At 55.0% G+C, this 57,671-nt stretch carries 52 protein-coding genes (1 of these 52 running past the window's edge); 33 read left to right on the forward strand and 19 right to left on the reverse strand.

The genetic code is table 11. The annotated features are described in order from the left end of the window. A protein-coding gene (zur, locus tag HA50_RS01265) for a zinc uptake transcriptional repressor Zur (RefSeq protein WP_084871831.1) crosses the window boundary here: on the reverse strand, positions 1 to 230 show its beginning. 292 nt of this gene lie to the left of the window's left edge; only the first 230 of its 522 coding nucleotides appear in the window; its start codon is at positions 228 to 230; its stop codon lies off the left edge, out of view. A gap of 449 nt (positions 231 to 679) precedes the next feature. Between zur and HA50_RS01270 the strand changes: the two genes are divergently transcribed. The 3 genes from HA50_RS01270 (at position 680) to pspG (ending at position 3,507) form a co-directional block, all read left to right on the forward strand. Continuing rightward, the gene (locus tag HA50_RS01270) at positions 680 to 1,930 is read left to right on the forward strand and encodes a conjugal transfer protein TraF (RefSeq protein ID WP_084871832.1); all 1,251 of its coding nucleotides are present in this window, start codon (positions 680 to 682) and stop codon (positions 1,928 to 1,930) included. Positions 1,931 to 2,028: 98 nt separating this feature from the next. Beyond that, a complete protein-coding gene (gene dusA, locus HA50_RS01275; protein ID WP_084871833.1) occupies positions 2,029 to 3,024 on the forward strand; it encodes a tRNA dihydrouridine(20/20a) synthase DusA in 996 nt (331 codons plus the stop codon). Between the two features lie 216 nt (positions 3,025 to 3,240). Continuing rightward, positions 3,241 to 3,507 carry an envelope stress response protein PspG gene (gene pspG, locus HA50_RS01280; RefSeq protein WP_084871834.1) on the forward strand — a complete coding sequence of 89 codons (267 nt, stop codon included), beginning with the start codon at positions 3,241 to 3,243 and terminating at the stop codon, positions 3,505 to 3,507. Positions 3,508 to 3,699: 192 nt separating this feature from the next. Here pspG and HA50_RS01285 read toward each other — a convergent pair whose 3' ends face one another. Beyond that, a complete protein-coding gene (locus HA50_RS01285; RefSeq protein ID WP_084871835.1) occupies positions 3,700 to 4,683 on the reverse strand; it encodes a quinone oxidoreductase in 984 nt (327 codons plus the stop codon). Positions 4,684 to 4,757: 74 nt separating this feature from the next. Between HA50_RS01285 and dnaB the strand changes: the two genes are divergently transcribed. The 6 genes from dnaB to HA50_RS01315 all read left to right on the forward strand — a co-directional run bounded on the left by dnaB (position 4,758) and on the right by HA50_RS01315 (position 9,775). Next, the gene (gene dnaB, locus HA50_RS01290; RefSeq protein ID WP_084871836.1) at positions 4,758 to 6,164 is read left to right on the forward strand and encodes a replicative DNA helicase; all 1,407 of its coding nucleotides are present in this window, start codon (positions 4,758 to 4,760) and stop codon (positions 6,162 to 6,164) included. Positions 6,165 to 6,292: 128 nt separating this feature from the next. Then, a complete protein-coding gene (locus HA50_RS01295; RefSeq protein ID WP_084871837.1) occupies positions 6,293 to 6,784 on the forward strand; it encodes an Lrp/AsnC family transcriptional regulator in 492 nt (163 codons plus the stop codon). Positions 6,785 to 7,012: 228 nt separating this feature from the next. Beyond that, positions 7,013 to 7,627: a YitT family protein gene (locus tag HA50_RS01300; protein ID WP_084871838.1), complete on the forward strand. Its 615-nt coding sequence runs from the start codon at positions 7,013 to 7,015 to the stop codon at positions 7,625 to 7,627. Positions 7,628 to 7,675: 48 nt separating this feature from the next. Then, positions 7,676 to 8,869 (forward strand): amino acid aminotransferase, encoded by a 1,194-nt coding sequence (locus HA50_RS01305; RefSeq protein ID WP_139810887.1) that lies wholly within the window; start codon positions 7,676 to 7,678, stop codon positions 8,867 to 8,869. A gap of 136 nt (positions 8,870 to 9,005) precedes the next feature. Beyond that, positions 9,006 to 9,428 carry a secondary thiamine-phosphate synthase enzyme YjbQ gene (locus HA50_RS01310; RefSeq protein ID WP_084871840.1) on the forward strand — a complete coding sequence of 141 codons (423 nt, stop codon included), beginning with the start codon at positions 9,006 to 9,008 and terminating at the stop codon, positions 9,426 to 9,428. Beyond that, positions 9,425 to 9,775: an MmcQ/YjbR family DNA-binding protein gene (locus tag HA50_RS01315; RefSeq protein ID WP_084871841.1), complete on the forward strand. Its 351-nt coding sequence runs from the start codon at positions 9,425 to 9,427 to the stop codon at positions 9,773 to 9,775. Before HA50_RS01310 ends, HA50_RS01315 begins: the two co-directional genes overlap by 4 nt. Here HA50_RS01315 and HA50_RS01320 read toward each other — a convergent pair. Both HA50_RS01320 and uvrA read right to left on the reverse strand, forming a co-directional pair. Next, entirely contained in the window at positions 9,772 to 10,836 is a 1,065-nt protein-coding gene (locus HA50_RS01320; protein ID WP_084871842.1) for an NAD(P)-dependent alcohol dehydrogenase, read from the reverse strand. The genes HA50_RS01315 and HA50_RS01320 overlap by 4 nt on opposite strands. A 224-nt stretch (positions 10,837 to 11,060) precedes the next feature. After that, complete coding sequence (gene uvrA, locus HA50_RS01325; RefSeq protein WP_084871843.1) at positions 11,061 to 13,889, reverse strand: excinuclease ABC subunit UvrA; 2,829 nt, start codon at positions 13,887 to 13,889, stop codon at positions 11,061 to 11,063. Between the two features lie 214 nt (positions 13,890 to 14,103). On the opposite strand from uvrA, the gene ssb1 reads away from it, so the two are divergent. Continuing rightward, positions 14,104 to 14,649 (forward strand): single-stranded DNA-binding protein SSB1, encoded by a 546-nt coding sequence (ssb1, locus tag HA50_RS01330; RefSeq protein WP_084871844.1) that lies wholly within the window; start codon positions 14,104 to 14,106, stop codon positions 14,647 to 14,649. 123 nt (positions 14,650 to 14,772) lie between these two features. Here the strand turns inward: ssb1 and HA50_RS01335 are convergent, their stop codons facing one another. The 3 genes from HA50_RS01335 to parS form a co-directional block, all read right to left on the reverse strand. Next, positions 14,773 to 14,982, reverse strand: coding sequence for a YdgH/BhsA/McbA-like domain containing protein (locus HA50_RS01335; RefSeq protein WP_084871845.1), 210 nt, complete (start codon positions 14,980 to 14,982; stop codon positions 14,773 to 14,775). A gap of 149 nt (positions 14,983 to 15,131) precedes the next feature. Then, positions 15,132 to 15,593 carry an RES family NAD+ phosphorylase gene (locus tag HA50_RS01340; protein WP_084871846.1) on the reverse strand — a complete coding sequence of 154 codons (462 nt, stop codon included), beginning with the start codon at positions 15,591 to 15,593 and terminating at the stop codon, positions 15,132 to 15,134. Next, on the reverse strand, positions 15,590 to 16,033 hold the full coding sequence (gene parS, locus HA50_RS01345; protein ID WP_084871847.1) for a type II RES/Xre toxin-antitoxin system antitoxin: 444 nt from the start codon (positions 16,031 to 16,033) through the stop codon (positions 15,590 to 15,592). Before parS ends, HA50_RS01340 begins: the two co-directional genes overlap by 4 nt. Before the next feature lie 198 nt (positions 16,034 to 16,231). On the opposite strand from parS, the gene HA50_RS01350 reads away from it, so the two are divergent. Further along, the gene (locus tag HA50_RS01350) at positions 16,232 to 17,365 is read left to right on the forward strand and encodes an L-dopachrome tautomerase-related protein (RefSeq protein WP_084871848.1); all 1,134 of its coding nucleotides are present in this window, start codon (positions 16,232 to 16,234) and stop codon (positions 17,363 to 17,365) included. Here HA50_RS01350 and HA50_RS01355 read toward each other — a convergent pair. Beyond that, complete coding sequence (locus HA50_RS01355; protein WP_084871849.1) at positions 17,355 to 17,894, reverse strand: isochorismatase family protein; 540 nt, start codon at positions 17,892 to 17,894, stop codon at positions 17,355 to 17,357. The two genes, HA50_RS01350 and HA50_RS01355, sit on opposite strands and share 11 nt — an antisense overlap. Positions 17,895 to 18,022: 128 nt before the next feature. Between HA50_RS01355 and HA50_RS01360 the strand changes: the two genes are divergently transcribed. Both HA50_RS01360 and HA50_RS01365 read left to right on the forward strand, forming a co-directional pair. Continuing rightward, the gene (locus HA50_RS01360) at positions 18,023 to 18,853 is read left to right on the forward strand and encodes an AraC family transcriptional regulator (protein WP_084871850.1); all 831 of its coding nucleotides are present in this window, start codon (positions 18,023 to 18,025) and stop codon (positions 18,851 to 18,853) included. Positions 18,854 to 18,925: 72 nt separating this feature from the next. Then, positions 18,926 to 19,885, forward strand: coding sequence for a DMT family transporter (locus HA50_RS01365; protein ID WP_084871851.1), 960 nt, complete (start codon positions 18,926 to 18,928; stop codon positions 19,883 to 19,885). Positions 19,886 to 20,795: 910 nt separating this feature from the next. On the opposite strand, the gene HA50_RS01370 is transcribed toward HA50_RS01365, so the two are convergent. Further along, on the reverse strand, positions 20,796 to 21,191 hold the full coding sequence (locus HA50_RS01370; RefSeq protein ID WP_084871852.1) for a transposase: 396 nt from the start codon (positions 21,189 to 21,191) through the stop codon (positions 20,796 to 20,798). Between the two features lie 526 nt (positions 21,192 to 21,717). Between HA50_RS01370 and HA50_RS01375 the strand changes: the two genes are divergently transcribed. Both HA50_RS01375 and HA50_RS01380 read left to right on the forward strand, forming a co-directional pair. Further along, positions 21,718 to 22,974, forward strand: coding sequence for an MATE family efflux transporter (locus HA50_RS01375; protein WP_084871853.1), 1,257 nt, complete (start codon positions 21,718 to 21,720; stop codon positions 22,972 to 22,974). Between the two features lie 8 nt (positions 22,975 to 22,982). Continuing rightward, complete coding sequence (locus HA50_RS01380; protein ID WP_084871854.1) at positions 22,983 to 23,933, forward strand: ATP-grasp fold amidoligase family protein; 951 nt, start codon at positions 22,983 to 22,985, stop codon at positions 23,931 to 23,933. Between the two features lie 55 nt (positions 23,934 to 23,988). Here the strand turns inward: HA50_RS01380 and HA50_RS01385 are convergent, their stop codons facing one another. Together HA50_RS01385 and soxS are read right to left on the reverse strand one after the other, a co-directional pair. Further along, positions 23,989 to 24,270, reverse strand: a complete 282-nt coding sequence (locus HA50_RS01385; RefSeq protein WP_084871855.1) for a YjcB family protein — start codon at positions 24,268 to 24,270, stop codon at positions 23,989 to 23,991. Positions 24,271 to 24,531: 261 nt separating this feature from the next. Further along, positions 24,532 to 24,960, reverse strand: coding sequence for a superoxide response transcriptional regulator SoxS (soxS, locus tag HA50_RS01390; RefSeq protein ID WP_084871856.1), 429 nt, complete (start codon positions 24,958 to 24,960; stop codon positions 24,532 to 24,534). A gap of 83 nt (positions 24,961 to 25,043) precedes the next feature. Between soxS and soxR the strand changes: the two genes are divergently transcribed. The 4 genes from soxR to HA50_RS01410 all read left to right on the forward strand — a co-directional run bounded on the left by soxR (position 25,044) and on the right by HA50_RS01410 (position 29,583). Continuing rightward, positions 25,044 to 25,520: a redox-sensitive transcriptional activator SoxR gene (gene soxR, locus HA50_RS01395; RefSeq protein WP_084871857.1), complete on the forward strand. Its 477-nt coding sequence runs from the start codon at positions 25,044 to 25,046 to the stop codon at positions 25,518 to 25,520. A 50-nt stretch (positions 25,521 to 25,570) separates the two neighbouring features. Further along, positions 25,571 to 26,236, forward strand: coding sequence for a glutathione S-transferase family protein (locus HA50_RS01400; RefSeq protein WP_084871858.1), 666 nt, complete (start codon positions 25,571 to 25,573; stop codon positions 26,234 to 26,236). Between the two features lie 208 nt (positions 26,237 to 26,444). Further along, entirely contained in the window at positions 26,445 to 27,794 is a 1,350-nt protein-coding gene (locus HA50_RS01405) for an NCS2 family permease (protein WP_084871859.1), read from the forward strand. Between the two features lie 139 nt (positions 27,795 to 27,933). Beyond that, positions 27,934 to 29,583: a Na+/H+ antiporter gene (locus HA50_RS01410; RefSeq protein ID WP_084871860.1), complete on the forward strand. Its 1,650-nt coding sequence runs from the start codon at positions 27,934 to 27,936 to the stop codon at positions 29,581 to 29,583. A gap of 18 nt (positions 29,584 to 29,601) precedes the next feature. Here the strand turns inward: HA50_RS01410 and HA50_RS01415 are convergent, their stop codons facing one another. Further along, positions 29,602 to 30,504, reverse strand: a complete 903-nt coding sequence (locus HA50_RS01415) for a LysR family transcriptional regulator (protein ID WP_084871861.1) — start codon at positions 30,502 to 30,504, stop codon at positions 29,602 to 29,604. A gap of 106 nt (positions 30,505 to 30,610) precedes the next feature. Between HA50_RS01415 and HA50_RS01420 the strand changes: the two genes are divergently transcribed. From HA50_RS01420 to HA50_RS01430, 3 genes are all read left to right on the forward strand, one after another. Further along, a complete protein-coding gene (locus HA50_RS01420; protein ID WP_084871862.1) occupies positions 30,611 to 31,036 on the forward strand; it encodes a CidA/LrgA family protein in 426 nt (141 codons plus the stop codon). Next, complete coding sequence (locus HA50_RS01425; RefSeq protein ID WP_084871863.1) at positions 31,029 to 31,724, forward strand: LrgB family protein; 696 nt, start codon at positions 31,029 to 31,031, stop codon at positions 31,722 to 31,724. The genes HA50_RS01420 and HA50_RS01425 overlap by 8 nt, the downstream gene beginning before the upstream one ends. A gap of 132 nt (positions 31,725 to 31,856) precedes the next feature. After that, on the forward strand, positions 31,857 to 32,402 hold the full coding sequence (locus HA50_RS01430; protein ID WP_084871864.1) for a YfaZ family outer membrane protein: 546 nt from the start codon (positions 31,857 to 31,859) through the stop codon (positions 32,400 to 32,402). A gap of 100 nt (positions 32,403 to 32,502) precedes the next feature. Here HA50_RS01430 and HA50_RS01435 read toward each other — a convergent pair whose 3' ends face one another. The 3 genes from HA50_RS01435 to acs form a co-directional block, all read right to left on the reverse strand. Next, positions 32,503 to 34,152 carry a cation acetate symporter gene (locus HA50_RS01435; RefSeq protein ID WP_084871865.1) on the reverse strand — a complete coding sequence of 550 codons (1,650 nt, stop codon included), beginning with the start codon at positions 34,150 to 34,152 and terminating at the stop codon, positions 32,503 to 32,505. Next, a complete protein-coding gene (locus tag HA50_RS01440; RefSeq protein WP_084871866.1) occupies positions 34,149 to 34,478 on the reverse strand; it encodes a DUF485 domain-containing protein in 330 nt (109 codons plus the stop codon). The genes HA50_RS01435 and HA50_RS01440 overlap by 4 nt, the downstream gene beginning before the upstream one ends. A gap of 172 nt (positions 34,479 to 34,650) precedes the next feature. After that, positions 34,651 to 36,606, reverse strand: a complete 1,956-nt coding sequence (gene acs, locus HA50_RS01445; protein ID WP_084871867.1) for an acetate--CoA ligase — start codon at positions 36,604 to 36,606, stop codon at positions 34,651 to 34,653. 571 nt (positions 36,607 to 37,177) lie between these two features. Here acs and gltP point away from each other — a divergent pair. From gltP to HA50_RS01465, 4 genes are all read left to right on the forward strand, one after another. Continuing rightward, positions 37,178 to 38,473, forward strand: a complete 1,296-nt coding sequence (gene gltP / locus HA50_RS01450) for a glutamate/aspartate:proton symporter GltP (RefSeq protein WP_084871868.1) — start codon at positions 37,178 to 37,180, stop codon at positions 38,471 to 38,473. A gap of 144 nt (positions 38,474 to 38,617) precedes the next feature. Beyond that, the gene (gene murQ, locus HA50_RS01455) at positions 38,618 to 39,529 is read left to right on the forward strand and encodes an N-acetylmuramic acid 6-phosphate etherase (RefSeq protein WP_084871869.1); all 912 of its coding nucleotides are present in this window, start codon (positions 38,618 to 38,620) and stop codon (positions 39,527 to 39,529) included. Continuing rightward, positions 39,529 to 40,953 (forward strand): PTS N-acetylmuramic acid transporter subunit IIBC, encoded by a 1,425-nt coding sequence (gene murP / locus HA50_RS01460; RefSeq protein WP_084871870.1) that lies wholly within the window; start codon positions 39,529 to 39,531, stop codon positions 40,951 to 40,953. Before murQ ends, murP begins: the two co-directional genes overlap by 1 nt. Positions 40,954 to 41,166: 213 nt before the next feature. Next, positions 41,167 to 42,699, forward strand: a complete 1,533-nt coding sequence (locus HA50_RS01465; protein ID WP_084871871.1) for a methyl-accepting chemotaxis protein — start codon at positions 41,167 to 41,169, stop codon at positions 42,697 to 42,699. On the opposite strand, the gene HA50_RS01470 is transcribed toward HA50_RS01465, so the two are convergent. Continuing rightward, positions 42,696 to 43,655, reverse strand: coding sequence for an AraC family transcriptional regulator (locus tag HA50_RS01470; protein WP_084871872.1), 960 nt, complete (start codon positions 43,653 to 43,655; stop codon positions 42,696 to 42,698). The genes HA50_RS01465 and HA50_RS01470 overlap by 4 nt on opposite strands. A gap of 103 nt (positions 43,656 to 43,758) precedes the next feature. On the opposite strand from HA50_RS01470, the gene HA50_RS01475 reads away from it, so the two are divergent. From HA50_RS01475 to HA50_RS01490, 4 genes are all read left to right on the forward strand, one after another. After that, positions 43,759 to 44,946: an MFS transporter gene (locus HA50_RS01475; RefSeq protein WP_084871873.1), complete on the forward strand. Its 1,188-nt coding sequence runs from the start codon at positions 43,759 to 43,761 to the stop codon at positions 44,944 to 44,946. Positions 44,947 to 45,209: 263 nt separating this feature from the next. Further along, on the forward strand, positions 45,210 to 45,419 hold the full coding sequence (locus HA50_RS01480; protein ID WP_084871874.1) for a YdgH/BhsA/McbA family protein: 210 nt from the start codon (positions 45,210 to 45,212) through the stop codon (positions 45,417 to 45,419). 209 nt (positions 45,420 to 45,628) lie between these two features. Further along, complete coding sequence (yncE, locus tag HA50_RS01485; protein ID WP_084871875.1) at positions 45,629 to 46,684, forward strand: 7-bladed beta-propeller protein YncE; 1,056 nt, start codon at positions 45,629 to 45,631, stop codon at positions 46,682 to 46,684. 122 nt (positions 46,685 to 46,806) lie between these two features. After that, positions 46,807 to 48,453 carry a dihydroxyacetone kinase subunit DhaK gene (locus tag HA50_RS01490; RefSeq protein ID WP_084871876.1) on the forward strand — a complete coding sequence of 549 codons (1,647 nt, stop codon included), beginning with the start codon at positions 46,807 to 46,809 and terminating at the stop codon, positions 48,451 to 48,453. Positions 48,454 to 48,574: 121 nt separating this feature from the next. Here HA50_RS01490 and sbmA read toward each other — a convergent pair whose 3' ends face one another. After that, positions 48,575 to 49,810, reverse strand: a complete 1,236-nt coding sequence (gene sbmA / locus HA50_RS01495; RefSeq protein ID WP_084871877.1) for a peptide antibiotic transporter SbmA — start codon at positions 49,808 to 49,810, stop codon at positions 48,575 to 48,577. A gap of 296 nt (positions 49,811 to 50,106) precedes the next feature. On the opposite strand from sbmA, the gene HA50_RS01500 reads away from it, so the two are divergent. The 3 genes from HA50_RS01500 to HA50_RS01510 are packed head-to-tail and all read left to right on the forward strand — an operon-like array spanning position 50,107 to position 53,962. Beyond that, a complete protein-coding gene (locus HA50_RS01500; RefSeq protein ID WP_084871878.1) occupies positions 50,107 to 50,841 on the forward strand; it encodes a gluconate 2-dehydrogenase subunit 3 family protein in 735 nt (244 codons plus the stop codon). Between the two features lie 2 nt (positions 50,842 to 50,843). Then, positions 50,844 to 52,628 (forward strand): GMC family oxidoreductase, encoded by a 1,785-nt coding sequence (locus HA50_RS01505; RefSeq protein WP_084871879.1) that lies wholly within the window; start codon positions 50,844 to 50,846, stop codon positions 52,626 to 52,628. A gap of 11 nt (positions 52,629 to 52,639) precedes the next feature. Continuing rightward, positions 52,640 to 53,962 (forward strand): c-type cytochrome, encoded by a 1,323-nt coding sequence (locus HA50_RS01510; RefSeq protein ID WP_084871880.1) that lies wholly within the window; start codon positions 52,640 to 52,642, stop codon positions 53,960 to 53,962. Between the two features lie 538 nt (positions 53,963 to 54,500). Here the strand turns inward: HA50_RS01510 and HA50_RS01515 are convergent. Together HA50_RS01515 and abgT are read right to left on the reverse strand one after the other, a co-directional pair. Beyond that, the gene (locus tag HA50_RS01515; protein ID WP_084871881.1) at positions 54,501 to 55,910 is read right to left on the reverse strand and encodes an MFS transporter; all 1,410 of its coding nucleotides are present in this window, start codon (positions 55,908 to 55,910) and stop codon (positions 54,501 to 54,503) included. Between the two features lie 199 nt (positions 55,911 to 56,109). Further along, entirely contained in the window at positions 56,110 to 57,630 is a 1,521-nt protein-coding gene (gene abgT / locus HA50_RS01520; RefSeq protein ID WP_084871882.1) for a p-aminobenzoyl-glutamate transporter, read from the reverse strand. Positions 57,631 to 57,671: the final 41 nt, after the last annotated feature.

The raw sequence follows: 57,671 nt of genomic DNA on the forward strand, positions 1-57,671 counted from the left end.
TGGATAAATCCCTGCTCCAGCAGAAAATCCAGTGCGCGATAGATGGTTGGTGGTTTTGCCTGGGGTTCACTAACGCGCAATTGATCCAGTAAATCATAAGCACTGATCGATCCATTTTGTTCTGCCATCAGGCGTAGCACTTCGGCACGTTGTGTGGTCAGACGCACGCCGCGTTGCAGGCAAAGCGTTTCAGCCTGGTTCAGAAGTTGGTCTGGCGACAAATTTGACATAAGTGTTCTCCGGGTGGCGAGTGATGTTATTTTATCACACAAATTTTTACGCTGCTGTGATTGCTTTTCTCGCTAAACATTGCCAGGAAAAATCTTGTTTTTCATAAGATTAATATCAGTGTTATTCCCCTTTTTTTCTCATATTGTCATCTGCGTTCCTTATTACGGATTTATTATCAAACCGGCTAATCGGTTTTTGCTTTGCAACTCACCGACTTAGCGTCTAAGGTTCAAAAGGGCTTAAGTAATAGCTGGCCTCAATTTAGATATCGTTTAATTTTTTGCATAAATACACGACAGATTGCTGCGCCAGCAGTCAATTCTGCGAATAGCAGTGCTATTTCCTTTTATTTCACAGCAATAAATCGTTAGCCCAGGTTCACAATAAGGGCTGGTAAATTGTTTCGTCGATGACATGGTCACGACATTTGAAAGGTGATGGCAGGCTCATGGTGAAGACATTATTCAGGCGCAAAAAAGTTGCTTATCTTGTTGTTTTGAATTCAGTATTTCTTTCCTCTTCAGCTCTGGCAGCAGGTACCTGGTACGACGCACGTAATGACGCAATGGGCGGTACCGGTGTTGCGTCTTCCACCTGGAGCTCCGCGGTACTGGCGAACCCGGCATTGATGACCAAAGCAAAACCTGATGATGACGTAAGCATCATTTTCCCTTCAGCGGGTGTGCAGGTTACCGATAAAGACAAACTGATTAATAAAGTCGATGACATTACGGATACCGTCGACCGTTATCAGGATGTGATTAATAACTTAACCTTCCAGGATTACCTCAATGGCTACCCGCAGCTCAAAGCTGCCGCAGGGGATATGGCGAATCAGTTGAGTGACCTGCGTGGCAACAAAGCGGATGGCTCCGCTGGTGTGGCTCTGGCTGTCACCGTGCCAAATGAAACATTGCCCTTTGCGTTTATCACCAAGGCTTATGGCACTGCGCATGTCCGGGCGAATGTGGCACAAAGCGACATTGATTATCTGAACGGCGTGGCCGATGGCACGATCATTCCGGTGCCGGGTGATGAAGACAATTTGCGTTCCAGCGCGAATGGCCTGGCTGCATTGGTCACGGATTACGGTATCGCAGTAGCGCACCAGTTTACTATTGCGGGCCATCCGGTCTCTGTCGGCATCACGCCAAAGCTGCAGAAAACCTGGTTGTATAATTACACCGCCAGCATCTACAACTACGACAAAAGCGACATCAATAACAGCCGCTATCGCAGTTCCGATATCGGTTTCAACGTGGATGCCGGTATCGCCACGGATTTCGCCGACAACTGGACTTTCGGGTTGACCGGTCAGAACCTGATTTCGCGCAACATCGATACCAAAGAAGTGGATGGCTATCGTGATACTTACCAAATCCGTCCGCTGGTCACCACCGGCCTGGCCTGGAACTACGGCCCCGTCACCCTGACTGGCGATGTCGATCTGACGCAAACGAAGCGTTTTAAATCAGAAGATAGCAGCCAGTACGTTGGCGTGGGTGGAGAATATCGTGTGCTGGACTGGTTGCAGTTGCGTGCCGGTTATCGCGCCGATATGAAGTCGAATGACACCAACGTTTTCACCGCCGGTTTTGGTCTGTCGCCGTTTAACAATACGGTACATCTGGATCTGGCTGGTTCGGTTGGTGCTGACAATACCTGGGGTGCAATGTTGCAGCTCGGATTTAACTTCTGATCGATGTTCTTCACACCGACGGGCGGCTGTGTCGCCCGTCAATCCTGTGATATGATTGCGCAGATTCTCATCACTTAACCCCGGATTTACTGCGTTTCATGACCGATACCTTCTCTTCGCAACGTTTTTCCATTGCTCCCATGCTCGACTGGACTGACCGTCACTGTCGTTATTTTCACCGCAAATTAAGCGGCGATACGCTGCTTTACACCGAAATGGTGACCACCGGCGCAATCATTCATGGTAAGGGCGATTATCTGGCCTTTAGCGAGGATGAACATCCGGTCGCACTGCAACTGGGTGGCAGCGATCCGGCGGCGTTAGCGCAGTGTGCACAGCTGGCAGAAGCGCGTGGTTATGACGAGATCAACCTTAATGTGGGGTGTCCGTCCGATCGTGTGCAGAATGGTCGCTTCGGCGCCTGTCTGATGGGAGAAGCTGCGCTGGTCGCGGATGGTATTAAAGCGATGCGCGATGTGGTGAGCATTCCGGTGACAGTGAAAACCCGCATCGGCATTGACGATCAGGATAGCTACGCCTTCCTGTGCGATTTCGTTGGCACCGTGGCGCAGCAGGGGGGTTGTGACACCTTCATTATCCACGCGCGTAAAGCCTGGCTTTCTGGTCTTAGCCCGAAAGAAAATCGTGAGATTCCGCCACTCGACTATCCACGCGTGTATCAACTGAAGCGTGATTTCCCGCATTTAACCATGGCGATCAATGGCGGTATCAAAACGCTGGAAGAGGCGAAAATCCACCTGCAACATATGGATGGCGTGATGATGGGGCGCGAAGCCTATCAGAACCCCGGCATTCTGGCGCAGGTTGACCGTGAACTGTTTGGGCGCGATACCCCGGTGGCGGATCCCGTGGCGGTGGTGCGCAGCATGTACCCCTATATCGAAGCGGAGCTGGCGAAAGGAACTTACCTTGGCCACGTCACGCGCCATATGCTGGGACTATTTCAGGGGATCCCCGGCGCACGCCAATGGCGTCGTTATCTGAGCGAAAATGCGCACAAACCGGGAGCGGATGTGCGCGTGCTGGAAGCCGCACTGGCACTGGTGGCGGATAAGATCCCACAGGAAGCCTGATTTGATTCGTGATGGCGCGATTTATCGCGTCGTCACGGCAGATCTCTGATCTGGCATCACAGAACTCAGTTTTATTTACACCACAAGTTAGTGAATCTCACCATTTTATCTGCACGCCAGGCACATCACTTTCAATAATATCAGTGGGTTGCCGCAATCCTCATCCTGGCACGTATTTTGTAATGCATTCCCTGTTACCAACACAGGAGAGCCTTCGTGGAAATATTATTTGTTATCGGCTTTTTTCTTATGCTGCTGCTGACCGGCGTGTCATTGCTGGGCGTGATTGCTGCGCTGATTGTTGCAACGGTGCTGATGTTCCTCGGTGGGTTGTTTGCGCTTGTTATCAAATTGTTGCCGTGGCTGGTGCTGGTCGTGGTCGCTGTCTGGTTATATCGTGCCTTCACCACGCCTGATGGCGAAATAAAGATGCAGCGACTGAAAAGAAAAATCAGTAAGTTAGAGAAGGATAGCTGGCGCTAAATGCGGGTGTGATCACAGAGTTAATCATTGCTTAGTACAAATACGCAATTAAACATATTTTTTACTTATGTTTTCTGTCAGGATAGCTGCCGTTGAGTCAACAATGAATTCATCGCCGCTGTCCCTACACCAGCGCGAACTATAAAAAAGAAAAAGGGGCTTCCTACGGGAAGCCCCGTTTGCTTTCTGGCGTCAGGGAATCAGCAGGCTGGATCCCAGCGTGGCGCGGCTTTCCAGTACCCGATGAGCCTCGGCCGCATCGCTCAGCGCAAATTTTTGCTGTTCCGGCACGGTGATTTTAATCGCATGGCTGGCGATCAGAGAAAACAGTTCAGCACTGGCTCTGTCGAGTTCTTCACGGTTAGTAATGTAGCCGAACAGCGAAGGGCGAGTGACAAACAGCGACCCTTTCTTATTCAGAATCCCCAAATCGACACCGGTTACTGCACCGGAAGCATTACCAAAACTCACCATAAGGCCATGACGGCGCAGGCTATCGAGTGAAGGTTCCCAGGTATCTTTACCGACTGAGTCGTACACCACCGCCACTTTTTTACCGTTCGTCAGCTCGCTGACACGCTGCGCAATATCCTCGTCGCGATAGTTAATAGTGGCCCAGGCTCCGGCATCTTTGGCCATCTGCGCTTTTTCGGCTGAGCCGACGGTGCCAATCAGGTGCGCACCTAACGCTTTTGCCCACTGGCAGGCAATCAGGCCAACGCCGCCAGCCGCCGCGTGAAACAGGAAAGTCTCATCCGGTTTAACTTTATAAGTCTGACGCAGCAGATATTGCACCGTCAGACCTTTCAGGAACGAGGCGGCTCCCTGCTCAAAACTGATACGCTCCGGCAAAATCACCAGACGATCTTCGTGCACATTGTGCGCCTCGCTGTACGCGCCGAGGGATGACTGGCAGTAGACCACACGGTCGCCCACCTTAAAACGCGTGACCGCAGAACCGACTTTTTTCACCACGCCCGCCGCTTCGGTGCCCAGCCCGGATGGCTTCGCCGCGACCGGATATAATCCGCTGCGCACGTAAGTGTCGATGTAATTGATGCCAATCGCCCGGTTTTCCACCTGCACTTCATGTTCAGCGGGATCGGCAAGATCAAAATCCACCCATTGCAACACTTCAGGGCCGCCGTGTTCGTTGAACTGAATACGCTTTGCCATTCTGACTCCTGTGATTGTTCAGCCTGTGACGTTATACTTGCGCGTCACTACTTAAGATCGGTAATGCATTCACTATGGCAGGAAATAAACCCACCAACAAATCGAACGAACCCCGCGACCGTCAGCTGGAAGGTGTGAAAATGCCGCCGCATTCCATTGAAGCGGAGCAGTCGGTACTCGGTGGGTTGATGCTGGATAACGAGCGCTGGGACAATGTGTCCGAGCGTGTGGTCGCGGATGATTTTTTCAATCGCTCACACCGGCTGATCTTCTCCGAAATGCAACGGCTGCTGGAAGCCGGTCAACCGATCGACCTGATTACGCTGTCGGAATCGCTGGAAACACGTGGTGAGCTGGATATGGCGGGGGGCTTTGCCTACCTGGCCGAACTGGCGAAAAACACCCCAAGTGCCGCGAACATTGGCGCTTATGCGGATATCGTACGTGAACGTGCGGTGGTGCGTGAAATGATCTCGGTGGCGAACCAGATCGCCGATGCCGGTTATGATCCGCAAGGGCGCAGTAGTGAAGATCTGCTCGATTTCGCCGAATCTAACGTCTTTAAAATCGCGGAACAGCGCGCCAATAAAGATGATGGCCCGAAAAACATTGAGCAAATCCTCGAAGCCACGGTATCGCGTATTGAATCGCTGGTTGCCACGCCGCACGATGGTGTTACCGGGGTGGATACCGGTTACCAGGATCTGAACAAAAAAACCGCCGGTTTACAGGGCTCGGATCTGATTATCGTTGCCGCTCGTCCGTCGATGGGTAAAACCACGTTCGCCATGAACCTGTGCGAAAACGCTGCCATGCTGCAGGAAAAACCGGTACTGATCTTCAGTCTGGAGATGCCCAGCGAACAGATCATGATGCGTATGCTGGCTTCATTATCACGCGTTGATCAGACCCGTATCCGTACCGGCCAGCTGGAAGATGAAGACTGGGCGCGTATTTCGGCCACCATGGGTATCCTGCTGGAAAAGAAGAATATGTATATCGATGATTCTTCTGGTCTGACGCCGACGGAAGTGCGCTCCCGTGCACGCCGCATCTATCGTGAAAACGACGGTCTGAGCATGATCATGATCGACTACCTGCAATTGATGCGTGTGCCATCGCTGTCCGACAACCGTACGCTGGAGATTGCGGAGATCTCGCGCTCGCTGAAAGCGCTGGCAAAAGAGCTGAATGTGCCGGTCGTGGCGTTATCGCAGCTGAACCGATCGCTGGAGCAGCGTGCTGATAAGCGCCCGGTCAACTCGGATCTGCGTGAATCCGGCTCGATCGAGCAGGATGCTGACCTGATCATGTTTATTTATCGTGATGAGGTTTATCACGAAAACAGCGATCTGAAAGGTATCGCTGAGATCATCATCGGTAAACAACGTAATGGACCGATCGGTACAGTACGTCTGACCTTCAATGGTCACTGGTCGCGTTTTGATAACTACGCAGGCCCGCAATACGACGACGAATAATCCTCTTTCCCCCGATGCATGCACGATTTGTGCATGCATTTCACGTCATCACAAAATAGTGTTGGACAACCCCGTCTTTAATCAGGTTATCTGTAGCAAAGCGCACCCTATTACGCTGTGGAAGCAGAATGACTCAGGTAGACGATTACGACCTTAAGATACTGACATTATTACAATCTAATGGCCGCCTCACTAACCAGGAACTCAGTGATTTGGTTGGCCTTTCGGCGTCGCAATGTTCACGCCGCCGCATCAATCTGGAACAGGCAAACCTGATTCTCGGCTATCACGCCCGGTTGTCGCCCGATGCTATCGGTCTCGGCATGGTGGGTTTGATTGAAGTGCGGCTGATTAATCACACCCCCGATTACGAAGAAAGTTTTCACCGGATGGTGGAGCAGGAAACCGCCATCGTTGATGCCTTTAAAACCACTGGCGATGCCGATTATCTGCTGAAAGTTGCCGTGTCAGACCTGGCTTCATTGAGCGCATTAATCAGCCAACTGGTGTCAGGCCATCAAAGCGTGGCCCATGTGAAAACGTCGGTGGTATTAAGCCGGTTAAAAGAGAACGGTTTGATGATAATCCCCGAGCACAAAACGCGCCAAAAAAGTGCGTGATGTGCTAGTCTGGTGCAATTAATGCCATTCAAATGCAAAAAACGCGCACCAGATAACAGATTTGTGCATGGATTTATGGATTAGTCATTCATCGATGCACAAAAACCTGCAATAAAGCGCCTTAGTTATCAATTGGATAATCACTGGCACCCATCGGCGACGAGCAGACGTCGCCGATGTGGTGCGTTTTTTGCATTTGAACCGCATCAATTGCAATGAGAAAAATCCATGGATAACGTTGTTCAACCTACCAAAATCCCCCATTCCCGCATTGAAGATGCTCTGGCGATTGTGCTGGGTACGCTGATGGTTTCCTTTGGCGTGATTATGCTGAAGCAGGCCGGTGCGCTTACCGGCAGCTCCGCCGGGATAGCTTTCTTAATTAGCTATCTGACGCCGCTTTCGTTTGGCAGTGCGTTTTTCCTGATTAACCTGCCGTTTTACTGGCTGGCAGTGCGCCGTATGGGTTGGGAATTTACCCTGAAAACGTTCTGTGCTGTGGGGCTGGTGTCACTCTTTACCCATCTGCATCCGCTGTTCATCCATTTTTCTGCGCTAAATCCGTTTTATGCGACATTGTTCGGTAACGTGGTGATGGGAATTGGGTTTATAGTGTTATTTCGTCACAAGGCCAGCCTGGGTGGCGTCAATATTCTGGCGCTCTGGCTGCAGGACCGCATCGGTCTGCGTGCCGGAAAACTGCAAATGGCGGTCGACACCTGTGTGGTGCTGGCGTCGTTATTTGTGGTCTCTGTACCTATGTTGCTTGCCTCGATAGCGGGCGCGGTGGTCCTCAATCTGATCATCGCCATGAATCACCGCCCCGGCCGCTATATGGTTTGATGATGCATCGTTACCTGACTTTTATGACCAATCATGGAGATCTGCACCGTGTTTCAAAATGTTGATGCCTATGCCGGCGATCCGATTCTGTCGTTGATGGAAACCTTCAAACAGGACCCGCGTGACAACAAAGTGAATCTGAGCATCGGCCTCTATTATAACGAGCAGGGCATCATTCCTCAGCTGCAGGCAGTCGCCGCAGCGGAAGAACGCCTGCAGGCGGCACCGCATCAGGCTTCGCTCTACCTGCCAATGGAAGGTTTCGGTCCTTACCGTAACGCGATTGCTCCGCTGCTGTTTGGCAGCGATCACCCGATGCTGAAAGCCGGGCGTATTGCGTCCATTCAGACGCTGGGTGGTTCCGGTGCGCTGAAAGTAGGTGCGGATTTCCTGAAGCGTTACTTCCCGAACTCCAATGTCTGGGTCAGCGATCCGACGTGGGAAAACCATATCGCTATCTTCAACGGCGCAGGCTTCGAGGTGAATACCTATCCCTGGTATGACGACGAAACCAACGGGGTGAAATTTGATGCGTTTATTGCGGCGCTGAAAACCCTGCCGAAGCAAAGCATCGTGCTGCTGCATCCGTGCTGCCACAACCCGACTGGTGCTGATCTGACTAACGCGCAGTGGGATCAAACCGTTGAGGTGCTGAAGGCGCAGGAGCTGATTCCGTTCCTCGACATCGCTTATCAGGGCTTTGGCGCAGGCATGAATGAAGATGCCTATGCGATTCGCGCGGTTGCCGCAGCGGGCCTGCCGGCGCTGGTCAGCAACTCCTTCTCGAAAATCTTCTCACTGTATGGTGAGCGCGTCGGCGGACTCTCTATCGTCTGTGATAGCGCAGAAGAAGCGGGTCGTGTGCTGGGTCAGCTGAAAGCTACCGTACGTCGCAACTACTCCAGCCCGCCTAACTTCGGTGCTCAGGTGGTTTCCTGCGTGCTGAACGATGAAGCGCTGTTGAACAACTGGCTGGCGGAAGTCGAAGCGATGCGTCTGCGCATTATCGAAATGCGTCAGGCATTGGTTGCAGTACTGAGCGAGAAACTGCCAGGTCAAAACTTCGATTATCTGCTGAAGCAGCGCGGTATGTTCAGCTACACCGGCCTCAGCGCACAGCAGGTTGATCGTCTGCGCGACGAGTTCGGCGTGTACCTGATTGCCAGCGGCCGTATGTGTGTGGCGGGCCTGAATAGCCGTAACGTCCATCAGGTAGCAGAAGCCTTTGCTGCCGTGATGTAACGCCTGCCTCTGCCGTATCTGAACCGCCATGCCTTCGGGCTGGCGGTTTTTTTCGCACTATTCCAGGCCGCTTTTTCCTTTACCTTTTGCCGACATGCTGCACACTTAAACGGTGTGTTTAATTCAGGATTTCAGTATGTGGCACCAGCAAACCTTAACGCTTAGCGCTAAACCCCGTGGTTTTCACCTGATCACTGACGAGGTAGTCGGGCAAATTCGTGCGCTATCAGATGTGCGTATCGGGCAGCTGCATTTGTTGCTACAACACACTTCAGCCTCGCTGACACTCAATGAAAATTGCGACCCCACGGTACGTAGCGATATGGAACAACATTTCCTGCGTCATGTGCCGGAAAATGCCCCGTATCAGCATGATTATGAAGGTGCAGATGATATGCCTGCGCACATTAAGTCATCGTTACTCGGCGTATCCTTGTTACTTCCGGTCAGCCGGGGACGGCTGGTGTTGGGTACCTGGCAGGGGATTTATCTCGGTGAACATCGGGTACACGGCGGATCGAGGCGCATCGTCGCCACCTTACAAGGGGAGTCATCATGAACACTTCGGATTTACTGACGTATTGCATGGGCAAGCCGGGCGCGGAACAGAGCGTACACAGTGACTGGAAAGCCACGCAGATTAAAAGTGAGGGTATTTTGTTTGCCATGGTGCATGACGTCAAGGGGCGTCCGGCGGTATCGCTGAAAGCCACGCCTGCGCTGGCAGAGTTATTACGTGAGGAGCATAGCGATGTGTTTCCAAGTGAGCATCTCAATAAAACCCACTGGAGTACCCTGTGGCTGGATGGTTCACTGAAGGATTCGCAGATTTACTATCTGGTGGATGCCTCCTGGCAACAGGCTGACGCCACGCGCGCGGCGGGCGTCAGCCATAACGAGGATTAAGCCGCAGCTTCCTCACGCAGGGTGTTGATATCAATCACAAAGCGGTACTTCACGTCGCTTTTCAGCATACGCTCGTAGGCTTCGTTGATTTGGTTCATGGCGATCAGTTCGATATCGGAAGTGATACCGTGCTTGCCACAGAAATCCAGCATTTCCTGGGTTTCCGCAATGCCACCAATCAGCGAGCCAGCGATGCTGCGACGCTTGAAGATCAGGTTAAACACCTGCGGTGCCGGGTGATCGTGCTCCGGTGCACCCACCAGCGTCATATTGCCATCGCGTTTCAGCAGGGCAATAAACGGGTTGAGATCGTGCTGTGCTGCCACGGTGTTGAGGATGAAGTCAAAGCTGTTGAGGTGCTGTGCCATCTGATCGGCATCCTTTGAAATCACCACTTCGTCAGCGCCCAGACGTTTACCATCTTCGATTTTTGACGGTGAAGTGGTAAACAGTACCACATGCGCACCCATCGCATGCGCCAGTTTCACACCCATATGGCCCAGGCCACCCAGGCCGACAATCCCTACTTTTTTACCCGGACCGACGTTCCAGTGGCGCAGCGGTGAGTAAGTGGTGATACCGGCACACAGCAGCGGTGCGACACCCGCCAGATCGAGGTTTTCCGGTACGCGCAGCACAAAGTTTTCATCTACGACCATGCTGGTGGAGTAGCCGCCGTAGGTGATAGCTTTGGTTTCGCGGTCTTCACCGTTATAGGTGCCGACAAAACCGTTTTCGCAATATTGCTCCAGCCCTTCCTGGCAGCTCGGACAGCTGCGGCAGGAGTCAACCAGACAACCTACTCCCACCAAATCACCCACTTTGTATTTGTGAGTGTGTGCGCCAACCGCAGTGACACGGCCAACGATTTCATGGCCCGGCACCACCGGGAAAATGGTGTTTTTCCATTCATTACGCGCGGTATGAAGGTCAGAGTGGCAGACGCCGCAGTACAACACTTCAATCTGCACATCATGAGCGCGCAGTTCGCGCGGCTTATAGTCGAACGGGGCGAGTTTGGATTTCGCGTCCTGTGCGGCATAGGCATGCGTAATATTCATGGTGTCTCCAGTTACGATGTGTCGTGAGTTTTTCGCGGGATCCCGTCAACCGAAGCGGGCGGGATAAAGGCACGTTAAGCGTGCCAAAAAGGAACTGTGTAAGGATAGTCAGCCAGGTGGAAAGCGTATATGCCTGAAGTTGTCTGATTCTTGCCTGTTTCTGCATTTCGCTGCGGAATCCGGCAGAAAAAATCAGGCCCGCAATCGCGGGCCTGGAAAGGGAATTATTTAGTTAACATTGGCTTAAGGAAGCGTGCCGTGTGCGATTTTTCACACTGCGCCACGGTCTCAGGTGTCCCTGCTACCAGTATTTCACCGCCACCGCTGCCGCCTTCCGGGCCAAGATCGACAATCCAGTCTGCGGTTTTAATCACGTCGAGGTTGTGCTCAATCACCACGATGGTGTTGCCCTGGTCGCGCAACTGATGCAGCACTTCCAGCAGTTGCTGGATATCGGCGAAGTGCAGACCGGTGGTCGGCTCATCGAGGATATACAGCGTTTGGCCAGTTCCGCGTTTCGACAGTTCGCGCGCCAGTTTAACGCGCTGTGCCTCACCACCGGACAGCGTCGTAGCAGACTGACCCAGGCGGATATAGGACAGACCCACATCCATCAGCGTTTGCAGCTTACGCGCCAGTGCAGGCACGGCATCAAAGAAGTCACGCGCTTCTTCAATGGTCATCTCCAGCACTTCGTGAATGCTTTTGCCTTTGTACTTAATTTCCAGCGTTTCGCGGTTATAGCGTTTGCCTTTGCACTGATCGCAGGGGACATAGATATCCGGCAGGAAGTGCATTTCCACTTTGATCACGCCATCGCCCTGGCAGGCTTCACAGCGTCCGCCGCGCACGTTAAAGCTGAAACGGCCTGGGTTATAACCACGGGAGCGCGCTTCCGGCACACCGGCAAACAGCTCACGTACCGGGGTGAAGATGCCGGTATAAGTGGCCGGGTTAGAACGCGGAGTACGGCCGATCGGGCTTTGATCGATATCGATCACTTTGTCGAAATGCTCAAGGCCAGCGATCTCGCGATACGGAGCCGGTTCGCCGCTGGTGGCCCCATTTAACTGACGCTGAGCAATCGGGAACAACGTATCGTTGATAAGCGTAGATTTACCGGAACCGGAGACGCCGGTGATACAGGTAAACAAGCCAACCGGCACCGTCAGCGTCACATCTTTCAGGTTGTTGCCGCGTGCGCCGGTTAGCTTCAGCACTTTGGCTGGATCGCCTTTGACGCGCTCCTTCGGTATGGCGATTTCACGTTTGCCGCTCAGGTACTGGCCGGTGAGGGAGTCTTCATGCGCCATGATGGCATTGACATCGCCTTCCGCCACCACCTGGCCGCCGTGCACTCCGGCACCTGGGCCGATATCAATAATATGGTCGGCGGCACGGATCGCATCTTCATCGTGTTCGACCACAATCACCGTATTGCCGAGATCGCGCAGGTGAATCAGGGTGCTCAGCAGACGTTCGTTATCGCGCTGGTGCAGACCAATGGAGGGTTCATCCAGCACATACATCACGCCAACCAGCCCCGCACCGATCTGGCTTGCCAGACGGATACGCTGTGCTTCACCACCGGAAAGGGTCTCGGCGGAACGCGACATGGAAAGATAATTCAAGCCCACGTTGACCAGGAAGCTCAGGCGATCGCCAATCTCTTTCAGTACTTTTTCCGCGATTTTGGCGCGCTGGCCGCTCAGTTTGAGTTCGCGGAAGAAATCCATCGCGTGACCGATGCTCATATCCGAGATGGTCGGCAGATTGGTATTTTCCACAAAGACGTGACGTGCTTCGCGGCGCAGGCGGGTACCTTCGCAGCTGGCACAGGCACGGTTGCTGATAAATTTCGCCAGTTCCTCGCGGACGGCATTGGATTCCGTTTCTTTATAACGGCGTTCCATATTGTGCAGCACACCTTCAAACGGATGGCGACGTACCGAGGTATCACCTCGGTCGTTGATATATTTGAACTCGATGCTTTCTTTGCCGGAACCGTACAAAATCACCTGCTGCGCTTTGTCGCTCAGGCTGTTGAACGGGGCTTCGACATCGAAATCCAGATGCTCTGCGAGGGAACGCAGCATCTGGAAATAGTAGAAATTACGGCGATCCCAGCCGCGAATCGCGCCGCCAGCCAGTGACAGTTCCGGGTTCTGTACCACGCGGTCAGGGTCAAAATATTGCTGCACGCCGAGACCGTCGCAGGTCGGGCAGGCTCCCGCCGGGTTGTTAAACGAGAACAGACGCGGCTCCAGCTCGCGCATGCTATAGCCGCACACCGGGCAGGCAAAGTTGGCAGAGAACAGCAGTTCTTCAACGCTGCTGTCGTCCATATCCGCGACAATTGCCGTACCACCGCTCAGCTCCAGCGCGGTTTCGAAGGATTCGGCCAGACGGGTGGCAAGATCGTCACGTACGCGGAAGCGGTCAATCACCACTTCAATGGTGTGCTTCTTTTGTAGCTCCAGCTTCGGCGGATCGGAGAGATCGCAAACCTCACCATCGATACGGGCGCGGATATAACCCTGGGTCGCCAGGTTTTCCAGCGTTTTGGTGTGTTCGCCTTTGCGATCTTTCACCACCGGGGCCAGCAGCATCAGGCGACGGCCCTCTTCCTGTGACAGCACCTGATCCACCATCTGGCTGACGGTCTGCGCCGCCAGCGTGACATCATGATCCGGGCAACGCGGTTCACCGACGCGGGCAAACAGCAAACGCAGGTAATCATGGATTTCCGTAATGGTGCCGACCGTGGAGCGCGGGTTATGGGAAGTGGATTTTTGCTCAATGGAGATGGCGGGCGAGAGACCTTCAATATGGTCAACGTCCGGTTTCTCCATTAAAGAAAGAAACTGGCGCGCATAGGCAGAGAGTGACTCTACATAGCGACGCTGACCTTCCGCGTACAGCGTATCAAACGCCAGAGAGGATTTACCGGAACCTGACAGGCCGGTAACCACAATGAGTTTGTCGCGAGGGATGATCAGGTTGATGTTTTTCAAATTATGGGTGCGGGCACCACGAACTTCGATCTTATCCATTCACCTTTCCCGGATTAGAAGCACTCGCCGCGCCTTGCCGACGGCGGCCAGAAGAAACGCGTATTATGGCACAAAAAATAGACTGAATAAATATCCAGTATTTTGTGTTTTTTTTGTCTATTATGGAAGCGCGCTCGAAAGTGGGAACAGCCGCCATGACGTGTTAGAATTGATCGTTTAGAATTGACGCATTAACTCATCGGGAGACAGCAACATGGCCAGTCGTGGCGTTAACAAAGTGATTCTTGTCGGGAATCTGGGTCAGGATCCGGAAGTGCGTTATATGCCGAATGGTGGTGCAGTTGCCAACATTACACTGGCTACGTCAGAAAGCTGGCGCGATAAGCAAACCGGTGAAAACAAAGAGATCACTGAATGGCACCGCGTTGTGCTGTTTGGCAAGCTGGCGGAAGTGGCCGGTGAATATCTGCGTAAAGGTTCGCAGGTCTATATCGAAGGTCAGCTGCGCACCCGTAAATGGCAGGACCAGGGTGGTCAGGATCGTTACACCACTGAAATCGTGGTCAACGTTGGCGGCACCATGCAGATGCTGGGTGGGCGTCAGCAGGGCGCTAATGCCGGTGGTGCGCCGATGGGCGGCCAGGGTGGCGGCAACAATAACGGCTGGGGCCAGCCGCAGCAGCCGCAGCAGAGCGGCGGTAACCAGTTCAGCGGCGGCGCACAGCAGCGTCCGCAGCAGCAGAGCGCACCGGCGAACAATGAACCGCCGATGGACTTTGATGACGACATTCCGTTCTGATTCGGTTTGCTTCGCAGACGTTATAAAACCCCGCTGGTCGGGGTTTTTTATCGCCCAAATCCCAGATACGAAAAAGGCCGCCTTGCGGCGACCTGTCCCGGTACTTCCCTGTACGACCATCCGTTATTTATACAGTTCTGCGGTCATATGAACGCGGTTATTGCTATGTGCTTCAGTAATTTTGTACTGCGCGCCCTGCTGTGCAGCCTGAGCGGCGATTTTGGCTTCGGCACCATCCAGAGTTGAAGCGGAAGCGGTGATGCTTTGTGCGAAGCTGCCGAAAGAAACCAGTGACAGGGCCGCAACTGCAACGAAAGTTTTGATAGATTTCATGGTCATTTCCTCAGAGATAATTTTTAGTTGGTGGGGTGTTGTGCCCCGATGTGAGAGAGAATAGACCTGTAGCCCGGTAAGTAAAAGCTGAGGGTTTTGCTGAAATAATTCAAAAAAATTGATAAAGATTGATGCGATAAATCGCGAGGCTATGAAATCAAGCGGCTATCAAAGACAAAGGGGAGCTCTTTCACACTCGCCAGATACGACGGAAAGGCTGGATGTTGCGGATTGAGGATCGCATTATTTTCCATAGGAATAATGCAGGACGGCAAAATAAGCGCTGCTCCTTCACCAGATTCTAACCAGCCGCTCCCCAAATCCATGGTCGCAATGGGTGCCGGGTCCTGCCGCCAGTTTTGCGGTAAATATTCATCAGGGAGCCTGGTCACCTCATCATCGGGGATTTCAATGCTGAATAAGCTGTAATTATCCAGCAGCGACTCTTTCGCGACATGTACCAGTATTTCCAGGGCGGCAAGCGCGATTGAACTGGCTACATACACCGTGGGATAGCCTTTGTGATTCCAGCGACCACCATATTGTTTTGCGCCGTAGCCATTCCACGCATCTGCGGCATACATGCTTTTGGTGAGTCGATAAAAGATCACGCGAAGACACCATGTTCCAGCCTGCCAATCAAATCCAGCACATCCAGCGCACCGGTCTCGCTAATCAACAGGGAAATTGGCGCAATATTACCTAAACCTTTTACTGGTCGACTTAACCAATCAGTTGCATCTTGTTTGTTGCCGTCAAACAGTTTCACTGTGGCATCCATCACACGCACGAAGCGGGCAACCCGTTCGCTTTCGTCTGGTGAAAGGCTTTTGCCAGCACTTTTACGACGCGCGATATTGCGTTCATTGAGGCCGGTGATTTGCAGAATCTCTGAGCGAGACATGGAAGCCCAGTAACGGATATTGTCGATCACTTCGACAGGTAAACCAGATTCAAGCATACGGGTTAACTCAAGCCCTCGGGGAGGTAAGCCTGCGACGCGCCAGAGCGCATTGTCATGGGGCTGCCCGTTCGGAATATAGGTTTTCATATGACTTCTCCTCTGACATTTGTCATGTATCATTATTGACAATTGTCCGATTTTTGCAATGGCTTTGCCCAGGTCAGGGTTTGATAATCATTTAACCTTTTGCCACATTTCCTCTGAAGTGGCACAAAAAGCCGTTCATGCGCCATGCCGCTCCGCCATCCTGTCTGACCAATTATCCCGGCTGAATAAGGAGCGTGAGTGAACCTCAACCGCCGTACATTTTTATTAGCCCTCAGTGCGCTGGGTGTGGTGCGCAATGTTCAGGCGTTCACTGCGGAAGATCCTTTGCCACTGGATGTCGCGTTAGTTTCACCGTGGATGGCGAATCAGGTGGCGCTGACGCGTAATAACCTGTTGTTTCTTGGCTTGCCGCGCTATGCCAAAGATAAGCCGACACCGTCACTGGCGCGACGTGAGTCCGATGGCACCCTGCGACCCTTTCCGGGCAATAGCTGGAATGAATGGCAACCCGGCAAAGATGGACGCAATGCGTTTGTTTACCTGAACTCCGTGCATATTTTTGCCGATGATACAGTGTGGTGTGTCGATCAGGGTTCACTCAGCGCGGGGGTATTCTCGCCAGAAGATGCGATACCGCAACCAGGGGCGCAGAAACTGGTACAGCTGGATGCCCACAGTGGCGCAATCCTGCAAATCCTGCGTTTTGACGATCAGATCCTGCCGCCAGGCGCGCAAATGAATGACCTGCGATTCCACGGCAACACGCTGTATATCAGCGATTCCGGCCTGGGTGGCATCATCGTGCATGACATGGTCAGTGGCAAAACGCAGCGCCGCCTGTCAGGTATGCGGGTGGTGAAAGCGTCCGATAAAGCCCCGCCCGCGATATTAGCCGGGGTCAAAGGGGGGAAGACCTTCCATCCGCCCAATAGCGATATGATCGAAATTACCGCCGATGGTCAATGGCTGTATTGGGCTGCACCGACCGGTCCGCTATATCGGGTCGAGACCCGCTGGCTGCAACAAACTGATCTGAGCGATGAGCAACTCATCAGCCATGTTGAGCAGGTATACGACAATAACTTCTCCGGTGGCTGTTGCATGGATTCGGCGGGAAATGTCTATTTTTCCGAAACCGTGACCCACAATATTCGGGTCCTTGCTCCTTCCGGTGAAACACGGGTGCTGACCAGCGATAAGCGGCTACTGCGGCCAGACGGTACTTTTATCAGTCATGACCGGCAGTTCTACATCCCGGTTAAACAACCGCTGGCAGCGCAACCGGGCGCAGCTGCGTGCTTCGCCATTTATAAGTTGTCGCTGCCAGATGAGTTTCAGGGTATCAGCCTCGGTGGTGCGGTTACCGGTTAACGGCTGCCACCTGCCAGCTGGCAAGCAGTTCGGCTGTCGGGCGAACCTGCACGGGATTGCCCGGCAGAATCAGATCTGCCCAGACTTCGTTGTGCTGGTTGATGAGCTGCTCGGCAGAAACAAAGGTACGATCTGCAGTGGTGTGTGCGTCGGCGGCAACGGTGATGCGATAGCCGAGGCTGGCACCGACTTTGAGTGTGGTATCAACACAATAATCGGTCGCACAGCCACAGATCACGAAAGAAGTCATGCCGTGCTGTTCCAGCGTTGCCGCCAGGTCGGTTTGCCAGAAGCCGTCACAGGCGGTTTTATTGACGTAGAGAGCGTTAGCCGGTTGCTGCAGCTCCGGTACGATGCCCCAGCTTGCGCTGTTGGCCTCCAGTCCGGGGCCGACGTGCTGAATAAAAATCACCTGGTCGGCAGCGGCGATTAGCTGATTAATACGTGCGCAGCGTCCGGCACGATCAAAACGCGGCGTTGCCAGCACGCCGTTCTGCATGTCCACCACCATCACCACATTGTTGCTCATCGTTGTCTCCTTTATATGCCTGCATGCCAGTGTGGCGTTGAAACTCATCACAGGCAAAGCAAATCTGTTTTGCATTTCACCTGCCTGGCGGGGCATGCTGGTTATCTGATTAACGATGGAGGTGTGCTATGTCTGTGGTCCCTGCAATTTTTCCCTGTGAGCGCGATCGGGCGCAGTTCCAGCAATTTGCTGAACTGCCGGGTATTGAGCTGTATCAGGCGCACATCTCCCGCTATGCCTTTGAACCGCATACCCACGAAGCCTTTGGCATCGGCACCATTGAGTCTGGTGCGCAGCGCTTCCGTTATCGTGGTACTCACTACACCGCGCCGCAGCATTCTCTGGTGATGATGAATCCTGATGAGTTGCATACCGGCGAGTCAGCCTGTGAGGAGGGCTGGCGCTACCGGATGATCTACATTCAGCCGGATGAAATGGAGAAACTCACCGGTGACCGTAGTTGGTGGTTTAGCGACGCGTTGCGCACCGATGCACGCCTGGCGCAGCCGTTTTCTCTGCGGCTGGCGGCCTTATGCCAGGCCGGAACGGCTCTGGAGCGTGAAGGTTTGCTGATCGAGTTACTGGAGTTGTTGCGTCCACTGGCACGGCGTGGACAATCCCGCCCGGCGGAAGGGGGGCACCGTTTCGATCAGGTGAAAACCTATCTGCGGGAAAACCTTGCTGAACCGGTCAGGCTGGATGAACTGGCTGCGTTGGCGGGGCTCTCACCGTGGCATTTTCTGCGCAGTTTCCGCCAGCAGTTCCATGTGACGCCACATCAGATGCTGATGGCATTTCGTCTTTATGACGCCAAATTGCGTCTGGCTCAGGGGGAGAGTGCGGCGGCGGTGGCAGCAGCTGTTGGCTTAACCGATCAGGCCCACCTGACGCGAGCCTTCGCCCATCGTTACGGCATTACCCCTGGCCGCTACCAGAAACAGGTCTTCCCAGCGCGCTAACAGCAATCTGCTACAAGCCTTTGCTGCGCTGTTCCGTCACACTGTGGCGGAATTGCGATAAAGGAAGAGATTATGTTAGCTGGAATATTGTTCGCGCTGGCGGCGGGATTGATGTGGGGGCTGATCTTTGTCGGTCCGCTGCTGGTGCCGGATTACCCTGGAACGTTACAGTCCGCAGGGCGTTATGTCGCCTTTGGACTGATTGCGTTACCCCTCGCCTGGCTGGATCGGCGGCGTCTGCGTCAACTGGCGCGCAAAGACTGGGTGGAAGCGCTGAAACTGTCGCTGGTGGGTAATCTGATGTATTACGCCTTCCTTGCCAGTGCCATTCAGCGTACTGGAGCACCGGTCTCCACCATGATTATTGGCACCTTACCGGTGGTGATGTCGGTAACCGCTAACCTCTGCTATGGGCATCTGGAAGGGCGCTTGCCATGGCGGCGCTTAACGCCCGCCTTGCTGATTATTTCTGTGGGGCTGGTATGCGTCAACGCCGCCGAGTTACAGGCACAGGGGGCGGCGCTGGACTGGCCACGTTATCTTACCGGTCTGCTGCTGGCCGTGCTGGCGGTGGGCTGCTGGACCTGGTATCCGTTACGTAATGCGCGCTGGCTGCGCAGCCATCCTCAGCACAAACCCGGTAGCTGGGCGACGGCGCAGGGGCTGGTCACGTTACCCCTGGCGCTGGTGTTTTATCTGCTGGTGTGTGGGCAAATTCACTGGCAGCAGCCGGGCTTTGGGCTGCCGTTTGGCCCGCAACCCGAGGTGTTCCTGCTCCTGATGCTGGCGATTGGCCTGTTCTGTTCATGGCTTGGGACGCTGTGCTGGAACGCGGCCAGTCAGCGGCTGCCTACGGTCATCATGGGGCCATTGATTGTGTTTGAAACCTTGTCCGGGCTGTTCTGGACTTTCCTGTGGCGACAAAGCTGGCCACCCGTGTTAACTGCGGTGGGGATCTGCTGTCTGATCATCGGGGTTATCGCGGCAATGCGCATCAAACCGCAGCCGGTGGTGACATCGCTGGAAATTTAAGCCTATGAGGATGCCAGCTCCGCTGCTGGCTGGCATCCTGAAATACCAGCATTTTTAAGAATAAGACCAGCCCGAAATCCTCTCCTTTTGCCATTTCTGCGCTAAAAAAACCGCGTCTTATAACTTTCCCCTGGTCCTGAGTGGCCATTTCTACATTTAAATGGCATATCCGCACCCTGATATCAGGTTGAAATTTGTCCTGATGCTGGCTGTATTGACCCGGTAAAAGGGATGATAAGCGTGAGGGCGGAGTCGCTGTGGGGGCAAAATATGGATAAAACCCGCCGTCATCAGGGGCTTTTTAACGCCTTTTGGCACTGATATTGCGCTGCCGGAACCGTCTTTTCCTTAAGGCGTTGCAGATTCGTTGAGATTCTTTCGCCATCGCTACACGGGAAACTGTTTAAGTTTAACGATGAATAGTGAGGGGATATTAATGCTACAGGCAGCGGGGATCGCTTTATTGTTTAGTATTGATAACGTTTCTCTTCAGGATAATTCCTGGCATCGAAAGCACGAATAGTTCTTCGGGGCAGGAAGTGGGTGATCACCAGATTCAGACACAGATCCAGTTTAAAAAAGAGTATGGTGATAAGAATTTCACCGGGTTGTTCATCAATGCTAAACAGAATAATCTGTATTCAGTGCAGAGTATTAATGTTGATTAAGTAATAATGAAAGCCCCAATCTCACCGAAATGAGATTGGGTCGGGCGTAAATAGCTTGAATAGCGAGACTTTTGCTGATGTGAATCAATTTTACCGCAAAAAAAGAAACAATTCCCTGATGAAACTCATCAGGAAAGCATGGTGCGAATTGTTATGTTACGAACACTGAATTAAATGACCTTCATCTCTTCTGGTAAGAACAAATCCCAGCATTAAATCAAATTACAACGGCCCCGATAGTGTTAGCGATTATCTGTACCTGAAGGATAGTGATAAACGCTGCGGCTAATATCCAGCAAGCGGCAGCTACGACGGGTTCCAATGTCGAAGGTGGTTTGCAAAAAGTTAACCGCCTGGCGCTTTTCATTGGTGGTGAAGAAGTTTTTCAGTACGCTTTGCAGCATCTCCTTATCAGAACTGAGCGCCTGTAGTTCGCGGGTGAGTATCTGGAGCTTATCCTCCAATTCTTTGATTTTTCTACCTTCCTCGGAAGAAAGCCCAGAGAACTTTTTCTTCCAGCTATAGAAAGTGGCTTCGGAAATGCCAAGCTCCTCACAAATCTCCCTGACTTTCACTCCCGTTTCAGAAGCTTTAATGGCATTTGTGATTTGCTCTTCGCTATATCGTGACTTTCTCATAAATGCTATTACCTTTCTTATCAATTAGTGGATGAGAATTACTGTATTAATATCTGGTACTGCAAAAACACTATTAATGCAGTATTAAAGTGCGCGATTAGAATTGCGAGGATTAAATTAAGTTATTTGTAATAAATATCATCATGGGATAAGTCTTATTTTATTATGATTGCCGTTGAACACCTTCCTGGTATTGGGTTTTTGATATAGATTCATTTCATCCCAACTGCGGAAAAATACTACATTCATTGGAAAAACGGCATAACCTGCTTGCAAAAATGACAGGATGTGCCAGTAAGCTTTTAGTCGAAATTGAGACTGAAATCGTTTACATCCGCAGGGTTTCGCGCCGGATTTAATCGGAATTTTCCTGAATTCATTCTCTGAATCCTGATGCGAGTCTCATTTTTCGGACCAGCATGGTCTGAAGTTATTAATTTAAGTCAGGCCCACTAAGACTTGTTTAATTCTTTTCAAGGACGTTGTACCGCTTGTAGTAGCAGTAAGTAATACTAAGGACGAGTTGATGAAATTAAGCGTAATGTCAAATGCCGCCTGGATGATGTCTGAGAAGATTGTCTCTGTTTTCGGCGTCATATTTGTTACCTCCTACGTGGCAAAATCCTTTGGCCCAACGGTGTTTGGTCAAATGGCGTTTTCTACCTCACTTTTCTCTATGGTGCAGACCGTAGCGATGTTTGGCACCGAAACGATACTGTTCAAGACCATCAGCAAGAGTGCGCCGAAAGGGGTACGTCTGATGAACGTCGCACGTACGTTGCGGTTAGCGTTATTGGTGCTGACCTCGGTGCCGGTGTTGATTTGGGTCTGGTACAACATGCAGGAAAACTTCCTTGCGTTTGCGCTGGCCTCATTCATCGCCTCGGTATTTGTCACCCAGGACACCTTCAGCGTGTATAACAATGCGCGCCTGGCCTCACGTCTCAATACCATTGCTAACTCTGTTGGTCTGCTACTGGGCTTCGCACTCAGTTTCGCCATTGCCTGGTTTCGGCTTAGCCCGTTATGGCTGACCCTGTCGATCGTCGCCGTGACGCTGGTTCCTTACGCTATCAAGCGTTACAACTTTTACCGCGAGAACCAGGAGCAATCACCGGCGCGCGTGAAACGTGGCCCTTATCTGCGTTACCTGCTGTATGCCGGACTGCCATTGGCGATCTCCAGCATCTTTATTTCGGTACAGGTGAAAACCGCGCAAATGTTCCTGGTCGGTATCGCTTCAGCACGCGATCTCGGGTTGTTCGCAGCGGCCAATACCATTTCGGCATCGTGGACCTTTATTCCACTGGCCATCATCACTTCCAGCTTTTCGGAAATATTCAGAGAACGTGGCGAAGCGGCAATTAAGCTTACGGCGCGTCTGAATGGGTATGTGTTGGGTGTTTCACTGATTCTGTTATTTGTCATCGCCTTATATGGTGAAAAAATAATCATTGCTTTATATGGTCACGATTACACGCAGTCGGGAAGTCTCATTACGTTGCTATCGATAGCCTCCAGTTTTTCGGCGATGGGGACTGTCGCATATCGCTATATCGTTAAAGAGGGTGGATTTAATTATCTGCTCAGGAAAATTCTCTGCCTGGTCGCCATCGGTCTTCCGATGTCGTGGTGGCTGATCCAGGGGTACGGCATCATGGGGGCTGCCTGGAGCGTTTTCCTGACAGAACTTCTGTCCCTCACCGTAATGAATTACTTCTTCAGAAACGGCGTCATTTACAAGATTCAGGTTTCCTCACTCAACTACAAAACCTACAAATGAGGTCAGATATGCTTAAGTTGAAAGATGAACTGAGAAAAAGTGTGCGGTATTTCATCAGGAAAATGCCCTGGGCTTATCAGGATCGGATTTTTTACTTCCGTAAATTCCGCCGCCTGCCCAATCTGCGTGAGCCGAAAGTGTTTAACGAGAAGATCCTGTACCGTAAGTTTGTTTATGGCGACTATCAGAATTATGGTCGTCTGTCGGATAAATATTCGGTGCGTGATTACGTCGCTGAAAAGATAGGCGGTGAATATTTGATTCCATTGCTGTATGAAACCAGCGATCCGCATTCACTGCATACGCTGCCGAGCTGGAAGAACACGGTGATCAAGCCAAATCACGGTTCCAATATGGTGGAAATCCTGCTGGAAGAACCGGATGCGCTGAAAAAGCAGCAGATCATCAGCAACTGCCAGCGCTGGCTGAAAAAAGATTATGCGGATGAGGCGCGTGAGATTCATTACCGCTACATCAAGCCGCGCATTCTGGTGGAGAAATATATTGGTGATGGGAAAACCGCGCCGATTGATTACAAGTTCCATATGTTTAATAAACGCGATGGTAACTTCGAATTTGTGTTGCAGGTGATTTACAACAGATGCAATCCGCTGATATCAATGAATTTTTATGTCAATAATCTGGACGAGGCCTATCACAAAATCCGTGATACCGGCCTGGATATCTCGTCGCAGCTGGCAGCACTGCAACATGCCTTAGCGTTGAGTAAGAAACTGGCGAGTGATTTCGATTATGTTCGTGTTGATTGGTATATCCACGAACAGCAGGTTTACTTTGGCGAGCTGACTTTTACGCCTGGCGCTGGGATGGTCACCGGACTGGATCGTGGGCTTAATCAGATGATGGGTGATATGTGGATTCAGGACCGTCTCGGTGCGAAGACGCCGGGCGGTGCGGTGGGGGATGTCAAGATCCCGGCCGTATTGAAGAAAATTTGAAATCACACAGCAAAATAAAAAACCCCGCGATGCGGGGTTTTTTATTGGGGGGAAATCAGGGCATTGGCCAATCGGCAGGGGTCTGGCTCATCACCTCAACGAAGGCGTTTTTGGTGATTTCCATAAAGTTATGCAGATTTTCCATGCTCAGGGTGATTCCCAGCAGGCCGGTGACAAACCAGCAGGACATGCCCAGGCCGATTCCGCCGCACATCAGCGCCATCACATGGTGGCTGTTCTGACGAAAACGAATTTTCAGGGTGCTGGCGAAAAACATCATTATTGCGCTCAGCAATTCCCAGCGCATAACGATAAGACTGGTGGTTAAAGTAGCCATCTGCAACGAACCTCTATGAATCAGTAACATCCCTGACATTCATCGGACATCACTGGCGGCAAAGAAGGAAGGTCAGGGAGGCCCTTCAGGCCGTCGTATTACGCATTATTTTGTGACTTGTGTCACATTATATCACTCGATTTGAAATTTTGAACAAAATTTATACCTGGTATGGTAGAAAAAATTTTATCGACGTTGTGCGAGGTGCGATTGATAGGCAGGGGGGACGAACTGCGCCCGCAGGGGGGCGCGCAGACAGGATTAGCGGATCGGGCAGCACTCGCCGGTGGTACGCTGGGTAAAGCTGGCCAGGTTCTCGTTGCAATCAAAGCTCACCAGGCGTGGACGCTGGATCATCGCCTGACGACGCATGGTGTGGCGATAGGCCGTCGGTGTTTGCGAGAACTGACGACGAAACACGCGGGAAAAAGTTTGTTGCGAGTCATAGCCGTACTGCATCGCAATATCAAATACCGGGCGTTGCGTCTGGCGCAGTGCTTCTGCTGCCAGCGTTAAACGGCGTTCGCGGATATAGCCGCCCAACGTTTGTTTCGTCACGGTACGGAACATACGTTGCAGGTGCCATTTGGAATAACCTGATTTGGCCGCTACTTCATCAATTGACAGGGTTTTATCCAGATTCTGATCGATCCAGTGCGTCAGTGAATGAATGATTTCCTCTTGCATCATAACCACATCCTTCTGAGTAGAGATTCGAAGTTTCAATGGGGAACGAGTATAATTCCTCAAGTTAACTTGAGGTAAAGAGCCAAATGAAAAAAGAACGCAACTACCCGAAGCCGGTACTGACGCCGGGCGAAGTGGCAAAGCGCAGCGGCGTGGCGGTCTCGGCGCTACATTTTTATGAGACCAAAGGATTGATCTCCAGCACGCGCAATAACGGCAACCAGCGGCGTTACAGCCGCGATGTGCTGCGCCGCGTGGCGATCATTAAAATCGCGCAACGTATCGGTATTCCTCTCGCCACGGTGAGCGATAGCCTGATGCATGTGCCTGCCAACAAACGTATGTCGACCCAGGAATGGGACGCGCTGACCCAGCACTGGCGCGAGGAACTGGATAAACGCATCGAAACGCTTACGCGCCTGCGTAACGATCTCGACGGTTGTATTGGGTGCGGTTGTCTGTCGATGCGTGATTGTCCGCTGCGTAACCCCGGCGACCGATTGGCAGAACAAGGTTCAGGGGCGGTGTTACTCGATCCACAACAGGACGAGCAGAAACGCTAAGACGTCATCATCTATACTTGCCGGGTCAATCCATTGGTCAGGAAGCCATGATGATCACCGTTCACCATCTTGAAAATTCCCGTTCACATCGGGTGCTGTGGCTGCTGGAAGAGTTATCAGTGCCTTACCAAATTAAGCGTTACCAACGTGAAGGCACCTTGCTGGCACCGGAGTCGCTGAAAAAAGTCCATCCGCTGGGCAAATCCCCGGTGATCACCGATGGCAATCGGGTGGTGGCGGAGTCCGGGGCCATCCTCGAATATCTGGCAGAAAAATATGACGCCGAGTATCGGCTGAAACCTGGTGATGAGGATGCGCAGATTCAGGCCCGCTACTGGCTGCATTACGCCGAGGGATCGCTGATGCCGCTGCTGGTGATGAAACTGGTGTTCGGCCAGTTGGGCAAAAAGCCGGTGCCCTGGCTGCTGCGTCCGGCGGGCAAAGCGCTCAGCGCGGGTATCCAGAAAGCGTGGCTGAACAAGCAGCTGGCGCTGCATGGTAGCGTGATTGAGCAACATCTCAGCCAGCACCCTTACTTTGCCGGTCATCGTTTTACCATCGCCGATATCCAGATGAGTTTTCCGTTGCTGGCAATGCGCGCGCGTACCGGTCTGCGCGATATGCCCGCCAGTCTGCGCTGGCTGGAAGGGATGGAACAACGGGCGGCCTGGCAGCGGGCGCTGGAGCAGGGCGGTCCGATAAATTTCAGCGGTTAAATCCGTTATGCCAGATTATCAGTTGAAAACCGCCCGCCATTAACCGGATAATCGTTTGCCTTTTTTCTGTGTTTCCCCTTTTACGACCAGAAATACGCGGCTACGTAAACGTTTGCTTTGTTTCTTCACCGGAGAGACGTGCACCAGGACGGCAGGAAAACGGTAGCCGTGCGGCCACTCACAACACAAAAAATGCAGAGGATTAATTATGTCTGGCGATTCTCGCCCGGCCAGTGGAAAACTGGACGCCTGGTTCAAGATTTCAGCACGCGGTAGCAGCGTGCGTCAGGAAGTGCTGGCAGGGTTAACCACCTTCCTGGCAATGGTTTATTCCGTCATTGTGGTGCCGGGCATGCTCGGCAAAGCGGGTTTTTCTCCGACGGCGGTCTTCGTCGCGACCTGCCTGGTGGCAAGCTTTGGTTCCCTCCTGATGGGGCTGTGGGCCAACCTGCCTATGGCCATCGGTTGCGCCATCTCGCTGACCGCCTTCACCGCCTTCAGCCTGGTGCTGGGGCAGCATATCAGTGTGCCGATTGCCCTCGGGGCGGTGTTCCTGATGGGGCTGCTGTTTACCGTGATCTCTGCCACCGGCATTCGTGCGTGGATTTTGCGTAACCTGCCGATGGGGGTAGCGCATGGCACGGGCATCGGTATCGGCCTGTTCCTGCTGCTGATTGCCGCCGATAGCATTGGCCTGGTGGTGAAAAATCCGGCGGCCGGTTTGCCAGTGGAGTTGGGGCACTTTGCCTCCTTCCCGGTGATCATGGCGCTGGTCGGGCTGGCAGCCATCTTCGGGCTGGAAAAACGTCGTGTACCGGGCGGCATCCTGCTGACCATTGTCGGGATCTCCATTGTCGGATTGATTTTCGATCCGGCGGTGAAGTATCAGGGGCTGTTTGCCATGCCGAGCCTGAAAGATGCCAGCGGCCAGTCGCTGGTGTTTAGCCTCGACATCATGGGCGCGCTGCAACCAGCGGTATTGCCAACGGTGCTGGCATTGGTCATGACCGCGGTGTTTGATGCCACTGGCACCATTCGCGCGGTGGCCGGGCAAGCCAATCTGCTGGATAAAGACGGGCAGATCATTAATGGCGGTCGCGCGCTGACCACCGACTCGGTCAGCAGCCTGTTTGCCGGCCTGGTGGGTGCCTCTCCGGCAGCGGTGTACATCGAATCGGCGGCCGGTACGGCGGCGGGCGGTAAAACCGGTCTGACGGCGATTGTGGTTGGCCTGCTGTTCCTGGTGATTCTGTTTATGTCGCCTCTGGCGTATCTGGTCCCTGCTTACGCCACCGCGCCAGCGCTGATGTACGTGGGTTTACTGATGCTGAGCAACGTGGCGAAGATCGATTTCAACGATTTTGTCGATGCCATGTCCGGCCTGCTGACGGCGGTGTTTATCGTGCTGACCTGCAACATTGTCACCGGCATCATGCTCGGCTTCGCGGCGCTGGTGATTGGTCGCCTGTTTGCCGGTGAGTGGCGTAAGCTGAATTTCGGCACCGTGGTGATTGCTGTGGCGTTGGTGGCTTTCTACGCCGGTGGCTGGGCCATCTGATCTGAAAATCTCCTGAAGTCCGAATTATTATCTTTCCTTGCTGTGCCGCACGTCGGGTTTTCCTGTCGTGCGGCATTTTGTTTTACACTTTCCAGCGCAACAACATCGCTTTAACGATTACGATTCGCCTAAGGAAAGCATGGAAATCTTCTTTACTATTCTCATCATGACGCTGGTGGTGTCGCTCTCCGGCGTCGCGGCACGTATCTTGCCCTTTCAAATCCCGCTGCCGCTGGTGCAGATTGCTGCCGGTGCGATGCTCGCCTGGCCCACCTTTGGTCTGCATGTCGATTTTGATCCCGAACTGTTTCTGGTGCTGTTCATTCCGCCCTTGCTGTTCGCCGACGGCTGGAAAACGCCGATTAACGAATTCCTGCACCACGGGCGCGAGATCATCGGTCTGGCACTGGTGCTGGTGCTGATCACCGTGGTGGGGATCGGTTACCTGATTTACTGGCTGGTGCCGGGCATCCCGCTGATTCCGGCCTTTGCCCTGGCGGCGGTACTGTCACCCACCGATGCGGTGGCGCTCTCCGGTATCGTCGGTGAAGGGCGTATCCCGAAGAAAATTATGTCGATTGTGCAGGGCGAAGCCCTGATGAACGACGCATCTGGCCTGGTGTCACTGAAATTTGCCGTCGCCGTGGCGATGGGCACCATGGTGTTCACCTGGGGCGGAGCCAGCGTTGAGTTCCTCAAAGTGGCGGTGGGCGGCCTGGTGGCGGGTGTCGCAGTCTGCTGGCTGTATGGCCGTTCGCTGCGTCTGCTGAGCCGCTGGAGTGGTGATGACCCGGCGACCCAAACCGTATTGCTGCTGCTGTTGCCGTTCGCCTCTTATCTGATTGCTGAACATCTTGGCGTGTCGGGCATCCTTGCGGCGGTGGCAGCGGGTATGACTATCACCCGTTCCGGCATTATCCGCCAGGCTCCGCTGGCGATGCGTCTGCGTGCCAACAGCGTCTGGCAGATGCTGGAGTTCGTGTTTAACGGCATGGTGTTCCTGATGCTGGGTCTGCAATTGCCGGACATCCTCGAAGCCTCCGTCGAGCAGGCGAATGCCGATCCCAATGTCCAGCTGTGGATGTTGTTCACGGATATCGTGCTGGTGTATGGCGCGCTGATGGTGGTGCGTTTTGGCTGGCTGTGGCTGATGAAACGCGGCAGTCAGCGTTTCCTGAAGAAAAAGCCGCTGGAGTTTGCCAGCTACTCGCTGCGTGAGCTGCTAATCGCCTCTTTCGCCGGGGTGCGCGGTGCCATTACCCTCGCCGGTGTGCTGTCGATTCCGCTGTTCCTCACCAATGGCGATGCCTTCCCGGCGCGCTACGAGCTGGTGTTTCTCGCCACGGGCGTGATCCTGTTCTCATTGCTGGTTGGCGTAGTGGTGCTGCCTCTCCTGCTGCGCGGCATTGAGGGCACCGATAAAGTGGGACATCGTCGCGAGGTGCAAAGTGCGCGTGCTGCGATGGCCACGGTGGCGATTGATAGCCTGCACAAGATGGAAGAGCGACTGGAAAAAGACACCCAGGAAAACATCGACCCGGAGCTGTTGAAAGAGGTGAGCCTGCGGGTGATTGGTAACCTGCGCCGTCGCGTGGTTGGTAAAGACGAGCTGGAGCAGGCGCTGTTTGCCGAAAATCTGGAACGCCGATTCCGTCTCACAGCCATCAGGGCAGAACGCGCCGAGGTTTACCATCTGCGCGCCACCCAGCAAATCTCCAATGAAACCATGCAGAAACTGCTGCGCGATCTCGACCTGCTGGAAGCCCTGCTGATCGAGAAAGAGGAGTAACGGAGGGGCCGCCGCGCATCACACTGAGATGCGCGGCGCATTATCCGGCCAGTGCTCACGGCAGCAGGCAATCCACGCCTGGGCACTGCGCGACAAATAGCTACCTTCCCGCCAGATTAATCCCAGGCTCCACTTCAGCTCCGATTCCAGCGGTAGCCACAGTAACGATTGTTTATCCAGACGCTGACAAATCGGCTCCGGCAGAATCGCCAGCCCCATTTCTGCCTGTACCATCGCCGCCAGAAAATCCCACTGACCGCTGCGCACCGCGATATTCGGGGTCAGACCCAGGCGATGAAACGCCTTCATCAGCTGCCGATTCAGGGAAAATTCTTCGTTGAAAATCAGCAGCGGATGTTCCGCCAGCTCGCCCAATCCAAGGTGGGTACGATTAAGCCAGGGCGCGGTGCGGGGCAGCAGGACACACAAGGGATGGTGCATCAATTCCAGCGTGTTGAGAGGGAGGTCGGGGTCAACCGGCAGCGCAGTCAGTGCGATATCGAGGCTGCCATCCAGTACCGCCTGCTGCACAGTCAGACCACCAAATTCGGCGATCTTCAGCTCAACACCCGGATAGCGGCGGCGAAACGCCGAGATGGAACCGGCAATCTGCATCCCGACCATCGGCGGAATGCCAAGGCGCAGCTCGCCGGTCTTCAACTGGTTGATGTCACCAATTTCGGCTTCCAGCTGATGAAATTCCTGCAAAATCGCCAGTCCACGCTGATACACCGCCTGGCCGCTATCGGTAAGGTGCAGTTTGCGCCCGTCGCGCAACAGCAGCGTGCAGCCCAGCTCCTCTTCCAGCTGGCGCAGCATTTTGCTGATGGTCGGCTGGGTTACGTAGAGCTTCTGGGCAGCGCGGGTGAAACTTTGCTGGCGCACCACTTCGGTAAAGTAGCGCAGCGCGCGGACGTCCATAAAGTATTCCTTATTGGCATAGATTGAATAATATTAATTCATTTTTTTCACACTCTGTCTGCGATTTATACTGAACACCTGATTTATTTACCGGGGAGAGGGGAAAATGGCGTTCGCATTGAGTCCGCGCAGAACGGACATGCTGCAGCGTATTTTCGTCCCGCTACAGCTGGTGCTGTATGTGGGATTGTTTATGGCCAGCGACAAACTGGTGGGCTGGTTGCATTTGCCGCTGCCCGCCAACGTCGTCGGCATGGTTTTGTTGTTGGTATTAATCATGACGCACGTCATACCACTGCGTTGGGTGAAAGCCGGGGCGAACTGGTTGCTGGCCGAGATGCTGCTGTTCTTTGTTCCGGCGGTGGTGGCGGTGGTGAACTACAGCGATCTGCTGCGTAGCGAAGGCTGGCGTATCTGCGTGGTGATCGCGCTCAGTACCCTGCTGGTACTGGCTGCCACCTCGCTGGTGGTCGACCGTGTTTACCGTTTTGAAATGGCGCGCGCCGCGCGTAAGCAGGCACGTCATGAATGACCTGATTATCAGCCTGATCTGTCTGGTGCTGACGCTGCTGGTGTATTACCTCAACAAACGGCTTTACCGTCGCTGGCGTACCTTGTTGTTGATGCCGCTGGTGATGACGCCGCTGGTGTTGGTGGTGCTGCTGCTGGTAACCCATGTGAGCTGGAAAGACTATATCGCCGAAAGCCACTGGCTGTTGTGGCTGCTCGGCCCGGCCACCCTGGCCTTTGCCGTGCCGGTGTATGAAAACCAGGAGATTATTAAACGTCACTGGTTATCGCTCAGCCTGGGTGTGGCGACGGCGACGCTGGTTTCCGTTTGTAGCTCGGTGTGGCTGGCGCGGCTGCTGACCTTGCCGGAATCCATCCAGCGCAGCCTGGCGGTACGCTCCATCACCACGCCGTTTGCACTGGCAGCGGCCAAACCCATCGGTGGCCAACCGGACCTGGTGGCGTTATTTGTGGTGATCACCGGGGTGTTTGGTATGGCGGTCGGGGATTTTCTGTTCCTGCGCATCGCGATTAAGCAGGGGGTGGCGAAAGGTGCGGGCTTTGGTGCTGCATCGCACGGTGCCGGTACCGCACGCGCTTACCAGATCGGCCAGCAGGAAGGTGTGGTTTCCAGCCTGGTGATGATGCTTTCCGGCGTGGTAACGGTGATCCTCGCACCGCTGCTCGGCCACCTGATGTGGCAGGCTTAACGGCCCGTAAGGGCCGTTTTACTTCCCATCGACATCCCTGTTTACGTAAAGCTTGCCAAATAAAGTTGTGTCCTGCCGCCTGGCTGTTTACCCTTTCCGCCGAATTGATTGTCCTTCATGGAGTGGAATTACATGTTAAAGCAACTTGTTACAGGAAGCGTACTGGGTCTGGCACTGCTGAGCAGCGGCGCGCAGGCGATTGAGGGCAGTGTTGACGTGGGTGAGCACACCACCAACCTCAACCTTGGCCTCGGTACGACCTCACCGGGTTTGTTCCTCAATGGCAACTGGCTGCGCAGCGATCATGACGGCAGCAGCTACGGTCTGGGACTGGGTTATAACGTCGATTTCGGCGGCCTGCGTCTGGCACCGACAGCGAAAGCGCTGTTCACTCACCCGGAAGATGGTAAAGACGGCTTTACTGTGGCAGTGGGTGCGGGTGCGCAATATAACTTCAACCGTATGTGGGGCCTGTATGGTGGCTACTACTACGCACCAGAAGCGTTCTCTGATCACCTCGACAGCTACAAGGAAATGTCCGGTGGCCTGAGCTTCACCCCGATTTCCCTGCTGAACGTGCGTGTCGGTTATCAGTACATCGAGCTGAACAACAAGGGCAGCCGTAAAGACAACGTACTGGCCGATGGCCCGTATGTCGGCGCGTCACTGCGTTTCTGATAGGGGCGTAAACCGCACTGAATCGTAGCGGCGCGATTTATCGCGCAGTTTTAAAGGCGCGCGATAAATCGCGCCGCTACATGATCCGATCGCGTTTTGATTAGTGCGATTTCCCCTGCTGAATCCCCACTCCGGTCTGTGAACGAATAAACTGCCCACGGAAACGTCGCCGTTCAGCGGCTCCCTGCTCTGAACTGTCGGTGATGGAAAACAGCCAGGTACCGATAAAGGCCGCCAGCATTGAGAACAACGCCGGATACTCATAAGGATAAATCGGCTTCGCATGTCCCAGCACCTGCACCCAAATGGTCGGGCCGAGGATCATCAGCACCACCGCCGTCAACAGGCCGAGCCAGCCGCCAATCATCGCACCACGCGTGGTCAGTTTTGACCAGTACATCGACAGCAGGATAATCGGGAAGTTACAGCTGGCCGCAATCGAGAACGCCAGGCCGACCATAAAGGCGATGTTCTGTTTCTCGAACAAAATCCCCAGCGCAATCGCCACCACGCCGAGCACCAGAACCGTGACTTTCGAGACATGCAGCTCCTCACGCTCAGTGGCCTGCCCCTTACGGATCACGCTGGCGTACAGGTCATGGGAAACCGCAGAAGCACCGGCCAGGGTCAGACCGGCTACCACTGCCAGAATGGTGGCGAAGGCCACCGCAGAGATAAAGCCGAGGAACAGGCTGCCGCCTACCGCATCCGCCAGGTGTACCGCCGCCATATTGGTGCCGCCAATCAGCGCACCGCTGGCATCTTTAAACGCCGGGTTAGCGCCCACCAGCAGAATTGCGCCAAAGCCGATAATAAAGGTGAGGAAGTAGAAATAACCCATAAAGCCGGTGGCCCAGAACACGCTTTTACGCGCTTCGCGCGCATCCGCCACGGTGAAGAAGCGCATCAGGATATGCGGTAAACCGGCGGTACCAAACATCAGCCCCAGCCCCAGCGATAGCGCGGAGATCGGATCTTTCACCAGCCCGCCAGGCTGCATAATCGCCGCGCCTTTCGGATGCACCGCCATTGCCTCAGTAAACAGCGTATTGAAACTGAAGTTGGTGGCCTTCATCACCATAATCGCCATAAAACTGGCCCCGAACAGCAGCAGCACCGCTTTGATGATTTGTACCCATGTCGTCGCCAGCATGCCGCCGAACAACACATACATCACCATCAGGATGCCCACCAGCACCACCGCGATATGGTAGTTAAGGCCGAACAGCAGCTGAATCAGCTTACCGGCCCCGACCATCTGCGCAATCAGATACAGCGCAACCACCACCAGCGAGCCGCAGGCGGAGAGGGTACGAATCGGTTTCTGTGCCAGACGATAAGAGGCCACGTCGGCAAAGGTAAAACGGCCCAGGTTACGCAGGCGCTCGGCAATCAGAAACAGGATCATCGGCCAGCCCACCAGGAAGCCGAGTGAATAAATCAGGCCGTCATAGCCCGAGGTATACACCAGCGCCGAAATACCGAGGAAAGACGCGGCGGACATAAAATCCCCCGCCATCGCCAGCCCATTTTGGAAGCCGGTAATGTTGCCGCCTGCGGTGTAGTAGTCACTGCGTGAACGGGTACGTTTTGAGGCCCAATACGTGATGCCCAGCGTCGCGGCAACAAACACCACGAACATGATAATGGCTTCATAGTTGGTGGCCTGTTTCTGTACTTCACCGGTGATGGCATCGGCAAAGGCGCTGAGTGGCGCAGCGGCGAGGAGCAGCGGGAGCAGACGCTTCATTGTTTCACCTCGCGCAGAATTTGTTGGGTCAGGCGGTCAAATTCGCCGTTGGCACGCCACACATAGACGCCGGTCAGCACGAAGGAGATGACAATCAGGCCCACGCCGATGGGGATACCCCGCGTCACATTGGTGCCGGGATGGAGTGGCGTGCCAAGCCAGGCGGGGGCAAAGGCGATCAGCAGGATAAAACCAACGTACAGCACCAGCATGATCAGGCTAAGCAACAGCGCAAAGGCCTGGCGTTTATGCACCAGTTCCTGAAAGCGCGGATTGCTCTCGATTTGCTGCCACACAGCTTCCTGAGGGTTTACGGCTTCGTTCATCACAGTTTCTCCAGAGGCAAGGCAGGCAGTAACCTCACCAAAATGTGATGTTAACCGCCTGAATGTTCTAATTATTTAATAAATGCGATGTTGAAGAGTACGACGTAAGGTAAGGCTGGCGGTGAGGAGCCTTGCTAAACAGGCTGAACCTCACCGCCGGGGTTAAGCTCCATCAGGGCATTTTGATGGATTGTTTCTCTTCCAGCAGTTTCTCTACCACGCCAGGATCGGCCAGGGTTGAGGTATCGCCCAGATTGCTGGTATCGCCCGCGGCGATCTTGCGCAGAATACGGCGCATGATTTTGCCGGAGCGGGTTTTCGGCAGTGAATCGGTCCAGTGCAATACATCCGGGGTGGCAATCGGGCCAATCTCTTTACGTACCCAGTTGCGCACTTCGGTATAAAGCTCAGGCGACGGTTCCTCACCGTGGTTCAGCGTAATATAAGCATAGATCGCCTGGCCTTTGATGCTGTGCGGAATGCCCACCACTGCGGCTTCGGCAATCTTCGGATGCGACACCAGCGCTGACTCAATCTCCGCCGTGCCGAGGCGGTGACCGGAAACGTTCAGCACGTCATCCACGCGGCCGGTGATCCAGTAGTAACCATCTTCATCACGGCGGGCACCGTCACCGCTGAAATAGCGATTTTTGAAGGTGGAGAAATAGGTCTGCTCGAAACGCTCGTGATCGCCAAACAGGGTGCGTGCCTGGCCCGGCCATGAATCGACAATCACCAGGTTGCCTTCGGTTGCGCCTTCCTGGGTATTGCCCTCGTTGTCCACCAGCGCGGGCTGCACACCAAAGAAGGGTTTGGTGGCGGAACCGGCTTTCAACTCAATGGCCCCCGGCAACGGGGTGATCATGAAGCCACCGGTTTCGGTCTGCCACCAGGTATCAACAATCGGGCAACGACCGTCACCAATCTTGTTGTAGTACCACTCCCAGGCTTCCGGGTTAATCGGTTCGCCCACCGAACCCATAATGCGCAGGCTGGTGCGATGGGTGCCTTCGATGGCTTTGTCACCTTCGGCCATCAGTGCGCGAATCGCGGTCGGCGCGGTGTACAGCAGCGTGACCTTATGTTTATCAACCACTTCGGCCATGCGGCTCGGCTTCGGCCAGTTCGGTACGCCTTCAAACATCAGCGTGGTGGCACCGCAGGCCAGCGGGCCATAAATCAGGTAGCTGTGACCGGTGATCCAGCCAACGTCGGCGGTACACCAGTAAACATCATCAGGATGATAATCAAACACATACTTAAAAGTGGTTGCGGCATACACCAGATAACCGCCGGTGGTATGCAGCACGCCTTTCGGCTTGCCGGTGGAACCGGAGGTATAAAGGATAAACAGCGGGTCTTCCGCGTTCACCGCCACCGGTTGATGCTGATCGGAGGCTTTTGCCATCAGATCATGCCACCACAGGTCACGGCCTTCGCGCCAGCCGGTGTCTTTCCCGGTGCGCTGAAACACCACCACGTTCTTCACGCTGGTGACGTTGGGATTGTTCAGGGCATCGTCGACATTTTTCTTCAGCGGAATGCTGCGTCCGGCGCGTATACCTTCATCGGCGGTGATCACCAATTTGGCGCTGGAATCGACGATGCGTCCGGCCACCGCTTCCGGTGAGAAGCCGCCGAAAATCACCGAATGCACCGCGCCGATACGGGCGCAGGCCAGCATGGCAATTGCGGCTTCCGGCACCATCGGCATATAGATAGCGACTACATCGCCTTTCTTCACGCCGAGGCCGCTCAGGACGTTGGCAAAACGGCACACTTCCCCGTGCAGCTGGCGGAAGGTCAGGGTTTTGCTTTCGCTGGCGTCATCGCCTTCCCAGATAATGGCGGGATGGTCACCACGGGTTTGCAAATGGCGATCAAGGCAGTTGGCCGCGAGATTCAGCGTGCCATCTTCATACCAGCGAATGGAAATATTGCCTGGGGCAAAGGAGGTGTTCTTCACTTTGCTGTAGGGCGTCATCCAGTCGAGAATTTTGCCTTGTTCGCCCCAAAAGGTTTCGGGATCGTCAACCGACTGTTGATACATCTCTGCATATTGCCCGGCATTGATCAGGGCATTTTCTGCAATCGCAGCAGGAACGGGATGTTTGTGAATTTGGCTCATGGCTGACCTCCTTGAAGATGTTAATCATATGTCAATCAATAGTTAATTGAAGCCCGGCGCGAGAGCTTTGTTTCGGTTTTGCAGACTGGATCACGGCCTAAGCGTGTGGCTATTCATGTGGCAAATTTCGTTGTGTGATCAGTAAGGATGGCAGGGCGTTGCAGGCGAAGTCTGAGAAAGTTCTGAACAAAATAGCAGCAAACGCACCCGATGGCTTTTTGTCCGATTCTGCATAGCTATGCGGAAACTTATCGAATTAAAACTTTTCATAACAGCGGGTTATGGTTCTGTCATCGGATCAGCATTTTATGCTACAGCAAAGGATAAGATTTAAGCTATCCCCCCAGGGGTTGCATTTACCGTAGTGAAAATGGTACTTATCTCGCCCCTGTGAAACCAGTATCCACTCAGGCTGACTCACAGGATGCGCGCAAAACGCCCGCACAGCAGTACCGGATCTATTCCAGTATAACCCTCTATTTTATCGAGCTTTTGCTCCCTTCCCTGTGTGTATCGTCTTCTGCACCTTCGCAGCAGAGCAAAGGGGTTTTAACTGAGGAAATAACGCGTTATGAAAGGTTTTAAATTCAGCCTCGCCTGGCAAATAGTGATCGCACTGATTCTCGGCGTGGTGGTCGGCTCGGTGCTGCATAATCAGCCGGACGATCGTGAATGGTTAATCACCAATATTCTCAGCCCGGCCGGTGATATCTTCATTCATCTGATCAAGATGATTGTGGTGCCGATTGTCGTTTCATCATTGATTGTCGGCATCGCCGGTGTCGGTGATGCGAAAAAACTCGGACGCATTGGTGTCAAAACCATCGTCTATTTTGAAGTGATCACCACCATTGCCATTGTGGTCGGCATTACGCTGGCCAACGTATTCCAACCCGGCAGCGGCATTGATATGTCAACGCTGGCAACGGTGGACATCTCTAAATATGAAGCTACCACGCAGGCGGTGCAGGGCGCACCTCACAGCCTGGTGACCACCATCCTGTCGCTGATCCCGCAGAACATTTTCGCCTCGCTGGTGAGAGGTGACATGCTGCCGATTATCTTCTTCTCGGTATTGTTTGGTCTGGGGCTGTCATCACTGCCTGCGGAACATCGCGATCCGCTGGTGGGGCTGTTCCGTTCGGTTTCCGAAACCATGTTCAAAGTGACGCATATGATCATGCGCTACGCGCCGGTCGGGGTGTTTGCTCTGATTGCCGTCACCATTGCCAACTTTGGTTTTGCTTCGCTGTGGCCGCTCGCCAAGCTGGTGCTGCTGGTTTACGTCGCGATTCTGTTCTTTGCCTTTGTGGTGCTGGGTGCGGTGGCGCGTTTGTGTAAGCTGCGTATCACCACCCTGATGCGTATCCTGAAAGACGAACTGATTCTGGCCTATTCCACTTCCAGCTCGGAAACCGTGCTGCCACGCATTATGCAGAAGATGGAAGCCTATGGCGCACCGAAGGCCATCACCAGCTTTGTGGTGCCGACCGGTTACTCCTTTAACCTCGACGGTTCTACGCTGTATCAGAGCATCGCGGCGATCTTTATTGCCCAGCTGTACGGTATTGACCTGTCGCTGACCGATGAAATCATCCTGGTGCTGACCCTGATGGTGACCTCGAAAGGGATTGCGGGCGTACCGGGTGTCTCCTTTGTGGTGCTGCTGGCGACGCTGGGCAGCGTAGGGATTCCGCTGGAAGGTCTGGCGTTTATTGCCGGTGTTGACCGCATTATGGATATGGCGCGCACCGCGCTGAACGTGATCGGTAACGCGCTGGCAGTGCTGGTGATCGCGCGCTGGGAAAACCAGTTCGACACCGAACAGGCCGCCGCTTACGAGCTGCAATTACGCACCCAGGCATAACCTTCTGCACAAACCCGCCGTCCGGCGGGTTTTTTCTTTCTGCCCCACAAAACTGAAAAAATCTTTTCCTGCCTGAGTGAATTAAGAATTCAATTTGATATATAGTTTCACGAATAAATTATTCTTTCACCGGAGCCTGTGCGCATGAAAATCGATCTTAGCCAGATGGTCACTGAGGGCCGTAACCCGGCCAGCCAGCATATTGATGAGTTGTCGACGGAAGCGATGCTGCGCGTTATCAACGATGAAGATAAAAAGGTGGCGCTGGCTGTAGAAGCGATCGTGCCGCAGATTGCCCAGGTAGTGGATGCCATCACCACTGCCTTTCGCCAGGGCGGTCGCCTGATTTACTGTGGTGCTGGCACCTCCGGGCGTCTTGGCATTCTGGATGCCAGCGAATGTCCGCCGACCTTTGGCACGCCGCGCAGTCAGGTGGTGGGGTTAATCGCCGGGGGCCACACCGCGATTTTGCAGGCGGTGGAAAACGCGGAAGACAACGTTGCGCAGGGCGCACAGGATCTGCGTGATATTCAGTTCAGCGCCAAAGACGTGCTGGTGGGCATTGCTGCCAGTGGCCGCACCCCGTACGTGCTGGGGGCGCTCGACTACGCGAAACAACAAGGTGCGTTTAGCGCCGCCTTAACCTGCAACCCAAATAGCGCGATGGCGCAGGTGGCCGATGTGGCGCTGACCCCGGTGGTTGGCCCGGAAGTGGTCACCGGTTCCTCGCGGATGAAAGCCGGTACCGCGCAGAAGCTGGTGCTGAATATGCTGACCACTGGCGCGATGATTCGCAGCGGCAAGGTGTACGGCAACCTGATGGTGGATGTGGAAGCCACCAACCAGAAGCTGGTGCAGCGGCAGATTAACATCGTGCGCCAGGCGACCGACTGCGATGAAGCCAGGGCACAGCAGGCGCTGGCGGCCTGTCAGGGCCACTGCAAAACCGCCATTGTGATGGTGCTGGCGGGCTTACAGGCTGATGAAGCGCAGGCGCTGCTGGGCCAGCATCATGGCTTTATTCGTCAGGCGTTACGTGATGCAGGAGCGCAATAATGGCCGCCATCAGCGAATCCTTACTGCGCGATATTCTGCACGCCGTAGGTGGGGCGGCCAATGTGGCGCACTGCGGTAATTGCATGACGCGCCTGCGCCTGACCTTAGCGGATGCGCAGCTCGCCGATCATGCCCGGTTGAAAACCCTGCCAGGGGTGCTCGGAGTGATCGACAGCGATGCGCAGTTGCAGATTGTGCTGGGACCTGGCAAAGCGCAGAGCGCGGCGGAAATGATGCAGACGATGCTGGATAACCCGGCCGACCTGCAATCCATTGCCTCGGCGCAAAAGCAGCAGCTCAAAGCGAAACAAACCAGCCGCCTGCATCAGTTTCTTGCCCGCTTTGCCACCATCTTTACTCCGCTGATCCCCGGCTTTATCGGTGCCGGTTTGCTGCTGGGTTTTGCCACGCTGATCGAGCAGATTTTTCATCTCACCACGCCAGGCGATCATCCCCACTGGCTGCTGGCGACCGTCGCCTATATGAAGGTGTTTGGCAAAGGGCTGTTCACCTTTCTTAGCATCCTGATTGGTTATAACGCGCAAAAAGCCTTTGGCGGCACCGGGGTGAATGGGGCGATTATCGCTTCATTATTTGTGCTGGGTTATGTACCCACCGCCACCGTGGGTTATTACAGCGGCATGGAGAATTTCTTCGGCCTGACTATCGATCCGCGCGGCAATATTATTGGCGTGCTGCTAGCGGCGATATTTGGTGCCTGGCTGGAGCGGCAGCTGCGTAAAATCATTCCCGATAATCTGGATATGATTCTCACTTCTTTGCTGACCTTGATGATAACTGGCGCGGTGACTTTCCTGGTGATCATGCCGATTGGTGGTGAATTATTTAAAGGCATGTCATGGCTGTTTATTCATTTGAACAGCAATCCGTTTGGTTGCGCCATTCTGGCCGGATTATTTCTGATTGCGGTGATGTTTGGTATTCATCAGGGTTTTATCCCGGTTTATTTCGCTTTGATGGAAAGCCAGGGATTTAATTCGCTGTTTCCGATTCTGGCGATGGCGGGAGCCGGTCAGGTGGGGGCGGCGCTGGCATTGTGGTGCCGGGCGGATAAACATTCGCAGTTACGCAGCCAGATAAAAGGGGCGATTGTGCCGGGCCTGTTAGGCGTCGGCGAGCCGTTAATTTACGGCGTCACCCTGCCACGGCTGAAACCCTTTATCACCGCCTGTTGTGGCGGGGCGCTGGGCGGTTTCTTTATCGGGCTGGTGGCCTGGCTGGGATTACCCGTCGGCATGAACACGGTGTTCGGTCCGTCCGGGCTGGTGACGTTGCCGCTGATGACGTCGCCGCAGGGTATCTTCGCCGGTATGGCGGTATACCTCGCCGGATTGATGGTGGCCTGGGTGGGCGGTTTTGCCTTTACCTGGTGGGGTGGCACGCGCGGGGTGGATTTGAGTTAACCGATTAACGTCAAAAAAACGGCGCGATAATTCGCGCCACTACATTAAATTTAATGGATTTTTCTTCCTTTTCATTCCCCGACACCGCAAATCCCCTGCTTTATTCACAATTAAAATTAGATAACCACAGTAAAGTTATGACCTTTCCCTGCCGAAAAGATAAAGAAGGGTTATCAATTTTTTTTCTCGCCTCTGGCTTGCAAGGACTCACTCATGCGTAACAACCAGCCCATCACTCAGCGTGAATACGTCTTTGACGATCATGCCACCCTGATGTCCACCACCGATCTCAACAGCTATATCACCTACGCCAACGATGCTTTTATTGAGGTCAGTGGATTTACCCCGGAGGAGGTGAATGGCCAGCCGCATAACATGGTGCGCCATCCGGATATGCCGCCGGAAGCCTTTGCGGATATGTGGGCGACGTTAAAACAGGGTGAACCCTGGACTGCGCTGGTGAAAAACCGGCGTAAAAACGGCGATCATTATTGGGTACGCGCTAATGCCATTCCGGTGGTCCGTGGGGGGCAGGTGCAGGGATATATGTCGGTACGTACCAAACCGACACCCGAAGAAATTCGCCAAAGCGAGACGCTGTATCGGGATTTCCGTGAAGGGCGAACCAAAGGCCGCCGTTTTCATAAGGGGTTAATTGTTGGACGTTTCAGCGCGTTGCTGAAAACCCTGCCGCTGCGCTGGCGGATTCGCACCCCTCTGATCGTACTGCTGCCGCTTTCCGTGCTGGGCGTGTGGTTGCTCGGCCTGCCACCGCTGGCGCTGGGCTACTTTAGCGGCGGTATGGCGCTGTTGCTGTTGTTAGCCAGCCTGTGGCTGGAGCAGCAGATTTCACGGCCCATGGAGCGTATCTGTCGTCAGGCGTTGAGTGTGGCGACCGGGGCCAGCCATAAAGTGGAGCAGATGGATCGCGTCGATGAAATTGGTGTCACGCTGCGCGCCATTGGTCAGCTCGGGTTGATGTTCCGCTGGCTGGTGGATGATGTCAGCGGTCAGGCAATTAACGTGCTGGGAGCCAGCGATGCCATCGCGCGCAGCAACGATGAACTGAGTCGACGTACCGAGCAGGCGGCTGCCAATGTGCAGCAAACGGCCGCCACCATGAACGAAATGACGGCGACAGTGAAAAGTAATACCGAAACCGCCAGTGAAGTGAATGATCTTTCGGCCAACACCAGCCAGGCGGCGGTGCAGGGCGGTAAAGTGATGCAGGAAATGGTCGGCATGATGGCGGAGATTGCCGACAGTGCCAGGCGTATCGCCAATATTACCAGCGTGATTGACGGCATTGCCTTCCAGACCAATATCCTGGCGCTGAATGCGGCGGTTGAAGCGGCCCGCGCCGGGGAGCAGGGCAAAGGTTTTGCCGTGGTGGCCGGTGAAGTGCGCAGCCTGGCGCAGCGCAGCGCTACTGCGGCCAGCGAGATCAAAAAGCTGGTGGAAACCAGCGCCAGCCGCGTGCAGTCGGGTAGCAGTCACGCCGATGCCGCCGGACGTACCATGCAGGACATCGTTGAACAGGTGCAGCATGTCACTGCGTTAATCGCGCAGATCAGTGCGGCGACGGCAGAACAATCCGTGGCGCTGAGCGAAGTGAGCGGCGCGGTGGAGGACCTCGATGACATCACCCATCAAAACGCCGCGCGCGTGCAGGAAGGGGCAGAAGCGTCAGAACGCATGGCGCGCCAGGCGAATCGCCTGGTGGAAGCGATCAGCGTGTTCCGTTAAAGCTCGGATATCACCTCCCGTCGGGCGCGCAGTGCGCCTGGCGGTTGTCCGACAATCCGCTTAAACGCCCGGCTGAATGCCGCCAGCGAGCCATAACCCAGATGAAAGGCGACGCTTTCCATCGCCTCTCCCTCGTTAACGATGCGCTGCACAGCCAGACGCATACGCAGCTCGGTGAGATAGCGCAGCGGTGTCATGCCGGTGGCCGACTGAAAACGGGCGGCAAACACCGAACGCGAGCTGCCCGATTCGCGTGCCAGCCGTTCTACCGTCCAGTTTTCGCCTGGCGCGCGGTGCATGGCCGCCATCGCCAGACTGAGGCGTGGATCGCGCAGCGCCTGCACCAGCCCGCTGCCTTTGCCGCAGCCGTTTTCCACCCAGCCACGTACAATCTGTGCCGCCACCACATCCGCCAGACGTGACAAAATCCCGGCAAATCCCGCCTGGCGCAGGCGCGTTTCGCGCTCCATCGCATCGAGGATCGGCTGGATTTCCGGGTATTGCGCCAGCAGCGTGCTGACCAGCATCACATCCGGCATGGTGTGCACCAGCGGCTGCATCCCGCCCAGTTCAAACGCCATGCAGGCGCTGAACAGCACCACATCGGCGTTCTCCGGGCTGTCGCACGCGGTGCCGTCAATGGCACAAACGCTGTCGCAAATCGGTTTGCTATTGAAGGTGCTGATCGGCTCGCAGTGTGCTTCTTCGCTTGAGATCAGCGCGTGGGGCCGACCATGCGGGATCAGCAGCGCATCACCGGCTTCCAGTGGATAGATCGTCCCGGAGGCGGAGCGGATCAGCAGCGATCCGCGTCCGACAAAATGCAGCTGCGCCCGGCCAGGCGCGTCGTCGTAACGCAGACCAAACGGGGCATTCAGGGCAATGCGCTGATACCTGACGCCGTACAGACGCATACCCATCAGCAGTTCACTGGTCAGATCTTCATAGCGGCTCATACGATTCCAGACGAATTATCAAAAAACAAAGTTTCTGTATCATAGATCGTCTTGCTGTTGCTCACTATGCTCACACTTTAATATTTTGTGATGGGGATCGCAGATGAGCCTGAATAGTGATGTCGTCGAACAGAGTTTGCCAGTGGAGAAACCCGCATGGGGTGCGGTATTTGCCATGGCTTTCGGCGTATTCGGCCTGATTACCGCCGAGTTTTTGCCGGTAAGCCTGCTGACGCCGATTGCCGCTTCGTTGCAGGTGAGTGAAGGGCAGGCGGGACAAACCGTCACAGTGACCGCGCTGGTGGCGCTGCTGACCAGCCTGGTGATTGGCAATCTCACCCGTCGTCTTGATCGTCGCATGGTGATGCTGGCGTTTACTCTGTTGTTGATCGCCTCGGCGCTGCTGGTGGCCTTTGCAGAGGATCTCACCATGATCCTGCTGGCGCGGGTGTTGCTGGGCATGGCGATTGGCGGTTTCTGGACATTATCAACCGCCATCACCATGCGTCTGGTGCCGAATGACCAGGTACCGCGCGCGTTATCGATTGTATTTAGCGGGATTTCGCTGGCGACCATCATCGCCGCGCCGCTCGGCAGCTATCTGGGTGGGCTGATTGGCTGGCGTAATATTTTCCTGCTGACCGGTGCGTTAGGTGTGCTGGCGTTGTTCTGGCAGTTCTTTACCCTGCCTGCCATGCCGCCGGAAAACAAGGCGCGCAGCGGTGGCGTGCTGGACCTGCTGCGCCGTAGCGTGATGCGCTGGGGAATGCTGGCGGTAATTATGATGTTTACCGGTCACTTCGCCTTCTTTACTTACCTGCGTCCATTCCTGGAAAGTGCCGCGCAGCTTAACGTCAATCAGCTGTCGCTGGTGCTGCTGGCGTTTGGTGTGGCGAACTTCTTCGGTACCTCGCTGGCGGGTTATCTGGTGACGCGCAGCGTGTCGCTGACTCTGAGCGGTATGGCGCTGCTGATGAGCGTCACTGCGCTGGTGCTGGTGAGCTTCGGCGGCGTCTCGTGGCTGGTGGCGGCAGGTGTCGCGGTATGGGGACTGGCATTTGGTTCGATGCCGACCGGCTGGTCAACCTGGATTTCCCGTGCCGTACCGGATGACGCGGAATCCGGTGGTGGCCTGCTGGTGGCGACGATTCAGCTGGCGATCACCGCCGGTGCTGCTGCCGGTGGCTGGATGTTCGATTTGCAGGGCGCAGGCGGGGTATTCCTCTCCAGCGGTGTACTGATGTTGCTGGCGGCGATAACCATTTTCACCCGCGTGCGGCATCACGGCTAGCGATAACCCTGTAACGGCGCGATAAATCGCGCCGTTACGGTTCTAAACCTCCACCAATCACAGCGATAAATCCTGCCTTTTAACTAAAACGCAGATTATTAACACTGCGTGCAAAAGCTAACCATAACGTGCTTTTTATGGTCAGTTTTTTTGAATGATAACCGCAAATCTCTCCGCTTTTTGTTGATCAATTTTCGGCCTATTATTTATCTCAACAAGGCGATGACGCCTTACCTAATCAAATATTGACCGAGGAATTGACCATGAAATCTATCAAAACTTTTGCTGCTGTTGTTGCTCTTTCCGTCCTGCCTTTCGCCAGCTTTGCTCAGAGCGTGACGGCTACCGCGTCGACTCTGGACGGTGCTGAAGCGAAAATTGCTGCTCAGGCACAAGAAGCTGGTGCTTCCTATAAAGTGACAGAAGCCACCTTCAACAACGGCGTGCACATGACCGCTGAACTGACTAAATAAGTCAGTTAACAATCTGTGCTGACAGGGCGCCTCCGGGCGCCCTGGCCGCGTTTAAGCAGATAAAATCCTGTCGCTTTCTTTCGTAAATGATTACTATTCGCAAAAATAAAATCCTTCGTCGGCCTGCCTCGGGCTGCTTTTAACCATCTGGTTGCAATGTCGGGCTTTCATTCACTGCCGTGAGGCGGTGGTTTTGCTATGGAGAAGTCATGAAAGCGAATAAAACTGTGCAGTGGGCGCTGCGTCCACTGTTTCTGGCGACAGCCCTGTTTTCTACCTCTGCGGTAATGGCGGCAGATGCTCAGGAATTGAATCAGCCGATCTCGAAAGGTGCCTATGAACTGGCGTTCAGCAACAGCGATAACGCGCTGTTCCTGGCCACGTCACAAAATGCCACCAACGAAAAAGGCGGCACCGTCTATCGTCTCGACCCGCAAAGTCTGGCGGTAAAACAAACCATCGATACCGACCTGAAAGCCTTCGGTGCCACCATCAACCCCAAAACCAATGTCCTCTACATCGGTAACACCGTGAATGCGGCGGTGACGGCGGTGGATGCCACCAGCGGCAAGGTACTGAATACCCTGGTGCTGGATGGCCGCAAGCGCAGCGAAGATGTGCGTCCGCTGCAACCGCGTGAGCTGGTAGCCGATGCGGCGACTGACCGCGTGTATATCACCGGTCTGGGCCCGCAAAGCGTGGTCTGGGTGGTGGATGGCAAAACGCTGCAACTGATTAGCACCGTGCCGAACACCGGCAAAATGGGCACCGGTCTGGCGCTGGATTCCGCTGCGCAGAAACTCTACGTCACCAACGGCGACGGTGAGCTGGTCACCATCAACACCCGTCTGAATGCGATTGAAAAGCGTCAGAAAATCGACGCGGATAAAGATCATTTCTTCCTGAACATCGCGCTGGATACCCAGGGTCATCGCGCCTTCCTTAGCGATTCCAAACAGCCGCAGGTGCTGGTGCTGGATACCCGTACCCAGCAGGTCATCCACCGGATTGATGTACCAGAATCGCTGGCGGTGCTGTTCAATGCCGAGCGTAATGAACTGTACGTGACGCATCGCAAAGCCGGTGAAATCAGCATCATTGACGCCAGCAATTACAAAGTGAAACGCACGGTGAAAGCACCAGCCCTGCCAAACAGCCTGGCGCTGTCGGCGGATGGCAAAACGCTGTTTGTCAGCATCAAACAACCTGGCTCACGCAAAGAACCACCCAAAAATCCGGATAGCGTGCTGCGCATCGCGCTGTGATCACATTTATCTGAATTTGCAGGGCGGCTTGTGCCGCCCTTTGCATTTCCTGCCCCTGCTCAGCGTTTCTCTGCGCGTACTGCGCTACCTTTAAGTACCACAACACCAAAAGGGAGAACGTAATGAGCCAGTTTTTTATGCATAAGAAGTACGATCTGGTTAACGAAGCTATCGAAGGGATTCTGCTGAGCACCCCGTGGCATAACCTCAGTCGGCTGGATCTCGGTGATGAGATCCGCGTCGTGGTGCGCAATGACTGGGACAAAAGCAAAGTCGCGCTGATCTCCGGGGGTGGCTCCGGCCATGAACCGGCCCATGCCGGATTTGTCGGTAAAGGGATGCTGACGGCGGCGGTATGCGGCGATATCTTTGCCTCGCCGAGTGTTGATGCGGTGCTGAGCGCCATTATCAATGTCACCGGCGACGCGGGCTGTTTGCTGATTGTGAAAAATTATACCGGCGACCGCCTCAATTTCGGATTGGCGGCGGAGAAGGCGAAAAAGCTTGGCTACAAGGTGGAGCTGGTGATGGTGCAGGACGACATCGCCCTGCCAGAAAACCCGCAGCCGCGGGGCATTGCCGGGACCGTGCTGGTGCACAAAATTGCCGGTTACGCCGCCGAGCAGGGTAAACCGCTCAGTGCCGTTAAAGCGCTGGCGCAGCAGACGATTGAAGCCACCTCGTCGATTGGCCTGGCGTTTGGCACCTGCCATATTCCGGGTGAAAAACGCGATGATCGCGTGCGGGAAGGGCACAGCGAGCTGGGCATGGGCATACACGGCGAACCGGGCGTGGTGACGCTTGATACGCAAAATAGCCGGAAAATCAGCAGCATCATGACGGATAAACTGGCCCAGACGCTGCCAGACGGCAAACAGTCGCTGCTGCTGATCAATAACCTCGGTGGTTTCTCACAGCTTGAGCTGGCGCTGCTGACGCGCGAAGTGTTGCAGTCACCGCTGGCGGCACGCATCACCCATCTGATTGGCCCGGCCACGCTGGTGAGTGCGCTGGATATGAAAGGCTTTTCTCTGTCGTTGCTGGCGCTGGAGCCGCACTTCCTCGAAGCGCTGAGCGCCCCGGTGCAGGTGATGGGCTGGGTACCGATGTATGACTTTGCGCCGGTCAGCCTGCAAACCGCGACCGCTCCCCTGAGCGAACTGGAAGTCACGCCATCGCAGGATAAGGCCACCGCTGAAGTGGTGAAACGCATTACACAAACGCTGATCGAGCTGGAAAGCGACCTGAATGCGCTGGATGCCAAAGTGGGCGATGGCGATACCGGTTCGACTTTTGCTGCCGGGGCGAAGAAAATCCAGCGTGGTTTGCGCGAACATCAGCTGCCGCTGGCGGAGTTGTCAGTGTTGCTGGCGCTGGTGGGTGAGCAGCTCTCCACGGTAATGGGCGGTTCAAGTGGTGTGCTGATGTCGATTCTGTTCACTGCCGCCGGACAGCGGGTGGATGAGGGCTATGAGCTGCCGGAAGCGTTGATGTACGGGCTGGAACGTATGAAACATTACGGTGGCGCGCAGCCAGGGCACCGCACGATGATCGATGCGCTGGAACCGGCACTCTGGGCGCTGGTGGCGGGGCAGACCATGCAGGATGCCGCCGATGCGGCGAAGAAAGGCGCGGATGCCACGGCACTGATGCCGAGTGCCAAAGCCGGACGCTCGGCCTATCTCAACCAGCAAAGTTTGCACGGCGTGAAAGACCCAGGTGCGTTTGCGGTTGAGCAGGTGTTTGCGGCATTGGCGAAAAAAGGCTAATCAGGCACGCTGATGAGGCTCCCCCGTAGCGGCGCGATTCATCGCGCGGGTTTTACCCACAACGCGCACGAAATTGCGCGATAAATCGCGCCGCTACAAGGATGCGCATGAATGCGCATCTTTATTCTGCCGCTTCGCGCATCATCTCTTCGTGCGGGATATCCTGCAAAATCTGTTCAAAACTGCGCAGACGTTTGTAGATCGACATCAATTCCACCAGCGTTGACCACGAGGTAATCAGGTACTGGAACGACGAACGTACCTGGTCAAACACGTTGGTGATCTGGTTCAGCAGACCCAGCGTAATGGTGCCCGCCACAATCGACGGGAACAGCAAAAACAGCCCGAACACGTTATCGACCTGCAAATAAAGGATGCGGGTGATGTTGAAGTACAGATAGTGGAAATAGAGGCGGAAATAGTTAAAACGCACCCGGCCAAACAGCTCGGTGACGGTGGGGGGGGAGGCGCGCGATGCATCATCTTCGCCGTAAACCAGCTCTTTACGATAGGCCGCTTCCACCCGCTGGTTACGGAATTCCAGACCTGGCAGCTTGATACCCACCAGCGCCAGCAGACCGGTACCGAAAATCGACCACAACACCGCCGCGATCACCAGTGCGTAAGGGATATTGCCCAGCAGCGGGATATCTTTCACATGATGCGACAGGGTGATCAACACCGGCAGGAAGGCAATCAGCGTCATGATCGCCTGAATAAAGCTGACGCCCCAGTCTTCCAGCGTGCTGGCGAAACGCATGGTATCTTCCTGCACACGCTGCGCCGCACCTTCCACATGACGCAGGCGCTGCCAGTTGTGCATGTAGTAGTTATTCATCGCGGTACGCCAGCGGAACACCCAATGGCTGATGAAGAAGGAGTTCATCACACCAATCACCACCGCAATCAGCGCGATGCCTAAAAAGGCGACAACCTGCTGATAAAATTCACCGATCTGCACCGAACCGGCTTTAGTGAGCGCTTTCTGAATCAAATCATAGAACGGACCATACCAGGCATTGACCGCCACCCCGACCTGCACACCAAACCAGGTGACGAAGATAATCAGCGCGGAACCCCATACTGACCAGCGCTGCCACGGATGGTTATCGGCGATGCGCCAGGCGATGGCAAACAACGCCACCACCAGCCAGTAATAGGCGTAAAACCACAGTTGGCTGGCGGCGATAAAACGCAGCGCGTTATCAGGCAACGGTTTACTCATTGCTGCGGCAATGTTGGGCCACATGGAAGGTAAGTCGCTGGCAAAGCCAAACCAGGCAAAAATCGCCAGCAAACTCCAGATGGCCACCGTGCTGAAAAACAGCGCTGGCCGGGGAAAATAGGACTTAAACATAGACACTCCGCTGTTATCAGATCCCTTTATACCGTTTAGAGGCCTTAACTGTCTGTAGGCTGTTGTATCAGACCATGACAATGTCGCGCCTGCGGTGTAAAGCCGCTGCGCAAAATGTTAATTATTTTGTGCGAATTTGTGTCCTTACGCTAAATCTTTGTCATCAACGGTGTTACACTGCGACGCAATGTTACCGGTAACGGTGGCGCTGTATCCTTAAGCCCGCACATAAAAATCATTACAACGCAATCAGTTAACCTTTCATGCCACATTATATGCGGCACTGAGGCAATGTCATGTCAGAACACAAAAATGGTCACACACGCAGGGATTTTCTGCTGAGAACCATCACCCTGGCGCCAGCAATGGCGGTGGGTTCAACAGCGATGGGTGCACTGGTTGCGCCAATGGCTGCCGGAGCAGCAGAACAAAGCAGCGGGTCACAAACCGCCCGCGACTATCAGCCGACCTGGTTTACGGCGGAAGAGTTTGCCTTTATCACCGCAGCGGTGGCACGTCTGATCCCCAACGATGAACGTGGTCCTGGCGCACTGGAAGCCGGGGTGCCGGAGTTTATCGATCGCCAGATGAACACCCCGTACGCCCTCGGCAGCAACTGGTACATGCAGGGGCCGTTCAATCCCGATCTGCCGAAAGAGCTGGGTTATCAGCTGCCGCTGGTGCCGCAGCAGATCTACCGTCTGGGCCTCGCCGATGCTGATAGCTGGAGCAAACACCAGCACGGCAAAGTGTTTGCTGAGCTGAGCGGCGACCAGCAGGATGCCCTGCTGAGCGACTTCGAAAGTGGCAAAGCGGAGTTCACCCAGCTCCCGGCCAAAACCTTCTTCTCCTTCCTGCTGCAAAACACCCGCGAGGGTTACTTCAGCGATCCGATCCACGGTGGCAATCAGGGCATGGTGGGCTGGAAGCTGATTGGCTTCCCCGGCGCACGCGCTGATTACATGGATTGGGTGGAACGCGGTGAACGCTATCCGTTCCCGTCAGTGGATATTCGCGGGGAGAGGGCGTAACCGTGGCAAATGAATTGAAGAAAGTGGATGCGGTGGTGGTGGGTTTCGGCTGGGCCGGTGCCATCATGGCAAAAGAACTGACCGAAGCCGGGCTGAATGTGGTGGCGCTGGAGCGTGGTCCGCATCGTGACACCTACCCGGATGGCGCGTATCCGCAATCCATTGATGAACTGACCTACAACATCCGTAAAAAGCTGTTCCAGGACCTGTCAAAAAGCACCGTCACCATTCGTCACGACGCGTCACAGACGGCAGTGCCGTATCGTCAGCTGGCGGCGTTTCTGCCCGGCACCGGTACCGGCGGCGCGGGCCTGCACTGGTCAGGCGTACATTTCCGTGTCGACCCGGTCGAGCTGAATCTGCGCAGCCATTATGAAGCGCGTTACGGCAAAAACTTTATCCCGGAAGGCATGACGATTCAGGATTTCGGCGTCAGCTATAACGAACTGGAACCCTTCTTCGATCAGGCGGAGAAAGTCTTTGGTACCTCGGGCAGTGCCTGGACCATCAAAGGCAAGATGATCGGCAAGGAGAAAGGCGGCAACTTTTACGCGCCGGACCGCTCCAGCGACTTCCCGCTGCCCGCACAGAAGCGGACTTACTCGGCGCAGCTGTTTGCCCAGGCGGCAGAGTCGGTGGGCTATCATCCGTACGATATGCCATCGGCCAACACCTCAGGTCCGTACACCAACACCTACGGCGCACAGATGGGCCCGTGCAACTTCTGCGGCTATTGCAGCGGCTACGCCTGCTACATGTATTCCAAAGCGTCGCCTAACGTGAACATCCTGCCCGCGCTGCGTCAGGAGCCGAAGTTTGAGCTGCGTAACAACGCATATGTGTTGCGCGTCAATCTGACCGGCGACAAAAAACGCGCCACTGGCGTGACCTATCTCGATGGTCAGGGTCGTGAAGTGGTGCAGCCTGCGGATCTGGTGATCCTGTCAGCGTTCCAGTTCCACAACGTGCACCTGATGCTGCTGTCCGGTATCGGCCAGCCGTATAACCCGATCACTAACGAAGGTGTGGTCGGCCGTAACTTCGCTTATCAGAACATCTCGACGCTGAAAGCGCTGTTCGACAAAAACACCACCACTAACCCGTTTATCGGTGCGGGTGGCGCAGGGGTGGCGGTGGATGATTTCAACGCCGACAACTTCGACCACGGCCCGTACGGCTTCGTCGGTGGCTCGCCATTCTGGGTGAACCAGGCGGGTACCAAACCGGTTTCCGGTCTGCCGACCCCCAAAGGCACGCCGAACTGGGGCAGCCAGTGGAAAGCGGCGGTGGCGGATACCTACAACCACCATATTTCGATGGATGCCCACGGTGCGCACCAGTCATACCGCGCTAACTACCTCGATCTCGATCCGAACTACAAAAATGTCTACGGCCAGCCGCTGCTGCGTATGACCTTTGACTGGCAGGACAACGACATCAGGATGGCGCAGTTTATGGTCGGCAAGATGCGCAAAATCACCGAGGCCATGAATCCGAAGATGATCATCGGCGGCGCTAAGGGACCGGGTACCCACTTCGATACCACCGTGTATCAAACCACGCATATGAGCGGCGGGGCGATCATGGGTGAAGATCCGAAAACCAGCGCAGTGAACCGTTATTTGCAGAGCTGGGATGTGCCGAACGTGTTTGTGCCGGGTGCGTCCGCGTTCCCGCAGGGTCTGGGCTACAACCCGACCGGCATGGTGGCGGCACTGACCTACTGGTCGGCGAAAGCCATCCGTGAACAGTATCTGAAGAACCCAGGTCCACTGGTGCAGGCATAAGGAAAACGGCGATGATGAAAAGCATTCTGGCCCTGGTTTTGGGCACGCTGTCGTTCGCCGCGCTGGCGGACGATCAGGCAAATGACGCCCTGGTAAAACGGGGTGAATATCTGGCGCGCGCCGGTGACTGCGTGGCCTGCCACAGCGTCAAAGGTGGGCAGCCTTTTGCCGGTGGGTTGCCGATGGCGACGCCGATTGGCACCATTTATTCCACCAACATCACCCCGGATAAAACCACCGGGATTGGTGACTATAGCTACGACGACTTCCAGAAAGCGGTGCGTCATGGCGTGGCGAAAAACGGTGACACGCTGTATCCGGCGATGCCGTATCCGTCTTACGCAGTGGTGAGCGACGAGGACATGAAGGCGCTGTACGCGTACTTTATGCACGGCGTGGCCCCGGTGGCGCAGGCTAACAAAGACAGCGACATTCCGTGGCCGCTGTCGATGCGCTGGCCTTTAGCTATCTGGCGCGGCGTGTTTGCGCCGGACGTGAAAGCGTTCCAGCCTGCCGCCCAGGAAGATCCGGTGCTGGCACGGGGTCGTTATCTGGTGGAAGGTCTGGGTCACTGTGGCGCCTGCCATACGCCGCGCAGCATCACCATGCAGGAGAAAGCGCTCAGCAATGATGGCGCGCATGATTATCTCTCCGGCAGCAGCGCACCGATTGATGGCTGGACCGCAAGCAACCTGCGTGGTGACAACCGCGACGGCCTGGGACGCTGGAGCGAGGACGATCTGCGCCAGTTCCTGCGCTATGGCCGCAACGATCACACCGCCGCGTTTGGTGGTATGACTGATGTGGTGGAGCACAGCCTGCAACACCTGAGCGATGACGATATCACGGCAATTGCCCGTTATCTGAAGTCGCTGGGGGCGAAGGACGCCAGCCAGACGGTGTTTACCCAGGATGACCAGGTGGCGAAAGCGTTGTGGAAAGGTGATGACAGCCAGACTGGCGCGTCGGTGTATGTCGACAGCTGTGCGGCCTGCCATAAAACCGACGGCAGCGGTTATCAGCGCTTCTTCCCGGCGCTGCGTGGCAACCCGGTGGTGCTGGCGAACGATCCGACGTCGCTGATCCACATCGTGCTGACTGGCGGAACGCTGCCAGGCGTGCAGGGTGCACCGACGGCGATCACCATGCCGGCATTCGGCTGGCGCCTGAATGACCAGCAGGTGGCGGATGTGGTGAACTTTATTCGCGGCAGCTGGGGCAACGGTGCCAAAGCCACGGTGACGGCGAAAGATGTCGCATCCTTACGTAAGGATGAAACCGTGCAGGCGCACCAGGGTAATGCGGATATTAAGGTGCTGGAGCAACAGCAGTAATATTACGTTTGCCACGAGGGGATTTCGTTCGCCTCGGAGTGATTTCGTTCGCTATGGGCACTGGCAGTTTCAGCTCGCCAGTGCGGCGACCGAGCAAAGGGGACCTGGCCGTCCCCTTTGCATTCCCCGGCCTTGCGCCGCCTTCCTCGCCGCTTCGCGGCTTTTTCGCGCGATAAATCGCGCCGCTACACGCCGCCTTTCGCCGCATCCTTGCGGCTCATCCTGGAATCGCTCCCGCGCTCAGCGAGTCCGGATGGCGCTCACACCCCCGCTGCAACCGCGATGACGGTCTTTGGTTTTTCTTTTGTTGTTTGTTTTTATGAGATGGTCTTGCAGACGGCGGTGTTGGCGGCATTCGCAGCGCCGAGTGCAGAAGGAAGGCCAGGACGAGTCGCATGGATGCGACGAGAGCGCGGCATGGCGCGGATTGCAAAGGTCCGCGCCCTCGGACCTTTGCCCGTCCGCCTGCACAGGCGGCCCTGAAACTGCCTAAAGCCTGGCGGGCGGAACCCCTGCGGAGCTAAACCGGTGCCAGCGATTAAATATTTTCCAAATCAATGCCACGTGTCTTCGGACCGTAAATCCCCACTGACAGCATCACCATCAACATACTCAGCACGATAAAAGCAATCACCCCCTGGCTACCGGCATATTGCAGGATCATGCCGATGAGAATGCTGCTGAATGCCGTTGACAGGCGGCTGAACGAATAACAAAAACCGACAGCGCGTGCACGGATATGTGTCGGGAAAATCTCGGTCTGATAGGCGTGGTAGCTGAAGGTCAGCCAGGCGTTGCTGTAGGTAATCAGGAAGCCACAGATAATCATCAGCACCGGGCTGGTCATAAAGGCGAACAGCGTGCCGAACACCACCGTCATCAGCGAGGACAGAACGATCTGCCACTTGTTCTCGATCTTATCGGCGTAACGGCTGCAAATCAGCGAACCCAGCGGGTAGGCCAGCGTGATGAAAAACGCGTACAGCAGGCTATGCGTTACCGTTGCCCCTTTGCCGGACAGCAGCGCGGGCAGCCAGTTACCAAAACCGAAGAAACCAATCGCCTGGAAGAAGTTCATCACCACCAGCATCAGGGTGCGTTTGCGATACGCCGGTGCCCAGATCTCGCTGAAGCGGCCTTTTTTCGGCAGCTGCGCGGCGGCGTCGCGGTCGGAGAAGTCTTCGCCCGGCGCGATGCCACAGCGTTTTTCCATCTCGCTCAGCACGCGATGCGCTTCCTGATGGCGGCCCTGCTGCGCCAGCCAGCGTGCTGATTCCGGCAGGTTTTTACGAATAAACCAAATCACCAGCGAGCAAATCGCACCGGCAATCACCACCCAGCGCCAGCCTTCAAGGCCGAGGATGGTTTGCGGCACCAGCCACCAGGACATCAGCGCCACGGCGGGCACTGAAAGAAACTGAATAAAAAACGAGAAGGCAAAGGCGCGGCTACGCAGATGGGTCGGCACCCACTCGGAGAGGTAGGTATCAATGGTCACCAGCTCGATACCGAGGCCAATTCCCACCAGGAAGCGGCACAGGATAATCATCTCGGCGCTTTGCTGAAATGCCATCAGCAGCGAGAACGCGCCGTACCACGCCAGCGCGCACATAAAGGTCAGGCGACGACCAAAACGGTCCGCATAGGGAGCCAGCAGGCTGGCACCGACAAATAAGCCAAGAAAGGTGGCGGAGGCAAAGGCGGCCTGATCGGCAATGCCGAATACCCCCGCGCTGCCGGTGTGGAACACACCCGCCGCCAGTAGCCCGGAGCTGATATAGCCGGTTTCAAACAGATCGTAGAGTTCAAAAAAACCGCCCAGCGCCAGCAGCGTAATAAAACGCCACAGGCCAGCGGAAGAAGGAAGCGCGTCGATGCGCCCGGCTAAGGTACGGCGATCCGCAGCGATAATATCGCCAGCCACCCCGGTTGTGCAGGCAGTTGTCATTGTTGTATGAACCTCGGTATGACGGTGTTTGCAAAACTCACCAACGGCAGAGATTGGTTTTAAAAATAATTAACCGTTAGCAAGCGAAGGAACAGCAGAATAATCAATTACGGCGGGGATGCCGAGAGGTGAAGCGGTGAGATTTTAGCAATGTACGTTGCAATTCACGTAAGTGTGATCGCCGTCCCTGGCGATGCGGTTAATGCAGGCTGGGATACACCCCTGGGCCGATGGGTAAACCCAGTGCGTACCAGGCAACCAGCAGCACAATCCAGGTGACAAAGAACACCACCGGATAGGGGAAGATCAGCACATAATAGGTGCCAAGTTGCGCATCTTTTTGGTATCTCTGGAGGAAACCGAGGAACAGCGGCAGGAACGGCGACATTGGTGCCAGCGGCAGCACCGACGAGTCAGCGATACGGAAAATCATCTGGGCAAACGCCGGATGGAAGCCGAGCAGCATAAACATCGGCACAAACACCGGGGCGAGAATCGACCAGATGGCGGAGCCGCTGGCGATAAACATGCACAGGAACGCCGACAGGAACATCAGACCGAGAAACGCCGGTGCGCCGCTGATGCCCGCACTCTCCAGCATATCGGTCAGACCAATCGCCATAAACTTGCCCATGTTGCTCCAGTTGAAGAAGGCCACGAACTGCGACAACGGGAACACCATCACAATAAAGCCCGCCATACTCTTCATCGGATCAACCAGCAGCTGCGGAATGTCATCCGGGCGACGAATTTGCCTGGTCACTGCGCCATAGGCAATCGCCACCACAAAGAAGAACAGGATGATGATCGGCACAATGCCCTGAATAAACGGCGACGGGATGATGCCACCGGTTTTCGGGTTGCGCAGCGGCGCATGCTCCGGCACCACCAGCAGCGCCATCAGCCCAATAAACACCAGCGCAGCGATGCCAGCGGCTTTCAGGCCACGGTTTTCCTGCGCGGTGAGCGGCGGCAGGCGATCCTGATGGCCGCCGTTCCAGGCGGGCAGGCGCGGCTCGATAAACTTATCGGTCAGCAGCGCACCGGCAATGGTCAGCACCACCACGGAGGTCGCCATAAAGAACCAGTTATCGATCACGCTGACGTGTACTGTGTCGCTCACCGCTTTCGCCGCTTCGGTGCTGATACCCGACAGCAGCACATCAGTGGTGACAATCAGCAGGTTAGCGGTAAACCCGGATGCCACACCGGCAATCGCCGCCAGCAGACCCGCCACCGGATGACGCCCCACGGCGAGGAAAATCAGCGCGCCGAGCGGCGGCATCACCACCAGCGCCGCATCGGAAGAGATATGGCTGAAGAAGGCGATAAACAGCACCATATAGCTGGCGTAGCGACGGCTGACGCGGGATGCCATCTTCACCATCAGCGATTGCAGCAGGCCGACTTTTTCCGCCAGACCGGCACCAATCACCAGCGCCAGAATCGATCCCAGCGGCGTGAAGCCACTGAAGTTTTTGATGATGTTGGGCAGAATCCACTGCAACCCGGCGACGCTCAGCAGGTTATTCACCCGCACCAGCTCGCCATTGGTCGGATTCTTCACCGCCACGTCAAAATTGCTGAGAATGGCGGTGGCGACCATCAGCACCACGATCAAATACACGAACAATAAAAAAGGGTTCGGGACTTTATTCCCGACCCGCTCAATCCAGCCAAACAGCTTCCCTGGGCTGCGATTCTCCGTGGTGGCTTCCATCGGCATTTCCTCGTCTCGTTATGTTGTGTTTGCGTATAACT

Source organism: Pantoea cypripedii (assembly GCF_002095535.1).
Classification (GTDB): Bacteria; Pseudomonadota; Gammaproteobacteria; order Enterobacterales; family Enterobacteriaceae; genus Pantoea; species Pantoea cypripedii.

Coding starts and splice junctions, on each gene's coding strand:
- HA50_RS01385 (WP_084871855.1), bottom strand. CDS start 24,270: ATGGCTACTTTAACCACCAGTCTTATCGTTATGCGCTGGGAATTGCTG.
- HA50_RS01365 (WP_084871851.1), top strand. CDS start 18,926: ATGTTAGCTGGAATATTGTTCGCGCTGGCGGCGGGATTGATGTGGGGG.
- HA50_RS01510 (WP_084871880.1), top strand. CDS start 52,640: ATGATGAAAAGCATTCTGGCCCTGGTTTTGGGCACGCTGTCGTTCGCC.
- HA50_RS01400 (WP_084871858.1), top strand. CDS start 25,571: ATGATCACCGTTCACCATCTTGAAAATTCCCGTTCACATCGGGTGCTG.
- HA50_RS01380 (WP_084871854.1), top strand. CDS start 22,983: ATGCTTAAGTTGAAAGATGAACTGAGAAAAAGTGTGCGGTATTTCATC.
- HA50_RS01315 (WP_084871841.1), top strand. CDS start 9,425: ATGAACACTTCGGATTTACTGACGTATTGCATGGGCAAGCCGGGCGCG.
- murP (WP_084871870.1), top strand. CDS start 39,529: ATGGCCGCCATCAGCGAATCCTTACTGCGCGATATTCTGCACGCCGTA.
- HA50_RS01515 (WP_084871881.1), bottom strand. CDS start 55,910: ATGACAACTGCCTGCACAACCGGGGTGGCTGGCGATATTATCGCTGCG.
- soxS (WP_084871856.1), bottom strand. CDS start 24,960: ATGATGCAAGAGGAAATCATTCATTCACTGACGCACTGGATCGATCAG.
- HA50_RS01300 (WP_084871838.1), top strand. CDS start 7,013: ATGGATAACGTTGTTCAACCTACCAAAATCCCCCATTCCCGCATTGAA.
- HA50_RS01310 (WP_084871840.1), top strand. CDS start 9,006: ATGTGGCACCAGCAAACCTTAACGCTTAGCGCTAAACCCCGTGGTTTT.
- HA50_RS01500 (WP_084871878.1), top strand. CDS start 50,107: ATGTCAGAACACAAAAATGGTCACACACGCAGGGATTTTCTGCTGAGA.
- sbmA (WP_084871877.1), bottom strand. CDS start 49,810: ATGTTTAAGTCCTATTTTCCCCGGCCAGCGCTGTTTTTCAGCACGGTG.
- HA50_RS01465 (WP_084871871.1), top strand. CDS start 41,167: ATGCGTAACAACCAGCCCATCACTCAGCGTGAATACGTCTTTGACGAT.
- HA50_RS01470 (WP_084871872.1), bottom strand. CDS start 43,655: ATGAGCCGCTATGAAGATCTGACCAGTGAACTGCTGATGGGTATGCGT.
- uvrA (WP_084871843.1), bottom strand. CDS start 13,889: ATGGATAAGATCGAAGTTCGTGGTGCCCGCACCCATAATTTGAAAAAC.
- HA50_RS01405 (WP_084871859.1), top strand. CDS start 26,445: ATGTCTGGCGATTCTCGCCCGGCCAGTGGAAAACTGGACGCCTGGTTC.
- HA50_RS01425 (WP_084871863.1), top strand. CDS start 31,029: ATGAATGACCTGATTATCAGCCTGATCTGTCTGGTGCTGACGCTGCTG.
- HA50_RS01370 (WP_084871852.1), bottom strand. CDS start 21,191: ATGAGAAAGTCACGATATAGCGAAGAGCAAATCACAAATGCCATTAAA.
- ssb1 (WP_084871844.1), top strand. CDS start 14,104: ATGGCCAGTCGTGGCGTTAACAAAGTGATTCTTGTCGGGAATCTGGGT.
- HA50_RS01295 (WP_084871837.1), top strand. CDS start 6,293: ATGACTCAGGTAGACGATTACGACCTTAAGATACTGACATTATTACAA.
- HA50_RS01270 (WP_084871832.1), top strand. CDS start 680: ATGGTGAAGACATTATTCAGGCGCAAAAAAGTTGCTTATCTTGTTGTT.
- dnaB (WP_084871836.1), top strand. CDS start 4,758: ATGGCAGGAAATAAACCCACCAACAAATCGAACGAACCCCGCGACCGT.
- HA50_RS01375 (WP_084871853.1), top strand. CDS start 21,718: ATGAAATTAAGCGTAATGTCAAATGCCGCCTGGATGATGTCTGAGAAG.
- HA50_RS01410 (WP_084871860.1), top strand. CDS start 27,934: ATGGAAATCTTCTTTACTATTCTCATCATGACGCTGGTGGTGTCGCTC.
- HA50_RS01490 (WP_084871876.1), top strand. CDS start 46,807: ATGAGCCAGTTTTTTATGCATAAGAAGTACGATCTGGTTAACGAAGCT.
- HA50_RS01480 (WP_084871874.1), top strand. CDS start 45,210: ATGAAATCTATCAAAACTTTTGCTGCTGTTGTTGCTCTTTCCGTCCTG.
- acs (WP_084871867.1), bottom strand. CDS start 36,606: ATGAGCCAAATTCACAAACATCCCGTTCCTGCTGCGATTGCAGAAAAT.
- HA50_RS01440 (WP_084871866.1), bottom strand. CDS start 34,478: ATGAACGAAGCCGTAAACCCTCAGGAAGCTGTGTGGCAGCAAATCGAG.
- HA50_RS01285 (WP_084871835.1), bottom strand. CDS start 4,683: ATGGCAAAGCGTATTCAGTTCAACGAACACGGCGGCCCTGAAGTGTTG.
- dusA (WP_084871833.1), top strand. CDS start 2,029: ATGACCGATACCTTCTCTTCGCAACGTTTTTCCATTGCTCCCATGCTC.
- yncE (WP_084871875.1), top strand. CDS start 45,629: ATGAAAGCGAATAAAACTGTGCAGTGGGCGCTGCGTCCACTGTTTCTG.
- HA50_RS01360 (WP_084871850.1), top strand. CDS start 18,023: ATGTCTGTGGTCCCTGCAATTTTTCCCTGTGAGCGCGATCGGGCGCAG.
- HA50_RS01430 (WP_084871864.1), top strand. CDS start 31,857: ATGTTAAAGCAACTTGTTACAGGAAGCGTACTGGGTCTGGCACTGCTG.
- HA50_RS01320 (WP_084871842.1), bottom strand. CDS start 10,836: ATGAATATTACGCATGCCTATGCCGCACAGGACGCGAAATCCAAACTC.
- murQ (WP_084871869.1), top strand. CDS start 38,618: ATGAAAATCGATCTTAGCCAGATGGTCACTGAGGGCCGTAACCCGGCC.
- HA50_RS01355 (WP_084871849.1), bottom strand. CDS start 17,894: ATGAGCAACAATGTGGTGATGGTGGTGGACATGCAGAACGGCGTGCTG.
- parS (WP_084871847.1), bottom strand. CDS start 16,033: ATGAAAACCTATATTCCGAACGGGCAGCCCCATGACAATGCGCTCTGG.
- soxR (WP_084871857.1), top strand. CDS start 25,044: ATGAAAAAAGAACGCAACTACCCGAAGCCGGTACTGACGCCGGGCGAA.
- HA50_RS01420 (WP_084871862.1), top strand. CDS start 30,611: ATGGCGTTCGCATTGAGTCCGCGCAGAACGGACATGCTGCAGCGTATT.
- HA50_RS01335 (WP_084871845.1), bottom strand. CDS start 14,982: ATGAAATCTATCAAAACTTTCGTTGCAGTTGCGGCCCTGTCACTGGTT.
- HA50_RS01415 (WP_084871861.1), bottom strand. CDS start 30,504: ATGGACGTCCGCGCGCTGCGCTACTTTACCGAAGTGGTGCGCCAGCAA.
- abgT (WP_084871882.1), bottom strand. CDS start 57,630: ATGGAAGCCACCACGGAGAATCGCAGCCCAGGGAAGCTGTTTGGCTGG.
- gltP (WP_084871868.1), top strand. CDS start 37,178: ATGAAAGGTTTTAAATTCAGCCTCGCCTGGCAAATAGTGATCGCACTG.
- HA50_RS01475 (WP_084871873.1), top strand. CDS start 43,759: ATGAGCCTGAATAGTGATGTCGTCGAACAGAGTTTGCCAGTGGAGAAA.
- HA50_RS01435 (WP_084871865.1), bottom strand. CDS start 34,152: ATGAAGCGTCTGCTCCCGCTGCTCCTCGCCGCTGCGCCACTCAGCGCC.